Annotated in this window: 63 protein-coding genes; 20 read left to right on the plus strand and 43 right to left on the minus strand. The window is 59.9% G+C overall.

Annotated features, from left to right (window positions below):
• Positions 1 to 65 precede the first annotated feature (65 nt).
• Both ychF and K3767_RS08330 read right to left on the minus strand, forming a co-directional pair.
• Entirely contained in the window at positions 66 to 1,175 is a 1,110-nt protein-coding gene (ychF, locus tag K3767_RS08325) for a redox-regulated ATPase YchF (RefSeq protein WP_221173127.1), read from the minus strand.
• A 1-nt stretch (position 1,176) separates the two neighbouring features.
• Positions 1,177 to 2,031 (minus strand): hypothetical protein, encoded by an 855-nt coding sequence (locus tag K3767_RS08330; RefSeq protein ID WP_221173128.1) that lies wholly within the window; start codon positions 2,029 to 2,031, stop codon positions 1,177 to 1,179.
• A 48-nt stretch (positions 2,032 to 2,079) separates the two neighbouring features.
• Here K3767_RS08330 and K3767_RS08335 point away from each other — a divergent pair, with 48 nt between their 5' ends.
• Positions 2,080 to 2,679, plus strand: a complete 600-nt coding sequence (locus K3767_RS08335; protein ID WP_221173129.1) for an HNH endonuclease — start codon at positions 2,080 to 2,082, stop codon at positions 2,677 to 2,679.
• On the opposite strand, the gene K3767_RS08340 is transcribed toward K3767_RS08335, so the two are convergent.
• The 24 genes from K3767_RS08340 to K3767_RS08455 are packed head-to-tail and all read right to left on the minus strand — an operon-like array spanning position 2,664 to position 21,886.
• On the minus strand, positions 2,664 to 3,137 hold the full coding sequence (locus tag K3767_RS08340) for a chemotaxis protein CheW (RefSeq protein ID WP_221173130.1): 474 nt from the start codon (positions 3,135 to 3,137) through the stop codon (positions 2,664 to 2,666). The genes K3767_RS08335 and K3767_RS08340 overlap by 16 nt on opposite strands.
• Positions 3,112 to 4,044, minus strand: a complete 933-nt coding sequence (locus K3767_RS08345) for a DnaJ C-terminal domain-containing protein (RefSeq protein ID WP_221173131.1) — start codon at positions 4,042 to 4,044, stop codon at positions 3,112 to 3,114. The genes K3767_RS08340 and K3767_RS08345 overlap by 26 nt, the downstream gene beginning before the upstream one ends.
• Positions 4,041 to 6,686, minus strand: coding sequence for a chemotaxis protein CheW (locus K3767_RS08350; protein ID WP_221173132.1), 2,646 nt, complete (start codon positions 6,684 to 6,686; stop codon positions 4,041 to 4,043). Before K3767_RS08350 ends, K3767_RS08345 begins: the two co-directional genes overlap by 4 nt.
• Before the next feature lie 12 nt (positions 6,687 to 6,698).
• Positions 6,699 to 7,517 (minus strand): protein-glutamate O-methyltransferase CheR, encoded by an 819-nt coding sequence (locus K3767_RS08355; RefSeq protein WP_221173133.1) that lies wholly within the window; start codon positions 7,515 to 7,517, stop codon positions 6,699 to 6,701.
• On the minus strand, positions 7,514 to 8,566 hold the full coding sequence (locus K3767_RS08360) for a chemotaxis response regulator protein-glutamate methylesterase (RefSeq protein ID WP_221173134.1): 1,053 nt from the start codon (positions 8,564 to 8,566) through the stop codon (positions 7,514 to 7,516). The genes K3767_RS08355 and K3767_RS08360 overlap by 4 nt, the downstream gene beginning before the upstream one ends.
• Entirely contained in the window at positions 8,566 to 8,937 is a 372-nt protein-coding gene (locus K3767_RS08365) for a PleD family two-component system response regulator (RefSeq protein WP_221173135.1), read from the minus strand. The genes K3767_RS08360 and K3767_RS08365 overlap by 1 nt, the downstream gene beginning before the upstream one ends.
• Before the next feature lie 49 nt (positions 8,938 to 8,986).
• Positions 8,987 to 9,817, minus strand: coding sequence for a hypothetical protein (locus tag K3767_RS08370; protein ID WP_221173136.1), 831 nt, complete (start codon positions 9,815 to 9,817; stop codon positions 8,987 to 8,989).
• Positions 9,814 to 10,197: a hypothetical protein gene (locus tag K3767_RS08375; RefSeq protein WP_221173137.1), complete on the minus strand. Its 384-nt coding sequence runs from the start codon at positions 10,195 to 10,197 to the stop codon at positions 9,814 to 9,816. Before K3767_RS08375 ends, K3767_RS08370 begins: the two co-directional genes overlap by 4 nt.
• Positions 10,194 to 10,373 (minus strand): hypothetical protein, encoded by a 180-nt coding sequence (locus K3767_RS08380; protein WP_221173138.1) that lies wholly within the window; start codon positions 10,371 to 10,373, stop codon positions 10,194 to 10,196. Before K3767_RS08380 ends, K3767_RS08375 begins: the two co-directional genes overlap by 4 nt.
• Positions 10,374 to 10,386: 13 nt before the next feature.
• Positions 10,387 to 11,154, minus strand: coding sequence for a flagellar basal body-associated FliL family protein (locus tag K3767_RS08385; protein WP_221173139.1), 768 nt, complete (start codon positions 11,152 to 11,154; stop codon positions 10,387 to 10,389).
• A 2-nt stretch (positions 11,155 to 11,156) separates the two neighbouring features.
• Positions 11,157 to 11,540 (minus strand): chemotaxis response regulator CheY, encoded by a 384-nt coding sequence (locus K3767_RS08390; RefSeq protein ID WP_221173140.1) that lies wholly within the window; start codon positions 11,538 to 11,540, stop codon positions 11,157 to 11,159.
• A gap of 12 nt (positions 11,541 to 11,552) precedes the next feature.
• Entirely contained in the window at positions 11,553 to 12,326 is a 774-nt protein-coding gene (locus K3767_RS08395; RefSeq protein WP_255592364.1) for a FliA/WhiG family RNA polymerase sigma factor, read from the minus strand.
• Positions 12,296 to 13,093, minus strand: a complete 798-nt coding sequence (locus K3767_RS08400) for a MinD/ParA family protein (protein WP_221173141.1) — start codon at positions 13,091 to 13,093, stop codon at positions 12,296 to 12,298. The genes K3767_RS08395 and K3767_RS08400 overlap by 31 nt, the downstream gene beginning before the upstream one ends.
• Positions 13,094 to 13,117: 24 nt before the next feature.
• Positions 13,118 to 14,080, minus strand: a complete 963-nt coding sequence (locus K3767_RS08405; protein WP_221173142.1) for a hypothetical protein — start codon at positions 14,078 to 14,080, stop codon at positions 13,118 to 13,120.
• Entirely contained in the window at positions 14,070 to 16,154 is a 2,085-nt protein-coding gene (flhA, locus tag K3767_RS08410) for a flagellar biosynthesis protein FlhA (RefSeq protein WP_221173143.1), read from the minus strand. The genes K3767_RS08405 and flhA overlap by 11 nt, the downstream gene beginning before the upstream one ends.
• Entirely contained in the window at positions 16,154 to 17,221 is a 1,068-nt protein-coding gene (gene flhB, locus K3767_RS08415; RefSeq protein ID WP_221173144.1) for a flagellar biosynthesis protein FlhB, read from the minus strand. Before flhB ends, flhA begins: the two co-directional genes overlap by 1 nt.
• A gap of 2 nt (positions 17,222 to 17,223) precedes the next feature.
• On the minus strand, positions 17,224 to 18,006 hold the full coding sequence (locus tag K3767_RS08420; RefSeq protein ID WP_221173145.1) for a flagellar biosynthetic protein FliR: 783 nt from the start codon (positions 18,004 to 18,006) through the stop codon (positions 17,224 to 17,226).
• Positions 18,003 to 18,272, minus strand: a complete 270-nt coding sequence (fliQ, locus tag K3767_RS08425; RefSeq protein ID WP_221173146.1) for a flagellar biosynthesis protein FliQ — start codon at positions 18,270 to 18,272, stop codon at positions 18,003 to 18,005. Before fliQ ends, K3767_RS08420 begins: the two co-directional genes overlap by 4 nt.
• A 13-nt stretch (positions 18,273 to 18,285) precedes the next feature.
• On the minus strand, positions 18,286 to 19,020 hold the full coding sequence (gene fliP / locus K3767_RS08430; protein ID WP_221173147.1) for a flagellar type III secretion system pore protein FliP: 735 nt from the start codon (positions 19,018 to 19,020) through the stop codon (positions 18,286 to 18,288).
• Positions 19,007 to 19,264 carry a flagellar biosynthetic protein FliO gene (locus K3767_RS08435; RefSeq protein WP_221173148.1) on the minus strand — a complete coding sequence of 86 codons (258 nt, stop codon included), beginning with the start codon at positions 19,262 to 19,264 and terminating at the stop codon, positions 19,007 to 19,009. Before K3767_RS08435 ends, fliP begins: the two co-directional genes overlap by 14 nt.
• 2 nt (positions 19,265 to 19,266) lie before the next feature.
• Complete coding sequence (fliN, locus tag K3767_RS08440; protein ID WP_221173149.1) at positions 19,267 to 19,851, minus strand: flagellar motor switch protein FliN; 585 nt, start codon at positions 19,849 to 19,851, stop codon at positions 19,267 to 19,269.
• Positions 19,852 to 19,862: 11 nt separating this feature from the next.
• On the minus strand, positions 19,863 to 20,837 hold the full coding sequence (fliM, locus tag K3767_RS08445) for a flagellar motor switch protein FliM (protein ID WP_221173150.1): 975 nt from the start codon (positions 20,835 to 20,837) through the stop codon (positions 19,863 to 19,865).
• Positions 20,837 to 21,304, minus strand: coding sequence for a flagellar basal body-associated protein FliL (fliL, locus tag K3767_RS08450; RefSeq protein ID WP_221173151.1), 468 nt, complete (start codon positions 21,302 to 21,304; stop codon positions 20,837 to 20,839). The genes fliM and fliL overlap by 1 nt, the downstream gene beginning before the upstream one ends.
• A 57-nt stretch (positions 21,305 to 21,361) precedes the next feature.
• Positions 21,362 to 21,886, minus strand: a complete 525-nt coding sequence (locus K3767_RS08455; RefSeq protein WP_221173152.1) for a methylated-DNA--[protein]-cysteine S-methyltransferase — start codon at positions 21,884 to 21,886, stop codon at positions 21,362 to 21,364.
• Positions 21,887 to 21,927: 41 nt separating this feature from the next.
• Between K3767_RS08455 and K3767_RS08460 the strand changes: the two genes are divergently transcribed.
• Positions 21,928 to 22,494, plus strand: coding sequence for a macro domain-containing protein (locus K3767_RS08460; protein WP_221173153.1), 567 nt, complete (start codon positions 21,928 to 21,930; stop codon positions 22,492 to 22,494).
• Here K3767_RS08460 and K3767_RS08465 read toward each other — a convergent pair.
• The 13 genes from K3767_RS08465 to dnaJ all read right to left on the minus strand — a co-directional run bounded on the left by K3767_RS08465 (position 22,491) and on the right by dnaJ (position 34,483).
• Positions 22,491 to 23,477 carry a hypothetical protein gene (locus K3767_RS08465; protein ID WP_221173154.1) on the minus strand — a complete coding sequence of 329 codons (987 nt, stop codon included), beginning with the start codon at positions 23,475 to 23,477 and terminating at the stop codon, positions 22,491 to 22,493. The two genes, K3767_RS08460 and K3767_RS08465, sit on opposite strands and share 4 nt — an antisense overlap.
• Before the next feature lie 54 nt (positions 23,478 to 23,531).
• A complete protein-coding gene (locus K3767_RS08470; protein WP_168718899.1) occupies positions 23,532 to 23,720 on the minus strand; it encodes a ferredoxin family protein in 189 nt (62 codons plus the stop codon).
• 16 nt (positions 23,721 to 23,736) lie between these two features.
• Positions 23,737 to 25,176: a cobyrinate a,c-diamide synthase gene (locus K3767_RS08475; protein ID WP_221173155.1), complete on the minus strand. Its 1,440-nt coding sequence runs from the start codon at positions 25,174 to 25,176 to the stop codon at positions 23,737 to 23,739.
• Between the two features lie 106 nt (positions 25,177 to 25,282).
• A complete protein-coding gene (dsrP, locus tag K3767_RS08480; RefSeq protein ID WP_221173156.1) occupies positions 25,283 to 26,440 on the minus strand; it encodes a sulfate reduction electron transfer complex DsrMKJOP subunit DsrP in 1,158 nt (385 codons plus the stop codon).
• Positions 26,441 to 26,467: 27 nt separating this feature from the next.
• Positions 26,468 to 27,235: a sulfate reduction electron transfer complex DsrMKJOP subunit DsrO gene (gene dsrO, locus K3767_RS08485; protein ID WP_221173157.1), complete on the minus strand. Its 768-nt coding sequence runs from the start codon at positions 27,233 to 27,235 to the stop codon at positions 26,468 to 26,470.
• 30 nt (positions 27,236 to 27,265) lie between these two features.
• The gene (gene dsrJ, locus K3767_RS08490; protein WP_221173158.1) at positions 27,266 to 27,718 is read right to left on the minus strand and encodes a sulfate reduction electron transfer complex DsrMKJOP subunit DsrJ; all 453 of its coding nucleotides are present in this window, start codon (positions 27,716 to 27,718) and stop codon (positions 27,266 to 27,268) included.
• Between the two features lies 1 nt (position 27,719).
• Complete coding sequence (gene dsrK / locus K3767_RS08495) at positions 27,720 to 29,336, minus strand: sulfate reduction electron transfer complex DsrMKJOP subunit DsrK (RefSeq protein WP_221173159.1); 1,617 nt, start codon at positions 29,334 to 29,336, stop codon at positions 27,720 to 27,722.
• Between the two features lie 15 nt (positions 29,337 to 29,351).
• Complete coding sequence (gene dsrM, locus K3767_RS08500; RefSeq protein WP_221173160.1) at positions 29,352 to 30,365, minus strand: sulfate reduction electron transfer complex DsrMKJOP subunit DsrM; 1,014 nt, start codon at positions 30,363 to 30,365, stop codon at positions 29,352 to 29,354.
• Positions 30,366 to 30,377: 12 nt separating this feature from the next.
• The gene (locus K3767_RS08505; RefSeq protein WP_221173161.1) at positions 30,378 to 30,938 is read right to left on the minus strand and encodes an RsbRD N-terminal domain-containing protein; all 561 of its coding nucleotides are present in this window, start codon (positions 30,936 to 30,938) and stop codon (positions 30,378 to 30,380) included.
• A 126-nt stretch (positions 30,939 to 31,064) separates the two neighbouring features.
• A complete protein-coding gene (locus K3767_RS08510) occupies positions 31,065 to 32,150 on the minus strand; it encodes a DUF763 domain-containing protein (protein WP_221173162.1) in 1,086 nt (361 codons plus the stop codon).
• Positions 32,147 to 32,887, minus strand: coding sequence for an orotidine-5'-phosphate decarboxylase (pyrF, locus tag K3767_RS08515; protein WP_255592366.1), 741 nt, complete (start codon positions 32,885 to 32,887; stop codon positions 32,147 to 32,149). Before pyrF ends, K3767_RS08510 begins: the two co-directional genes overlap by 4 nt.
• Entirely contained in the window at positions 32,865 to 33,407 is a 543-nt protein-coding gene (gene nrdR, locus K3767_RS08520; RefSeq protein WP_221173163.1) for a transcriptional regulator NrdR, read from the minus strand. The genes pyrF and nrdR overlap by 23 nt, the downstream gene beginning before the upstream one ends.
• An 11-nt stretch (positions 33,408 to 33,418) precedes the next feature.
• Positions 33,419 to 34,483 carry a molecular chaperone DnaJ gene (gene dnaJ, locus K3767_RS08525; protein ID WP_221173164.1) on the minus strand — a complete coding sequence of 355 codons (1,065 nt, stop codon included), beginning with the start codon at positions 34,481 to 34,483 and terminating at the stop codon, positions 33,419 to 33,421.
• 71 nt (positions 34,484 to 34,554) lie between these two features.
• On the opposite strand from dnaJ, the gene xseA reads away from it, so the two are divergent.
• From xseA to selD, 10 genes are read left to right on the plus strand one after another with little or no spacing between them, the layout of a single operon-like run.
• Positions 34,555 to 35,790 (plus strand): exodeoxyribonuclease VII large subunit, encoded by a 1,236-nt coding sequence (gene xseA / locus K3767_RS08530; RefSeq protein ID WP_221173165.1) that lies wholly within the window; start codon positions 34,555 to 34,557, stop codon positions 35,788 to 35,790.
• Positions 35,787 to 36,623 (plus strand): M23 family metallopeptidase, encoded by an 837-nt coding sequence (locus K3767_RS08535; RefSeq protein WP_221173166.1) that lies wholly within the window; start codon positions 35,787 to 35,789, stop codon positions 36,621 to 36,623. Before xseA ends, K3767_RS08535 begins: the two co-directional genes overlap by 4 nt.
• Positions 36,620 to 36,934 (plus strand): hypothetical protein, encoded by a 315-nt coding sequence (locus K3767_RS08540; protein ID WP_221173167.1) that lies wholly within the window; start codon positions 36,620 to 36,622, stop codon positions 36,932 to 36,934. Before K3767_RS08535 ends, K3767_RS08540 begins: the two co-directional genes overlap by 4 nt.
• The gene (locus K3767_RS08545) at positions 36,919 to 37,284 is read left to right on the plus strand and encodes a DUF6516 family protein (protein WP_221173168.1); all 366 of its coding nucleotides are present in this window, start codon (positions 36,919 to 36,921) and stop codon (positions 37,282 to 37,284) included. Before K3767_RS08540 ends, K3767_RS08545 begins: the two co-directional genes overlap by 16 nt.
• A complete protein-coding gene (gene xseB / locus K3767_RS08550) occupies positions 37,268 to 37,504 on the plus strand; it encodes an exodeoxyribonuclease VII small subunit (protein ID WP_221173169.1) in 237 nt (78 codons plus the stop codon). Before K3767_RS08545 ends, xseB begins: the two co-directional genes overlap by 17 nt.
• The gene (locus K3767_RS08555; protein WP_221173170.1) at positions 37,501 to 38,400 is read left to right on the plus strand and encodes a polyprenyl synthetase family protein; all 900 of its coding nucleotides are present in this window, start codon (positions 37,501 to 37,503) and stop codon (positions 38,398 to 38,400) included. The genes xseB and K3767_RS08555 overlap by 4 nt, the downstream gene beginning before the upstream one ends.
• A 5-nt stretch (positions 38,401 to 38,405) precedes the next feature.
• Entirely contained in the window at positions 38,406 to 40,271 is a 1,866-nt protein-coding gene (dxs, locus tag K3767_RS08560) for a 1-deoxy-D-xylulose-5-phosphate synthase (protein ID WP_221173171.1), read from the plus strand.
• Positions 40,272 to 40,326: 55 nt separating this feature from the next.
• Complete coding sequence (locus K3767_RS08565) at positions 40,327 to 42,327, plus strand: translation factor GTPase family protein (protein WP_221173172.1); 2,001 nt, start codon at positions 40,327 to 40,329, stop codon at positions 42,325 to 42,327.
• Entirely contained in the window at positions 42,324 to 42,812 is a 489-nt protein-coding gene (locus tag K3767_RS08570) for a molybdenum cofactor biosynthesis protein B (protein WP_221173173.1), read from the plus strand. The genes K3767_RS08565 and K3767_RS08570 overlap by 4 nt, the downstream gene beginning before the upstream one ends.
• Positions 42,799 to 43,845: a selenide, water dikinase SelD gene (selD, locus tag K3767_RS08575; protein ID WP_221173174.1), complete on the plus strand. Its 1,047-nt coding sequence runs from the start codon at positions 42,799 to 42,801 to the stop codon at positions 43,843 to 43,845. The genes K3767_RS08570 and selD overlap by 14 nt, the downstream gene beginning before the upstream one ends.
• 1 nt (position 43,846) lies before the next feature.
• On the opposite strand, the gene K3767_RS08580 is transcribed toward selD, so the two are convergent.
• Positions 43,847 to 44,332 carry a peroxiredoxin gene (locus K3767_RS08580; RefSeq protein ID WP_221173175.1) on the minus strand — a complete coding sequence of 162 codons (486 nt, stop codon included), beginning with the start codon at positions 44,330 to 44,332 and terminating at the stop codon, positions 43,847 to 43,849.
• Positions 44,332 to 45,054 carry a creatininase family protein gene (locus K3767_RS08585; protein ID WP_221173176.1) on the minus strand — a complete coding sequence of 241 codons (723 nt, stop codon included), beginning with the start codon at positions 45,052 to 45,054 and terminating at the stop codon, positions 44,332 to 44,334. Before K3767_RS08585 ends, K3767_RS08580 begins: the two co-directional genes overlap by 1 nt.
• 67 nt (positions 45,055 to 45,121) lie before the next feature.
• On the opposite strand from K3767_RS08585, the gene miaB reads away from it, so the two are divergent.
• The 4 genes from miaB (at position 45,122) to K3767_RS08605 (ending at position 48,347) form a co-directional block, all read left to right on the plus strand.
• A complete protein-coding gene (miaB, locus tag K3767_RS08590; protein WP_221173177.1) occupies positions 45,122 to 46,459 on the plus strand; it encodes a tRNA (N6-isopentenyl adenosine(37)-C2)-methylthiotransferase MiaB in 1,338 nt (445 codons plus the stop codon).
• 10 nt (positions 46,460 to 46,469) lie between these two features.
• Positions 46,470 to 46,988: a bifunctional nuclease family protein gene (locus K3767_RS08595; RefSeq protein WP_221173178.1), complete on the plus strand. Its 519-nt coding sequence runs from the start codon at positions 46,470 to 46,472 to the stop codon at positions 46,986 to 46,988.
• Between the two features lie 296 nt (positions 46,989 to 47,284).
• Complete coding sequence (locus tag K3767_RS08600; RefSeq protein ID WP_221173179.1) at positions 47,285 to 47,932, plus strand: histidinol phosphate phosphatase domain-containing protein; 648 nt, start codon at positions 47,285 to 47,287, stop codon at positions 47,930 to 47,932.
• Positions 47,933 to 47,984: 52 nt separating this feature from the next.
• Positions 47,985 to 48,347: a hypothetical protein gene (locus K3767_RS08605; RefSeq protein ID WP_221173180.1), complete on the plus strand. Its 363-nt coding sequence runs from the start codon at positions 47,985 to 47,987 to the stop codon at positions 48,345 to 48,347.
• A gap of 4 nt (positions 48,348 to 48,351) precedes the next feature.
• On the opposite strand, the gene K3767_RS08610 is transcribed toward K3767_RS08605, so the two are convergent.
• Positions 48,352 to 49,140, minus strand: a complete 789-nt coding sequence (locus K3767_RS08610; RefSeq protein ID WP_221173181.1) for a sugar phosphate isomerase/epimerase — start codon at positions 49,138 to 49,140, stop codon at positions 48,352 to 48,354.
• Positions 49,137 to 50,243, minus strand: a complete 1,107-nt coding sequence (locus tag K3767_RS08615) for a DegT/DnrJ/EryC1/StrS aminotransferase family protein (protein WP_221173182.1) — start codon at positions 50,241 to 50,243, stop codon at positions 49,137 to 49,139. The genes K3767_RS08610 and K3767_RS08615 overlap by 4 nt, the downstream gene beginning before the upstream one ends.
• Positions 50,244 to 50,320: 77 nt before the next feature.
• On the opposite strand from K3767_RS08615, the gene K3767_RS08620 reads away from it, so the two are divergent.
• The 4 genes from K3767_RS08620 to K3767_RS08635 are packed head-to-tail and all read left to right on the plus strand — an operon-like array spanning position 50,321 to position 54,366.
• Positions 50,321 to 51,412 carry a class I SAM-dependent methyltransferase gene (locus K3767_RS08620; protein WP_221173183.1) on the plus strand — a complete coding sequence of 364 codons (1,092 nt, stop codon included), beginning with the start codon at positions 50,321 to 50,323 and terminating at the stop codon, positions 51,410 to 51,412.
• 5 nt (positions 51,413 to 51,417) lie between these two features.
• Entirely contained in the window at positions 51,418 to 52,725 is a 1,308-nt protein-coding gene (locus tag K3767_RS08625; protein ID WP_221173184.1) for a hypothetical protein, read from the plus strand.
• Positions 52,694 to 53,833 (plus strand): tRNA guanosine(34) transglycosylase Tgt, encoded by a 1,140-nt coding sequence (gene tgt / locus K3767_RS08630; RefSeq protein WP_221173185.1) that lies wholly within the window; start codon positions 52,694 to 52,696, stop codon positions 53,831 to 53,833. Before K3767_RS08625 ends, tgt begins: the two co-directional genes overlap by 32 nt.
• A gap of 59 nt (positions 53,834 to 53,892) precedes the next feature.
• On the plus strand, positions 53,893 to 54,366 hold the full coding sequence (locus tag K3767_RS08635; protein ID WP_221173186.1) for a hypothetical protein: 474 nt from the start codon (positions 53,893 to 53,895) through the stop codon (positions 54,364 to 54,366).
• Positions 54,367 to 54,381: the final 15 nt, after the last annotated feature.

The raw sequence follows: 54,381 nt of genomic DNA on the forward strand, positions 1-54,381 counted from the left end.
TTTTTTGAAAAAAAAAAAAAAAAAAAAAAAAAAAAAAAAAAAAAAAAAAAAAAAAAAAAAAAAAATTAGATATTAAACCGAATATAGACTATATCCCGGTTGGAAAGAACATAGTCGCGGCCTTCCAGACGCAGAAGCCCTCTGTGGCGGGCCTCGGCGAGACCGGAAACGCGGAGGTAGTCCCGCAGGTTTATAACCTCGGCGGCGATGAAACCCCGGGCCATATCGGTGTGGATCCCGGCCGCGGCCTCCACGGCGGTGGTGCCGCGGGGAACGGTCCGCGCCCGGGCCTCCTTCTCGTTCACGGTGTAAAAGGTGATGAGGTCGAGGAGACGGTAGCCCTCCTCCACCAGAATTTCCAGTCCGGGGCGTTCGAGACCGTAGGCGGAAAGCATCTCCCGGGCCTCTTCGGGGGGGAGCTCGGCCAGCTGGGCCTCGAGCTCCGCACAGAGGGTCACGAGCGGCACACCCTCCCCGGCGGCCCGGCGGGAAAGGGACCGCAGGAGAGGATTATTCTCCCCCCGGGGAAGGTCCCCCTCCCCTATGTTGGCCACCCAGAGCACCGGCTTCAGGGTGAGGAGGAAGAGAGTTCGTTCGGCATAGGCCACCAGATCCGCGGGAAGCCCGGTTCGGTGGCGCCGCAGGGGTTCCGGACGCTCGAGGATCTCCCGGAGGAGGGAGAGGTGTTCGAGCTCACGACGGGCATCGCGATCTCCGGAACGGGCCGGCTTCTCCACCCGGGACCACCTCCTCTCCACGGTCTCCAGGTCCTTGGCGATGAGCTCGAGCTCCAGGATATCCAAATCCCGCAGCGGATCCACCGTGCCCTCCACATGGGAAACGCTTTCGTCCTCGAAACAGCGCAGGACCATCACCAGGGCATCCATCTCCCGTATGTGAGCCAGAAACCGGTTCCCCAGTCCCTCACCGCGACTGGCGTTACGCACCAGACCGGCGATGTCCACGAACTCGATCACCGCCGGAACGGCCCTCGCGGCTCCCTCCCTTTCCGCCAGGATCCTCACCCCCTCGTCCGGCACCTCCACCACCCCCACATTAGGCTCGATGGTGCAGAAGGGGTAGGCGGCGACCTCGGCCCGGGCTCCGCGCACCAGGGCGTTAAAAAGGGTGGACTTCCCGGCGTTGGGCAAACCCACTATCCCCAGGCGGGTCATCCTAAAAGGGCTCCCAGCGAGGCCACTCGAATTCGTAAGACCAGACCGGAAGGATCCCCTTCTTTCGCGCGTACTCCTCTATCTCCCGGGGAAAGTCGTGAGCCACGAGCACCTTGATTACCGGAACCCCTTTCTCCTTCTCAAACCGGAGAGCCATACGGTTGAAGCGTTCAATCTCCCTCTTGGAGGGGCGCACCTTGGCCTCCCCCAGGATGTAAACCCGTTCCCCGTTGCGCCGACCGGTCCCGATGATGTTGAACTGTACCAGCCGACCTCCCAGAATCACATACTCCCGAATCAACCGCCCCTCCACCTCCACCCCCTCCTTCTCCTTAAGTATGGATGGGAGTCCCACATAGGCGCGGTTCTCCAGGATGTAACCCACGGTGTCCGAAAGGGCCTCGAGCCGCGACCGGGTCTCCCGATGCTCCCGATCCAGATCCTCCATCCGGGCCAGCGTGTTCTTCACCGCCTCGGTGAGATCCTGCACCGCCCGGGTAAGCTTATCCAGTCTCTCCTCCAGACGATCCTGCCTCTCCTCAAGCCGCCTCTGCCCCTTCGCCAGCTCCGCCATCGCCTCCTCCAGACGATCCTGCCTCTCCTCAAGCCGCCTCTGCCCCTTCGCCAGCTCCGCCATCGCCTCCTCCAGACGATCCTGCCTGCCGGCAACCCTCGTCAGTATCTCATCCAGCTTACGGACCTCGTGGGAACGGCCGGTCTCGTCCCTCAAACGCTGCACCTCTTCCAGAAGAAAAAGCAAAATCTCCCGCAACTCCGCCGATTCCACTCTTTCCACCTTCTGTCTCAGGAGGGGTTCAAGCATGACCTTACCTCCGGCCTTTTTATCCTTGGCCATCCGGGGTATATTCTCAAAAAATTATAACCCTTACCTTTCGGGAAAAAAATGGCTGCGGACATCCTTCAGGATAAAGTTCTGGTGCTCAACAGGTACTACCAGGCCATCCAGATCACCACCGTGCTGCGGGCCATCTGCCACCTGGTCAAGGGCACGGCCAAGGTCATCACCCCCGACTGGACCACCCATACTCTGGAGGAGTGGATCGAGGCCAGTCGTTTTTACGACAACGGGCGTCTGGTGCGCAGCCCCTCCCTCTCCATCGTGGCCCCGGAGGCCATATACCTCACCACATACGACCGGCTTCCCAAACTGGAGGTGGTCTTCAACCGGGCCAACCTCTTCATGAGAGACAACTACACCTGCCAGTACTGCGGAAAGTCCGTGCGCAATCCCAGGGATCGCACCATCGATCATGTGATCCCCCGCTCCCGCGGTGGGAAGACCGTGTGGACCAATGTAGTGCTCTGCTGCCGCAAGTGCAACCTGAAGAAGGGAGATCGCACCCCCCAGGAGGCCGGGATGCGCCTTCTCAAGAAGCCCGAACCCCCGAAGTGGCACAGTTTTCTTCTGGAGAAGTTCCCCGAGGAAAAGAGGGAGGTGTGGAAACCCTTTCTGGACTTTGCCGGTCTCTACCCCGAGGACTGAAGCACCTCTTTGATGTTTAGAATGACCAGGAGCCTTTCCGGAAGCTGACACACATGGCGCACGAACCGCCGTTCCACCCCTTCGATCCGCTCCGGGGGTTCCTCCACATCCTTGGCGGGCACCTCCAGAATGTCTCCGATCCTTTCCACCAGAAGGCTCACCCGCTCCTCGTCCTCGTTCTTAACGATAAGGTTGTAGGCCCGGGCCCCTTCCAGGTGCAGCCCTATACGCTCGGCCAGATCCACGGTGGTGAGCACCTGACCCCGAAGATTGATGATCCCCTTGATGTAGGGAGGAGCCAGTGGGACCGGAGTGATCTCCAGCTTCCGATTGATCTCCACTACCTCGGATATGGGAAGACCGAAAAGATACTCTCCCAGCCAGAAGGTTACGAAGGTTTGGGTGTCTTCACCCAGCACCGGCCTGCTCTCGCTACTGGCTACGGGTAGCTCCGCCATGGCACCCCTCCATTATTTTGTAGAATTCATGAAGCAGGCTCAGGGCCTGCGGGGGATACTCGTCGGGAAACCATATCTCGAACTGAAGGACGAGGTTGCCCCGGCGACCGTCCGGATGAAAGGGACCCCGCTGGTTCAGCACCAGCCTGGCTCCGGAGGGAAGACCCCGGGGGATCTCGATCTCCTCGGCACCCTCCAGGAGCTCCACCCGCACCCGCCCCCCCAGTGCCGCCTTCCAGAAGGGCACCGGCACCCGGCACACCAGGTCCTCCCCCTCAAGGAACCAGCGGTCGTCCTTCTGGACGAAGACCTCCAGAAACACATCCAGCGCGGGACCGTCGGGGGATCTGGGAAGGAAAAGGAAATCCCCCTCCCGCACCCCGGGAGGAATGGTGACCAGCACCTCCTTCTCGCCCCGGATCTGTCCCTTTCCCCGGCACCGGGGACAGGGAGTAAGCCATATCTCCCCCTCGCCCCGGCACCGGGGACAGATGTGACGGTAGACTCCCCCGGACTCGGCAAGAAGTCCCTCGCCCCGGCACCACTCGCACACCTTCTTCTTCCCCCGGGGATCGAGGCCTCCCCCGCCGCAGTACTCGCAAGGTACCAGCTCGTCCGGGACCTTAACCCACCGTTCCGCCCCCAGGGCCACCTCCCTTATGCTTAATTCAATAAAAGAAAGAAAGTAATCACCCCGTCCGGGTCTCTCCCGGACCACCTGAACCCGACGACGGGCCTGATAGGCTTCCCTCAGCCGCTCGTAGGCCTCCTGAAGAGCCAGATAGCGTTCCGGATCCCCGCCCCGGTCCGGATGACAGTCCTTGACCCGGCGCAGATAGGCCCGACGAATCTCCTCCCATCCGGCCCGGGGCGAGACTCCCAGCACCTCGAAGGGATCCGGCTTCATGCCGCAGCCGCCTCCCCGGAAGCCTCACTGAGCAAGCGCTCCACCGCGGAGACCACCGCCTGCCGATCCAGCTTGGTCTGAAACTCGTCGGCCCCCGCCTCCTTGGCCTTCCGATAAATGTCTTCCCCGGAAAGGCTGGTAAGGACCATCACGGGAAGCCCCCTGAATCGCTCCTCGCTCCGCACCTTCTTCACCAGCTCGATTCCGTTCATCCGGGGCATCTCTATATCCGCTATGAGAAGATCAAAGCGTTCGTGCTGTAACTTCTCCCAGGCGGAAAGCCCGTCCTCGGCGATCTCCACCTCGTAGCCCGCCGACTCCAGATAACTTTTCACCAGCTGGGCGTAAAAGCTGGAGTCCTCGGCGTAAAGGATCCGGCGGCCCTCCTCCACCTGAGGCCGCACGAACCACTCCGGATCGAACATCTCGATAATCTTGTAAATGTCCAGGAAAATGGTGGTCTTTCCGTTTATGATACGATTGCCGAGAATACCCTCGGTCTTGTAGATGTCCTCCTGGAGTTCCAGATCGGTCTCGATGCTGTCCAGGATCTGGGAGACCAGAATGGCCACCGTCTTCCCGCCTTCCTCAAAAAGAAGCAGGTTGTACTCCTCCTGCTCGGGAAGGGGCTGAATGGGAAGGTAGTTCTCCAGGCGGATGACCGGAACGGACCTCCCCTTGTACTGTACCACCTCCTTGCCCCCCACATACTCCAGGGCCTCGGCCCTGATCTTGTCGAGCCGCGAGACCAGGGAAAGGGGAATGGCGAACTGCTCCGCCGGATTAACATTGAAAAGGAGCACGAAGTGGGTCTCCTGAGTGGAGACGCGTTTTTTCTCCTCCTCCAGGGTCTTCTGGGCCTCCTCGGCCCGGAAGCCCACATGACGGGAAAGCCCCACCACATCCAGGATCAGCGCCACCTTCCCGTCTCCCATGATGGTGGCTCCGGCGTAAATGGGGATCCCCTTGAGCAACCGATCCAAGGGTTTCACCACGATCTCCTCGGAGTCCCGGACCTCGTCCACCAGAAGCCCGAACTCCATGGTGCCGCTGGTGAGGATGGCCAGGCTGCGGGCCTGACCGTCCTCCCGGCCCAGAACCCTGGAGAGTCGCACTATGGGAATGATGTTTCCGCGCAGACGATAAAATTCGGAATAACCGATCTTGTGGATCTCCTCCTCGCTTTCAATGTTAACCAGCTCCTTGAGGTTTACCTGGGGAATGGCGTAGCGTTCGCCCCCGGAGACCACGATCAGGGCCGGAACGATGGCCAGGGTCAGGGGGATCTTGATGCGCACCGTGGTGCCGGAACCCTTGACACTCCGAATCTCGATGCTTCCACCGAGGCGTTCGATGTTGGTCTTGACCACATCCATGCCCACGCCCCGGCCGGAGATGTTGGTAACCTTTTCCGCAGTGGAAAAACCCGGCCGAAAGATGAGGTTCAGGGCCTCGTGATCGCTCATGCGCTCGGCCTCTTCGGGAGTAATGATGCCCTTTTCCACCGCTTTCTTCTTCACCTTTTCGATGTCTATGCCCCGTCCGTCGTCCTCGATCTCGATGATGACCTGGCCGCCCTCGTGATAGGCCCGCATGACCAGCGTGCCCACCGGGGGCTTGCCCACCCGGGTACGCTCGTCCGGAGGCTCGATCCCGTGGTCGATGGAGTTACGCACCAGGTGGGTGAGGGGATCCTTGATGGCCTCGATAATAGAACGATCCAGCTCGGTGTCCGCTCCCTCGATGTGAAGATTCACCTTCTTTCCGGTGGAACGGGCCAGATCCCGCACGATTCTCGGGAACTTGTTGAACACATTCCCGATGGGCTGCATGCGGGTCTTCATGATGGCTTCCTGCATCTCGGTGGTGACCAGGGAGAGGGTCTGGGTGGCCTGCATGAGCTCGGAATCCACCTTTTGATTGGCCAGCTGCACCAGACGATTCCGGGCCAGAACCAGCTCCCCGGCCAGATTCATGAGGTGATCGAGAAGTTTTACATCCACGCGGATGTGGGTTTCCGTGAGGGTGACCTGGGGCGGGGCCTTGGGAGCCTCCTTCCGGGGAGGAGTCCCGGGAGCCGGTCGGGTCTCCTCGGCCTTTTTCTCCTCGGTCGGCTTTTCTTCTGGCTTCTCCTTGGGCTCTTCTTCCCCGGCCTTCGTCTCCTCTTTTTCCTCCTTCTTCGACTCCGCAGGGGGGGCTTCCTCGGCCACGGCGGGCTTTTCCTCCACGGCCTCTCCCTTGGCCCGGCGGGCCACCTTGTCGGCAAAGTTGCTCAGGGTCACCAGAAAATCGAGATAGGTGTCGTCCACCGGCTCCTGCTTGTGCTCTTCAATGTGGGCCACGATGGCCTTGATGTGATCCACCGCACGGAGCAACATGTCTATGATCTCCTCGTCGGCCACCACCAGCCCGTCGCGAAGTTTCGAAAGGATGTCCTCGGCGAAGTGCGCGATCCCCTCCAGCGTCTTGAACCCGAAAAAGCCCGCCGTACCCTTCAGGGTGTGCATGGTGCGGAAGATGCTCTTCAGGATCTCCGTGTTGGTGGGGTCCTGTTCCAGCTCCACGAACTCCTCGTCGAGCTTCTCAAGCCCTTCCTTGGCCTCCTCCAGGAAATCTTTGAGAACATCCTCCTCAAAGGACATGGCCCCCTCCTTCTAATCTTTTTTGCGAAAACAGACCGTCTTGCCCAGGACCTTTTTCTCCATGTCCGCCGGAAGTTCCGGCGGTATCTCCGTGGCCCCGAGAAGAATGTATCCTCCCGGAGCCAGGGCCCGGCAGAGGTTCTCCCACACCCTTTTTTTCATCGGTTGGGAAAAATAAATAAGGACATAGCGACAGAGAATCACATCGAACTGGTGCATCACAGGAAAAGGTTCCACCAAATTAATTCTTTTGAAGGTCACCATCCTCCTGATCTCGTCCGAAATCCTCCAGTGCGCGGCTACCTGTTTAAAATATTTTACCAGAAAAGTAACCGGTAATCCCCGGTTTACCTCAATCTGATTGTAAACCCCCTCCCGGGCCTTCTTGAGAGCCGACTCGGAGATGTCCGAGGCCAGGATCTCGATGTGCCAGCTCTTGACCAGATCCGGGAAATATTCCCTGAGTAAAATAGCAAGGCTGTAGGGCTCCTGGCCGGTGGAGCAGGCCGCGGACCAGAAGCGAAGCCTCTTTTCCCTCTCCCGTTTTTTCTTCAGTTCCGGGATGATAACCCTGCGCAGGGTCTCGAAAGGATGCTGATCCCGGAAAAAGTAAGTCTCGTTGGTGGTAAGGGCATCCACGATCTGATCCAGAAGCTGGCGGGTGAGTTTGGTCCGGGCCACCTCGTAAAGCTTCTCGTGGTCGCGATAGCCCAGCGTGCGGGCCAGTTCGTCCAGACGGCTCTGGAGAAGATACTCCTTACCGCTTTTTATGGAGATACCGCTGGCTCGTTCCACCAGCATGGTAAAAAAATTGAATATCTCCGGCTTCATCTCCTGCCCTTCCTCAGAAAAATCTCCTGCAACTTTTGCGGAATCTCCGAAAGGGGAAGCACCAGATCGGCCAGCCCCGCCTCCACCACGGCCCGGGGCATCCCGTAAACCGTGGAGGTCTTCTCGTCCTGAGCGATGACGAGCCCCCCTTTTTCCTTGATTTTACGGGCTCCCTCACGCCCGTCGTGGCCCATGCCGGTCATGACCACCCCCACCACCCCGCCGCCGTAAGCCTCGGCCAGCGACCGGAAGAGCGGATCCACCGCCGGACGACAGCCGTTTTCCGGGGGCCCCTGATGGAGGTGTATGTGCTTGGTCCGCCCTGAAGCACGCACCTCCATGTGGTAGTCGCCGGGGGCTATGTAAACCACCCCCTTGAGCAGGGGCTCGCCCTGGGTGGCCTCCTTCACCCTCAGGCTCGAGCGGTTGTTCAGGTTCTGAGCCAGCTGGGTGGTGAAAAGCGGAGGCATGTGCTGCACGATGAGTATGGGCACCGGGAAGGTGGCCGGAAGCCGCGGGATCACCTCCATGAGGGCCCGCGGCCCTCCGGTGGAAACCCCTATGCCCACCACCGAATAGACCCCGGGACGAAGGAGAGCCGGCCTGAAGACCGGCGGCTTCGGCGGACGGGGGAGCACCGGGGCCCTCGCCGCCGGCACCGCGGCCCGGATCTTCGGCACGAGCTCCTCCCGAATGCGGTGCAGGCTGTCGGTGAGGGACCCCCCTTTGGGCTTGGTCACGAAGTCGAAGGCCCCCAGGGAAAGGGCCTCGAGCGTCTCCTTCGCCCCCTTCTCGGTGAGAGTGGAAAACATGATCACCTTCGTTCGAGGCACCAGACGGCGGATCTCCCTCAGGGCGGAAAGACCGTCCATGACCGGCATCTCTATGTCCAGCGTGATCACATCCGGACGAAGGGCGCGGGCCAGCTCCACCGCCTCGCGCCCGTCCCGCGCCTGCCCCACCACCTGAAGGTCCGGCTCCCTGGAGAGTGCCTCCGAAAGGAGCCGCCTTATCACCGGGGAGTCGTCCACGATGAGAACCTTGATCATCAGAAGGACTCCTCCAGAAGAAATCTGATCTTGGTCTCCAGCATCTCCCTATCGAAGGGCTTCATGAGGTACTCGTTGGCCCCGGCCATTATAGCGTCAATTACGCTCTTCTGCTGGTTTTCCGTGGTCACCATCATGATCTTGATGTCGTTCCACTCCGGGTTGGCCCGAACGGTCTTCAGGAACTCGTAGCCGTTCATCACCGGCATGTGCCAGTCCAGAATGATGAGACGCACATCCGGATTCTCCTTGAGCCGCTCCAAGGCCTGCTCCCCGTTTTCCGCCTCCACCACGGTAAAACCCATCTCCTCAAGATACTTCCTCTCGATCTGTCTGATGGATTTGGAGTCGTCCACCACCAGGGCTTTCATCTCTCCCCCCTTACCGGTCCCGGGGTTTGGTCCTTCTCAAATACCATCCCTATCCTTCCCTGGCCAGGATGATTCCCGGCTCGTAATAACTCCGTTCCAGTGTTATCTCCGGCCAGAATCCCCGTTCCGCAAGCTCGCGGCGCAACTCCAGAACCTCCTTCCGGGCCAGATTCAGGGCTTCGTCCCGGGAGAAAAAAAAGTTTACCCGTAAAATTCTTTCCGCCGAACTCCGGATGAAGGCCTCCATAAGACCCAGTTCGGAAAGGAAGACACGCACATAGAAAAACCTTTCCCCTCCTTCGATGTCCTCTTCCCTTCCAACCTCAAGGAACCCCCAAGAAAAGCGATCCGCGAAAAAGAAGGGAAGCACCATCTGTCCCTCCCGCCAGAAGCGAAGAAGCACGGCCTCCTCGTGCGGGGAAGGAGCCTCTCTTCGTCCCCCCACAGGATGTTTTTCCTCACCCTCCTCGGTTTTCTCGGAAAGAAGGTGCACCAGAAATCCCGCAAGGGTTTCCGGGGCCGGTCGTTCGGAGACCGCGGGAAGCTTTCCGGAAACGGCCACAGCCCTTCCCTGAAGAAATTGAAGTAGCCCGGTCAACTTCTCCTCCGCCCGTCCTATCCCGGGCCCCTCCACCAGTTGCAGGAGCACCGGTGGACCGGCGGAAAGGACCCGCACCCTTACCGTGGCCCCGGCACGGAAATCCGCCGGAAGGAGACTTCCGGCCAACCGGGCCTGAAAGCGTTCTCCTCCGGTCTCAAGCGTGAGCGTCTTGCCCTCCACTTCCACCACCCGCACCGTAAGTTCCCGCCCCGGCTGTCCCAGAAGGGAAAAGAGACTCTCAGGAAGATAGGTGACCGGGGCCGGAAGGGCAACCCTCATGCATTCTCCTTAAATCTTTCCAGAGAAATAAGGAGTTCCACCTCGCCCTCGGAAAGGGAAAACTTCCGGGCGATCTCCGAAACGGAACCTCCCTCACGCCAGGCCCGAAGCACTTCCTCCCTGAGCCTGCCTCGATCCCGGCCACCGTGCTCCCAGGCCCGGGCCCCGGCCTCAAGGGCCCTCCGCAGGCGTTCGTAAAGGCGTTTTTCCTCTTCCACATATCGGGCCAGATCCGCGGAAAGTTTCTCCAGAACGGCCAGGCGAGCGTCCAGATCCTGAACGGTTCTGATCTTCCGGAAACGCCAGAGCAAAAAAAGCACCAGCAGAAAGAGTAAAGCGTCCAGCACGATCTGTAGAACGAGATATTCCTGGGGGGTCATATCGTTATGTCTATGTGCCCTTCTCGGTCCTTTTCCTTCTTCCTGGAGGGGGATTCGGAAGAGGGCCGGGAGGGCTTTTTCTTTTCCGGCGGCCTCCTATCGTGACGCCGCTTCTCCGATTCCACCGGAGGCAGGAGAGGAGTTATGCCGGCCGGACGATCCACCCTTTCGGGCATCTAAAAACCCCGCTCACTCAAGAATGTATCCGGTAACCTCCACATCGCTTACCCTTAAGTCCTCGGGGGCTCGTTCTCTCAGGGCCTTTAGCAGAGCCTGTTTTATGCGCTTGACGCCTTCCGGACTCCGCCAGTAGTAAAAGGGAATGTTCTTAAAGGTCTCGTAAATCACCCCCCGGAGGGGATTTTCCAGTTTTCTGGCCTTGAGCACCTCCTTCTGACTGCGAAAGTACAGCACCACCGAGGCCTTTATGAAAACCGGGGCCCCGCCCTCGCTCTGAAGGGGAATCAGGAAGTGCTTCAGCACCAGAACATGCTCCGGTCGCACTTCAAGGGGCATGGTCCCCAGGGGGCCCCGGGAAGCCGGGGAAACAGCCGTTTTGCCGTAAGAAGAGACTGGGGTCTCCGAAACCGTCACGGACTTTCCGGATACGAGATTCCAGAGCACATAAGCCCCCGCCCCGATACCGGCAAGAGAGGCCAGAATGCCCGCCACCAGCAGAAAAAGACCCCGGCGTGAGGGCTTCTCCGGAGAAGGAACTCCCTCCCCCTCCTCGGACTCGAGAGCCCGGATCAGTTCTTCCGGCCTCTCCTCGGGTTCGGGGATCTCCGCCCCTTCTGGAAGGGGTTCCCCGCGAGCTCCCTCGTCCCCCGGAGTTTTCACCTCCCCAGGAATCTCCGCCTCGGACGAAGTCTCTTGGCCGGAGACGGCCTCCTCCCGAGGCGTTATCTCCTCCTGGGGAGCCGTCTCCTCCCCTTCCTTTTTCGCTTCCTCGGCCACCCCTAACCTCCGAAGATCTTCTCCAGCTTCTCTTTAAGCGTCTCCGGTGTAAACGGCTTAACGATGTACTGGCTCACCTTGTACTTGGCCGCCTCAATAATGTTTTCCTTCTGGGCCTCCGCCGTAACCATGAGAAAGGGCGTATCCTTCAGTTTCTCGTCCGCACGGACCTTCTTGAGAAGCTCGAGACCACTCATCTTGGGCATGTTCCAGTCGGAAATGATGAGGTCCACGGGTTCCTTCTGGAGGATCTCCCAGGCCGTAGTGCCGTCGTCGGCCTCGATTATGTTCTTAAATCCAAGCTGAGAAAGGATGTTTTTGATGATCTTCCTCATGGTCGCAAAGTCGTCCACCACCAGGATTCTCATGTTCGGATCAAGCGGCATGACTCCACCTCCTTAAAGTAAATCTGTGTAGTTTTCGCCCAGGCGCTCCTTTAGTTTGGCCCTCAGTCTGAGCAGGGCCTTGCTGTGGAGCTGGGAAATACGACTTTCGGTGTAGCCCAAAACCCGGCCGATCTCCTTCATGGTCAACCCCTCGTAATAATACAGGGTTATAACCAATCTTTCCTTTTCGGGCAATTCGGATATGACCTGAGTCAGGGCCTCCCCCAGCTCCTTCCAGCCCAGTTTCTCAAAGGGGTCGTTTTCTTCAGAGTCGGCCAGAAAATCGGCGAGATCAAGATCCTCCGCATCCTCGAGCTTTCGCCGTAGGGCCTCCACATCGATGAAGGTAATCCCCCTTACTTCATCGAGCAAACGATAGTATTCCTCCAGGGAGACACCGAGTTCCCGGGCCACCTCCTCGTCGTCGGGCGGCCGTCCCAGCCTGTTTTCGAGCTCCGCAAGCACCTTTTCCAGCCGGGCGGCCTTCTCTTTGACCGACCGGGGAACCCAGTCCAGGGTGCGCAATTCGTCCAGCATGGCTCCCCGGATGCGAAACTCCGCAAAGGTCTTGAATTGAATGTTGCGTTTGGGATCAAAGCGCCGGGCCGCCTCGATCAGCCCCACTATCCCCGCCGAAATAAGATCCTCCACATCGAGGGTGGGGGGAAGCCGTCCGGCCAGGCGTAAGGCTAAATATTTTACCAGGGACAGGTGCTCAAAAACCAGTTCCTCGGGGGTCTTCTGCAGATAGCTTTTCATGAGGTAGCCCGGAAGCTTTGAGACCACAGGGCCTCTAATCCTCCTTCGGATTTGGGTTTTAACCTGAGAAGTTTTTCACAGATCCTGCTCAAATCCTGGCTGACCGAGGCCTCGGGATAGACCTCCAGAAAAGGTTCCTGCCGGCGCACCGCCTTAGCCACGCAGGGATCACTCCGAAGGGCCCCCAGATAGGTAAGCCCCACCGGTCCCAGGAAACGCTCCACCACCTGGGCGATTTGCTGATAAACGGCTTTGCCCTCCCTCTCATCCTTTACCATGTTCACCAGCAGATAGACCCGCTTAACCTGATGACGGAGAAAAAGAAGCTTGATCAGGGCGTAGGCGTCGGCCATGGCCGTGGGCTCAGGGGTGGTTATGACGATCCTTTCCTGAGCCACCAGGTTAAAAAAGAGCACATTGTCGGAAATCCCGGCCCCCAGGTCGAAAATGAAAAAGTCCACCCCCCGTGAAACCTCCTCGAATTGATCCTTGAGAGCCATCTTCTCGGAAGGATCGAGACGGGTCAATTCTACCACTCCGGAGCTGGCCGGAATGACCTCGAACCCGTAAGGGGTTTTGATAAGAATGTCCTTGAGGGTGCACTCTCCGGAAAGGACATGGCGTATGTCCCTTTCGGGGGCCAGTCCCAGGAGGACATCGATGTTGGCCAGTCCCAGGTCGGCATCGAAAATCAGGGTGTGATAACCCTTCTTTTCAAGAGCCAGAGCCAGATTGGCCACGAGATTGGTCTTCCCTACCCCGCCCTTTCCGCTCGATACCGAAAGGATCCGCATCCGGTCCCTCCTTATTTCGCAAATCTATTTTAATTCATAAAGCCCATTAAGCCCACGCATAAAAATCCTCTCCAGAACCTCCGGGGTGGCCCGGGCCAGATCCTCGGGTACCCGGGGGCCGGAGGAGACGAAACTTATCTCCACGGCCTCATCCTCAAGAAGAAAGGTAAGGGGCAGCCCGCTCACCAGACGATCCACCCGGGTGAGGACCACCCCCTCCACCGGATATCTCCGGAGCTCCCCCAGGAATCGTTCGAGTCCCAGGGGATGCTCGGCCGCGTTCAGGACCGCCTGAAGCCGCGCCCCGGGTATTCTGTCCAGAAGATCTTCGAGCTCCTCCGGTCCGAAACCGGAGCCCCACCCCGGGGTATCCACCAGTAGGATCTCCTCCGGGGGCGCTTCCTGGGGCAGCGCCGCGTGAACCGGTATTTCCAGCAATTCACCCAGTCGCAGGGCTTCCGAGTGTGCCCCTATACGGTGACGATTAAGGGCCACCACCCGGACCCTCTGTCCCTTTCGATACCTGAACCAGGCCGCCACCTTGAAGACCGTGCTGGTCTTTCCGGATCCGGCCGGCCCCACGAAGATCAGACGGCGGGAAAGCGGCGAGGCCTTCCTCCGGGCCACTCGCTCCCGAATCCACCGCACGGGATCCTCCATTTCGGAGGCTATCCGTGGAGGCACCCCGACCTCGAGTAATTTCAAATAACGACCCGCGGCAAGATTTCCGGAAAGGGCCTGCCGCAAGAGGGCCTTTATTTCCGAAAGCTCCTCCCGGAGGTCCTCCAGGTACCCATTGGAATTCTCCCGGGCCCCGGGGTTCTCCTCTAAGGGTTCCCGATCCACCGCGGCCACGATCTCGTAAAGGATCCGGCCTCCCTCCTCCACCCGTTTAGAGGAAAGAACCAGGGCCTCCTCACCGAGCTCCTCCTTGACCCGGGCCAGGACCTCCAGGGCATTTTCCCCGCGAAAACGCTTAATCCTCACGGCCCAACCTCACCGTCTCCACGATTTCCACGGTAACCTCCGCGGGAATCTCGGCATGCGAAAGCACCGCCGCCTGGGGAATACTCCGTTCCACGAGGCGCCGCAGGTGACGCCGCACCGTGGGGGTGGCCAGGAACACGGGTTGTTTCCCGGCGCGGGTCATCCTTTCCGCCGCCTGGCTCAGGGCCGCCACGATGCGGCTTCCCACCCGGGGCTCGATCATGAGAAAGGTGCCCTCGGCGGTGCGCTGGAGGGATTTGCGCAGGACCTCCTCGATGTCCTCCCCCACCGCAGCTACATAGAGCTTACCCGAAGAATCCAGATAGGGTTTGACGATGACCCGCGATAACCTCTGACGCACATATTCCGTGAGGGTGTCCGGATCCTTTATCCGCTCCCCGTAGTCGGCCAGGGTCTCCATAACGGTAAGGAGATCCCGTATGGAAATACCCTCCCGAACCAGATTCTGAAGGACCTTCTGCACCACCCCGAGGTTCACCACATTGAGGGCCTCCTCCACCACCTTGGGATACTGGCGGGAGAGACCGTCCAGGAGTTTCTGGACCTCCTGACGGGTGAGCAACTCCTCCGCGTGACGCTTGATCACCTCGGCAAAGTGGGTCACGATCACCGTGGACAGATTGACCACGATGTAGCCGGCGGCCTCGGCCTGGTCCTTTTTGTCCTCCGGGATCCAGCAGGCCGGAAGCCCGAAGGCCGGCTCCCGGGTGGGGATGGCCCCCTCTATCTCCGGAGGCTTCTCCTCCTGAGACATGGCCAGGAGATGCCCCGGGAGGACCTCACCCCGGGCCACCTCCACCCCCTTTATCAGAATCACATACTCCGCCGGTTTCAGCTGTAGGTTATCCCGCACATGAATGGGGGGGATCACCACCCCCATCTCCAGGGCAAACTGCTTACGGAGGTTCTTGATCCTTTCGAGGAGATCTCCTCCCTGCGTTTCGTCCACCAGAGGAATGAGGGCGTAGCCGATCTCGAGACTCAGGAGATCCAGAGGCAGGAGCTGCTCGATCTCCTCCGCCGGGGCGGGGGCCTCCGGGGCCTCCTCGGGTTTCTCCTCCGGGGGGAGTTCCCTTTTCAGACGGTAGGAAATGTAGGCCAGCCCTCCCACCCCGAAGGCCAGCACGGTAAAGGGAAGGGTGGGAAGACCGGGCAGCAGCCCCACGAAGAAGACCGCCACCGCGGCCATGGCCAGGGCCTCGGGACGGGCCGCAAACTGTCGGGCGAAGTCCCGGCCCATGCCGGACTCCGAGGCCGCCCGGCTCACGATGATACCCGCCGAGGTGGAGACGATGAGGGCCGGAATCTGCGAGACCAGCCCGTCACCGATGGTGAGCAGGGTGTAGGACTTGGCCGCCTCGGAGAGGGGTAGTCCCTTCTGAAGCACTCCGATCACCAGCCCGGCCACGATGTTGATGCTGGTGATGATGAGACCGGCCACGGCCTCCCCGCGCACGAACTTGCTGGCTCCGTCCATGGCCCCGTAGAACTCGGCCTCCTTGCGAATCTCCTCCCGACGGCGCCGGGCCTCGGCCTCGTCGATGAGTCCCGCGTTGAGGTCCGCGTCGATGGCCATCTGTTTGCCGGGCATGGCGTCCAGGGTAAAACGGGCGGCCACCTCGGCGATGCGCCCGGCTCCCTTGGTGATCACCACGAAGTTGATGATCACCAGAATGGCAAAGACTATGGCCCCCACCACATAGTTTCCGCCCACCACGAACTGCCCGAAACTCATGATCACCCGCCCGGCGGCGTAAGGCCCCTCGTGCCCGTGCAGGAGAATGAGACGGGTGGTGGCAATGTTGAGGGATAGCCGGTAAAGGGTGGTCACCAGAAGAAGAGCGGGAAAAGCGGTGAAGTCCAGGGGTTTTTGAATGTACATGGACATGAGGAGGATGGTGAGGGAGACGGTGAAACTCAGGGCCAGAAAGATGTCCATAAGGCCCCGGGGTACAGGAAAGACCATGATGGTAAGGAGTCCCACCACCCCCGCGGCCACCACCGCGTTTCCGGGATCGAAATATCGCTTCAGGGTCAGCGTTCCCTCCGCCATCAGGAAATCCTCTTACCTTTCAGGCGGTAAACATAGGCCAGGACCTCGGCCACGGCCTGGTAGAGGTCCTCGGGGATGTACTCTCCCACCTCCACCCGGGCGTAGATGAGCCGGGCCAGCGGAGGATCCTCCACCACGGGCACCCCGGCCTCCCGGGCGACTTCCTTTATTTTTTGAGCCAGAAGCCCCTGCCCCTTGGCCACCAGCTCCGGTGCGGGCATCTTCCCGATCTCGTACCGCAGGGCCACGGCCACATGTTCCGGGTTGGTGATCACCACATCGGCCTTGGGTACCTCGGCCATCATGCGTCTGCGAGCCATCTCCCGCTGGAGCTGCCGGATCCGGGAACGCACCAGGGGATCTCCCTCGGTCTGTTTCAATTCTTCCTTGAGTTCCTCCCGGGTCATGCGCAGCTTCCTCTCCACATCCCAGCGCTGAAAGAAGAAGTCCAGCACGGCCAGCACCGCAAGAGCCATAAGCAATTTCAGGACCAGATCCCGGGAGAGGAAATAAAGGGCCGCAGCCATGGTCCGCAGATCTTCCCCGGTGAGATTGAGGAGAAACTCCAGCTTTTTACGAATAACCAGATAGGCCACCGTCGAAATAATGACGATCTTGGCCAGGGACTTGACGAGCTCCACCAGGGCCGGAAGGGAGAAGAGCCGTTTAAATCCTTCCACGGGGTTGATGCGCTCGGCCTTTGGGGCCAGGGCCTCCCAGGCCGCCACCCCTCCGGTCTGAAGGAAGTGCGCCAGGAAGGCGACCAGCGTCACGATCAGCAGGAAGGGGGCCAGCCCCAGGGCGCCGTATTCCAGGGCGTACTTCAAGGAGAGGTAGGCCTCGGGAAGCTCAAGCGTGCGAAAGGGGATCCCCAGAAAGAACTCCAGGGCCATCCGTATCTGGAGAAACAGGAACCCCCCGGCCAGGATAAAGCCCAGGACGCTCCCCCCGAGGACCGCCACCGAGGCCACCTCACGGCTGCGGGCCACCTGACCCCGCTTGCGGGCCTCCTCCCGCCTTCGCGGGGTGGGCTCCTCGGTTCTCTCCTGAAGGGTTTCCTCGGGCAACCCTAACCTCCGAAGGCCTTAAGCAAAACCGGAAAGAGTCTCACCGCGTGTTCAAAGGCCGGATAAAGGACCCGGGGCACCAGCATCAGGGTTAGTCCGAAAAAGAAGAGTCCCAGCCCGACGGTAAGGGGAAAACTCACGATCATTATGTTTATCTGGGGCACGAAACGGGATACCACCCCCAGTCCGATCTGCACCAGGAGCATGAAGGCGAGAAGCGGGGCCAGGATCTTGAGGGAGACCTCAAATACGGTCCGCCCCTCCTGCACGAGAAAGAGAAAGAGGCGGGGATTCGCCTTAAGGCTTCCGGGAGGAAGGTGGCGCAGGCCCTCCCCCAGAGCCAGAAGAAAGGGATGGTGCAGATCAAGCACCAGAAAGAGGAGAAAGGCCAGGAGATAGGTAAGCTGGGCCAGGATGGGGGCCTGAACGCCGGTCACCGGATCGATGACCTGGGCCACCCCGAAACCGATCTGCATTCCCACCAGCTCTCCCCCGAGCTGAATTCCGGCGAAGATCACCCTCAGGAGAAAGGCCAAGGAAAGGCCCAGAAGGGCCTCGATAACGAGGGTGAGAACCACCTCCAGGGGAGAGGCCGGGGGGGTGAGCGGGGCCGGAAGCACGAAGATCAGGGCCAGAGACAGGATCAGGGAAAAGGCCGCCCGCACCGGAGGAGGGGTCACGCTCCCGAAAAGGGGCATGAAAAAAAGGAAAAAAGAGATTCGCACCAGAACCAGAACCAGACTGTAGGCCCAGGGAACCAGTTGAGCCAGAAGATCCCCCTTCATTTTATAAAACCCGGGATGTTCAGGATGATGTTCTGGGTGAATTCCAGGAGTTTCCTCATCATCCAGGGGAAGGTCACGAGAAGGGCCACGAGGACGGCCACGATCTTGGGAACGAAGGTAAGGGTCATCTCCTGGATCTGGGTTACCGCCTGAAAGATGCTTATGATGAGCCCCACCACCAGACCGGCGATGAGCATGGGGGCCGAAAGTAGAAGCGTAAGTTCCACGGTCTGGCGGGCCAGATAGACCACGGTCTGCTCGGTCATGGTTGCCTCCTTCTCAGAAGAAACTTCGGGCGAGAGACCCCACCAGGATGTTCCAGCCGTCCACCAGGACGAACAGAAGCAGTTTCAGCGGAAGGGAAATCATCATGGGCGGTAGCATGAGCATCCCCATGGAAAGAAGCACGCTCGAAACCACCATGTCGATGACTAGAAAGGGGATGTAGAGAAGAAAACCGATCTCAAAGGCCGTGCGCAGTTCGCTGATCATAAAGGCCGGGATGAGGGAGAGGGTGGAGACCTCCCCGGGGTTGCGGGGGCGTTTTTCCCCCCGGATCTTCACGAAAAGGGCCAGATCCTTCTCCCGGGTGTTTTTCAGCATGAACTGTCGAAAGGGCTTGAGGGCCTCCCGGAACATCTCCTCCTCGGTGAGCTGATGATCCAGGTAAGGCTGAATGCCCCGCTGATAGGCCTCCCGAAAGACCGGAGCCATTATAAAAAAGGTTAAAAAAAGGGCCAGAGAGATTAGCACCTGGTTGGGCGGGGTCTGCTGGGTCCCTAGGGCGTGACGGAGAAGGCTGAAGACCACCACCAGCCTGGTAAAGGAGGTGAGCATGAGGAGAAGGGCCGGCGCCACGGAGAGCACGGTGAGGAGAAGGAGGATCTGGAGCACCGGGGCCACCTGCTCGGGCCCCTTGGCGGGCTCCAGGGAAAGACGCACCGCGGGGAGGGTTACCGCCAGGGCCGGAGGGCTCCACAGGAGGAAAAGGGTGAGCCACCTAAGTTTCTTCATCCGGCCACTCCTTGAGAAAGGATATCGCCTTTTCCGAAAGGCCGAGAAGCAAAAGACTTCCCCGCACCCGGACGAGAACCAGACGATTCTTGAAGTCCAGAGGACGAATCTCCCGAATTTCTATCTCTCCGCTTCCCGCGGAAAGCCTGAGACGCCCCCGGCGCAGAAGGTAAAAGAATACCAGAAACATTCCGAGCACCAGAAAAGTGGCCCCCAGAACCTTCAGATACACCGAAACCGGCATCTCTATTCCCCGAGTTTTCGTATCCTCTCCTGAGGGCTCAGGATCTCGGTAAGTCGCACCCCGAAACGATCGTTCACCACCACCACCTCGCCCCGTCCCATGAGCTTCCCGTTCACATAGATCTCCACCGGCTCCCCGGCCATCTTGTTAAGCTCGATGATGGATCCCTGGGTGAGTTTGAGGAGATCATTTATGGGCATCTTGGTGCGTCCTATCTCCACCCACACCTCAAGGGGTATGTCCAGGATGAACTCAAGATCCGGATGAGGTCCTTCGGCAGGTGCCTCCTTGAACTCCTTGAGCTCCGGCTGAGCCACTTCGATGGCTTCTCCGGCCGGCGCAGCCTCCTCCGGAGAATCCTCCGAAGAGGACGCGTCACTTCCTCCTTCACCGCCGGCTTCCTTTAAGGCCTCCTCCCACATGGCCATGAGGTCCTCCTCCGAGGACCCCTCTCCGGACTTCTCTCCCGAAGCCCCCTCTCCGGCGGTCTCTTCCCCGGCCTCCGGAGTCCCGGAGGGAACCTCCGATTCCTGAGAGGCCTCCTGACCGAGATCCTCCCGGGTTTCCTCTCTAAGATCTTCACTCATGACGAATCCTCCTATTCCCTGAGCTGAATAAATTCCTTCACCCTGATGGCCTTGTATTTGCGGTAAATCCCCAGTTCCCCTTTTATCTTGGGAATGTTCTCAATGGTCACGGTGAGGGGTTCGCCCGCCTTCTCCTCAAGAATCAGAACATCTCCGGGCTCTAGCGAGAGAAGATCTCTAATCTTTATACCGGCATGCCCGAGATAGCCCCTGAGTTCCACCTCCGTGGAAAAAATTATCTCCTCGAGTTGCTTCTGCCAGTAGGGATCCGTGGTTTCCTCCACCTGATAGGGGGCGTAAAGCTTGCTCTTGATGGGCTGAAGGGTGCCGAAGGAATAACAGAAGGCGATCTTTCCGGTGATGCCCTCGATGTCCACCTCGAAGTTACACACCACCACGATCTCTTCCGGCTGGAGGACCCGGGCGAATTGGGGATTGACCTCCCCGCGCACATACTTGCACCTGATGGGCTGAATCCCCTTCCAGGCCCGCTCGAGCTCCTGAAATATGTGATCCACCACCCGCCGGATGAGGCGCTGTTCGATGGTGGTAAACTCCCGCCCCTCCACCTTGATGAGCTTTCGTTCCCCTCCACCCAGGAAGCGTTCCACGAAGGCGAAGACCAGAGGAGCGTCGATCACCAGCAGGGCCTGCCCGCGCAGGGGTTCCAGACGGAAGATGTGAATGGAGGTGGGCACCGGGATGCGATTCAGAAAGTCGCGAAATCTTTCCATCTGGATGGGTTCGCTGTTTACCTCCACGATCTCCCGAAGAAGGGTGGAAAAGCCCATCCGGAGCCCCCGGGCCAGGTGTTCGTTGATGACCTCGAAACCGGGGATCTTGATCCGGGTTGAGACCGCATAGTGTCGAAAGTCGAAGGGACGAACCCCCTCCTCCTTGGGAGGCTCGGGGGTGGTGTCCACCGCCCCGCCCTCGAGGCCGGCCAGAAGGGCGTCTATCTCTTCCTGGGTGAGAACCTTGTCCATCACTGCACCACGAATTGGGTGAAGTAAACCCCCCGGACCGTACCGGGCCCGAGGAGCTGATTGAGCTTGTTCATTATCTCGAAACGAAGCTCGGACTTGCCCTCCGGGGCCAGGACCTCCTCCACCGTCTTCGAGGAAAGGACCATAATAATGGTGTCGTTGATCTGGGGAATGCGGTTGTTGGCCTCGGAAAGGACCTTTTCGTCCTTAAGCTCCAGGGCGATCTTCACCCGAAGGTACCGGCGTCCGGTGGGATCGGCCAGATTCACCACGAAGGGATTGAGCTGTAAAAAGGGACCCACCTCCGGCTCCTGGGGTTGAGCCTCCTGCTGCGTCTCCTCCGGCGGAGGGGCCGGTTTGGAAAAAAGCAGAAAGTAAGCCGCCACCCCGGCCCCCACCAGAAGCACCACCCCTATAACGATAAAAATAAGTAACTTCTTGCCCCCGCCTTTCTTCTCCTCAGCCATCACCAACCTCCCTGGTTTTGAATTTATGCAAACCTCATACCAAACCCCATCGGGCCTCTAAGGGGCCCGTCTTTCCCTCTTCTGCGTCAAAAAAACGACAGAGGTGTCAGAAGACCCCCGGAAAGGCAAGGCCTTCTCGTGGTCGAGGAGGAATTCCTTCCAGTCCCTTCCCGCGGAAAATCCCCCGAGGTTCTTCTTTCCCACTATCCGGTGGCAGGGGAAGAGGAGAGGGAGGGGATTGGCGGCCAGGATCCTCCCCACGGCCCGGGCCGCCCCGGGCCGCCCCGCCTCCGCGGCCAGCCATCCGTAGGTGCGCACCTCTCCCCGGGGAATTTTGCGAAGGATCTCCAGACACCGGCGAAAAAAAGGAGATCCCTCCAGGAGGTAAGGACAGTCCGGATAGTCCCGGTGCCCCTCGAAATAGGCCTCAAACTCCCGGCGAAAGGGCGTGAGAAGGCCCCCCGGGGCCCGGGGAATCCCCTCAAAGTCCGCCCCTCCCAGAATAACGCGGCGGAGAACTCCGTTCTCAAAAAGAAGGGTAATCCTGCGGCCCCGGAATTCCAGATCGGCACAACAGCGCATTCGAATTATATTATAAACAAAATTTTTCGGGAGGTGGGGGTATGGGCGTAAGGATACGGTTAGGGGAAAAGGTACTGGAGCTCGTCCAGGGGGACATTACCGAGCAGGACACCGAGGCCATCGTAAACGCTGCCAACGAACGGCTGATTCCCGGCGGAGGGGTGGACGGAGCCATCCATCGCAAGGGAGGGCCGAGCATCGCCGAGGAAGCCCGGAAGATAGGGCATTGTCCCACCGGGGGTGCGGTGGTCACCGGAGCCGGGCGTCTGAAGGCCCGCTATGTGATCCACGCGGTGGGACCCGTTTATCGGGATGGACGAAGCGGAGAACCGGAGCTTCTCGAAAGCGCCTATCGGGAATCCCTCAGGAGGGCCCTGGAGCTGGGGCTCGATTCAGTGGCCTTTCCCTCCCTTTCCACCGGGGCCTACGGTTATCCACTTGAGGAGGCCGCCCCCATCGCCCTGCGGACCATAGCGGAGTTTCTCAAAGAGAACGAAAAGCCCCGTTTGGTGCGGATGGTGCTCTGGGGAGAGAAGGCCTTTTCCGCCTACAAGGAGGCCCTCGCCCGCCTTGCGGAAACCGAGGGGGGTTCCATCGAGGAATTTTAGAATCTGCGGCGGTAGCCCAGGGCCTCCATGAGTTCCTCGAAGATGCGCCGCAGGAGGATGAAGGCCTCCTTGCTTCCGCCGCGATCGGGATGAAGTTCCTTGGCCCGCTCCCGGAAGAGGCGCAGAAGCTCCCTTCGGCCCATTTTTTCTAAAGCCTCCGGGGAAAGCCCGAAGTAACGGGCCGCTCGAACCAGGACCTCCCGGCGGGCCCAGCGCCCGCTCCGGCTTTCCTCAAAAAAGCGTCTCTGGGCCTCGGTGGTGTCGAAGTAGAGAATCACATAACGGGAAAGATAGTCCCGCAGGACCTCCTCCTCGGAAAGCCCCATGCGGTAGGATTCGTCCCGGGCCGTCTCACACAGGGCCCGCAGAAAGGCCTCGTCGAGATCTTTCTGAAGACGGGCCTCGGGAAAATAACGGGTAAGAGCCCCGGGGAAGTAATCCCAGAGGGCGAAGGCGTGATAGATGTAGCTCACCACCTCCCGGGGACGCAATCTGTCCTCGTAGTCCCAGAGGAGCTGTTCGATCTCGTCCCGGCTTTTCTCCAGGAGTTGGTTCAGGAAGGGGAGGGGCTTTCGCAGCACAAGTTCCGAACGCCCGGACCCGAGCTTGAGAAAGACGAGCCTGCGGCAATCGAAGGGATGCAGGGTGGCCTGAAGACGCAACTGTTCCCTGCGACTGAAGCGCGGAGCACGAGGGCGGGAACGATCCACATAGGGGCGAAGATACTCCCGGATTTCCGGTTTCACGAACCGGAAAAAGATCCGCTCCAGTTCCCACTGGTCGGTCTCCACCCCCAGGTCTCGAAGGGTCTCCTCCAGCTCCTCGGATACATAAAAGGCCTTGCCACCGGGGTAGCGAAGGTAAGCCGAAGGATCTTCCCCCAGGCAGAGGAGATCCCGCGCCTCCCAGCAAGCTCCTTTCTTTACGGAAACGCGAAGATAATAACGATAACCCTTTGCGGTACGCTTACGGGCGAGATACAAATCAGGGTTTCAAATTCAAAAATTAACCGGGGGGCCTGCGCCCCCCGCAGTTTTCTAGACCTCCTGCACGGTGATGGAGCCCGTGGGACACACCTCCACACAGGTCTCACACCCCAGGCAGTCCTCCGGCCGGGCCACCACGGGCTTGCCGTCCTCACCCTCGTCGTAGACCTGGGCCGGACAGGCGTTGATGCACTCCTGATCCGCATCACAGGTGTCGTAGTTGATGGTGATCTCGAACATAACCAACCTCCTTCCTTTAGATTTTAAAATTGGATTTACCCACCCCTCCGCTGAGGGAGAGGGTCCTGCCCCAGGCTCCAGCAGAGCTTTTCCCCCGCAGGACCTTCACCATCCCCTCCAGCCACAGGGGAGTTGCCACCGCATGGACATGAGTATAAGTGCCGAAAATCCTTTTGTAAACCGCTCCGTCACATCGCCCGTCGAAACCGAAACCCCGCTCCACCTCCAGCACCAGCCGCACTCTCCCGGGATCCTTTATACGGGGAAGAGAATAGTGAAATTCATGCCCATGAATGAGAGCCCCCACCGGATAGAAGGGGTTTTCCTCCCGCACCCGCACCACCGTGTACCCGTGTCCCACGGGCCTCTCGCGGACCTCAAAATCAATGGGAAGCAACCCGCACATGGGAAAGCTCCGCCCCTTCCAGGAGACCGTCTCCCCTAGATACATCAGTCCTCCGCACTCCGCATAGATGGGCAGTCCCTCCTCTCCGGCCTCGCGCAGATCCCGGAGAAAGGAACGATTTTCGGAAAGGGCCTCGGCCTGCGTTTCCGGGAACCCTCCACCTATGTAAAGGGCATGAATCTCGGGCAAACGCGCATCCCGCAGGGCGTCGAGATAGACCAGCTTTGCCCCCAGAACTTCCAGGGCCTCAAGATTTTCCGGATAATAAAACTGAAAGGCCCGATCCCGCAAAACACCGATGCGCATTCCGGAAAGCTCGGAGGAGGCTTCCCACAGACCCTCCCCGGATATATTCAGGGGAGAGGCATCTCCGGCAATCTCCAGAACCCTATCCAGATCCAGGTTTTCCAGAAGGACCTCCTCCAGCATTCCGAAAAGCTCCTCCTCGGCCCGGAATTCCTGCCAGGGCACCAGACCTAGATGTCTTTCCGGAAAAGGGAACCGGAGTCTGGGTAGAGCTCCCAAAACGGGTACCCCGGTGTAGTGTTCGATGGATCGGGTGATGATGGTTTCGTGTCGGACCCGGGCCACGCGGTTGAGCACCACTCCGCGTAAAACCACCCCCTCTTCAAAACTCTGGAATCCGTGAACCAGAGCCGCGAGACTCCGCGTAACCTTGGTACAATCCAGAACCAGGATCACCGGAGCTCGAAGGAGACGGGCCAGACGGGCGGTACTGCACGAGCCCTCGAGATCCACTCCGTCGAATAGTCCCCGGTTGCCCTCCACCACCGCCAGATCCGCTCCCCGTGCCCCCACCGAAAAGAGCCTCAGAATCTGGCGGTCCGTCATGAGGAAGGGATCCAGGTTCCGACAGGGATGCCCGGATGCCCGAGAAAGCCAGCCGGCGTCGATGTAATCCGGCCCTTTCTTGAAGGGAGCCACACGATACCCCCTCCGGGATAAGACCCGGAGGAGACCGAGGGTGAGAAGGGTCTTTCCCGCTCCCCCCTTCTGGGCCGATATGACAAGGCGTGGAATCGAAATCATAATCGGTCCTACTTTAGCTTCAAATCTTCCCGAAGGCAAAAATAAAAAAGCCCGGAGATCCTTCCTCTCCGGGCATAAAAGATTCTGAACATTGATTATTCAAAATCTAGGCAGCACGAGCTTCCTTTACGGCCACGGCAATCTTGAAAAGCACGGTCATAATCAGAAAACCAACCGCCCAGATACCCAGCGAGATTAAAAGCTCTGGTACCGTGGGACGATAGGGAGTAACGGTCTCAAAAGGAGTGGGGGTAAAACCACCCGTAAGAAGCCCGATACCCTTGTCAATCCAGGCCCCGATAAAAAGCATGATACAGGCCAGAACCAGGGTATTTATGTTCTTACGGGTCGCCGGGATTACGAGCAGTAGAGCCGCCCCCGCCATTAGCAGCCAGGCCATCCACATGAAAATCACCCACTCCGCATGCCCCTCAAGTCCTCTAAAGAGATAAATGAGGGAGGCCTTATGTCCCGGAATGTTACTGTAAAAAGCGGTGAAGAGCTCACAACCGAAGAAGAAGATATTGGCCAGAAGGGCATAGGTGATGATCTTACTCAGGGTATCGATGGCCATGGGATCCACACGAAAACGGGAGACCTTCTGAGCAATGAGAAGGGCAATGAGAAGAAGAGCCGGACCCGAACAGAAAGCCGAAGCCAGAAACCGGGGAGCCATAATGGCCGTAAGCCAGAAGTGTCTTCCGGGAAGACCGGCGTACAGAAAAGCCGTAACCGTGTGGATGCTAAACGCCCAGGGAATAGAAAGGTATATGAAGGGCACCACCCAACGGGGATACTTCACCCCCTTGTACTCCCCGTGAAGAGCCGCCCACCCGCAAATCACATTGAGCGCCAGGTACCCGTTAAGAACGATCATGTCATAAAAGAGCATGGAATGAGGAGTGGGATGGAGCAGGACATTAAAGAGCCGGTGCGTCTGTCCGATGTCCACAATAATGAAGAGAAGACACATAATTACCGCGGCGATGGCCAGAAACTCGCCGAAGACCGTAACCGGCCCGAAAACTTTATGATTATGAAGATAGTAAGGGAGCACCACCATCACTCCCGAGGCCGCCACCCCCACCAGAAAGGTAAACTGAGCCACATAAAACCCCCAGGACACATCCCGGCTCATCCCGGTGATACCCAGACCGTACTGGAGCTGGGCCAGAAAGGCCAGAAACCCTATAAGAATAAGTACCCCCAGAAAGGCCAGCCACAACCAGTATTTTCTGCTCCCTACCAAAGCCTTTTCAAACATGGCTCACCCCTCGCTTTATTTTTCTTTTTAACCGATCAGGTAAAACACCGAAGGCCCGGTGCCAAGTTCAGCCTTACGGCGAATGGAAAACCTCGACCGGAGCAACCGGCTTATCTCGGAATTCTCGTCCTCAAGATCTCCGAAGATCAGCGCCTTGTGCTTGCAGGCCTCCACGCACGCCGGAATCTGCCCCTTCTCCAGCCTTTCGTAACAGAAGAGACACTTCTCCACCACACCCTTCATCCGGGTGGGAAACTCCGGATTGAAGTGCTCGATGTAGGGTCGGGGGTCCACCCAGTTGAAACTCCGGGCCCCGAAGGGACAGGCCGCCATACAGAACCGGCAACCAATGCAACGGTGATAATCCATCATCACGATACCGTCTTCCCGCTTGAAGGTCGCCTGGGTGGGACACACCCGCACGCAGGGAGGATGTTCACAGTGGTTACAGAGCAGAAGAAAGGGTTTATGCGCAAGCAGGATATTGTTAAATTCATTGGGTTTGTCCGGAAATACATGCTCGAATTCATCCTTCCAGATCCACTTCACCTCCCGCTTGCGATCCGGGATGTGCGGAACATTGTGAATGTAATGACAGGCCTTTATACAGTCATTACACTCGGGATGTTCCCAGCACTTCTTTATATCAATGGCCATTCCCCACCGCCTGGCCGTAAGCGCACCCGGGGGTGGCGTATATGCCTTGGCCTTCACCTCCCGGTTGAAAAATCCCGGCACCCCCCCGGCCAGAGTCGCCGAAATCGCCGCCAGCTTCAAAAATTTTCTTCTGTCCATTGTCTCCTTGCCTCCTACGTGAATTCTGCTCTATTCTTCGGTATTTTTCGTTCCTACCAGTTTAGGCGGCACATGAAACAATCGCAGTAACCTGGAGGCCCTGGGTTCCTCAAACTTCTTCGTCTCCGGAGGAATGTGGCAGTTCCAGCAATAGGGCTCCACCGCCGCAAACCTGTGACAGCGGTCACAGAACTTACTTTTATCGTGATGGCACTTCATACATCCGTTCTGCAGACTGATCCAAAAACGTTTCCCGTCCGAAGAGGTGTAAATCCGCATCCCCTCCCGAATAGCCTCGTTTCGCCACCGATTGAGAAGCTGCATGTGATGCGAGCGCATGTAAGCCTTGGACTCCACACAGCGCCCTTTGGGCAACTCCGGCTGAGGCGCCGCCACCGTCTTGGCGTGATTCCACCAGATGGGAAACGTCACGAACAGAACGAAGATAATAATCCCCGGAATCACCTTGTCGCTGTTGTACATTTTAGGCCTCCTCCTCGGCTCCTTTTAAGGGCTGAAAACGAAGGTCGGTGGTGCGTTTCTTTTCGCCCGGTATCACCAGGGCGTTACCCACCAGTTCGTGCACGCCGCCCACACTCACCGCCGGCACCCAGTATTTCATAAGGGGTGTGAGCGTAGCTCGATCAATGGCACAGATGCAGGCCAGATGATTGACCCCGTGTTTCTCGTGCACATATTCCACGGCGTTGGCCCGGGGGAAACCACCCCGCATCCGCATCTCCATGTATTCGTCGGTATTGAGACCGGATCCGCTTCCGCAGCAGAAGGTCTTCTCCCGAATGGTGTTTTCGGGCATCTCGTAAAAGTTGTTGCAGACATGCCTGAGGATGAAACGAGGCTCCTCAAAGATACCCATGCCCCGGGAGGTGTTGCAGGAGTCGTGGAAGGTGACCACCAGGTGATCGTTCCGACTGGGATCGAGCTCAAGCTTTCCGTGAGCGATGAGGTCCGCGGTAAATTCACAGATGTGGACGATCTTGGTGCTTTTCGCGTGCTCAAAAACCGTACCGGTTATGGGAGATTTGGGCACCTCCAGGTTCTTCGGCGCAGGCCCGAGCATGGTGTCCTCGTACTGGTGCACCACCCGCCACATGTGCCCGCACTCACCGCCCAGAATCCACTTGACCTTCAGACGCTCCGCCTCGTGATAGATCTTGGCGTGAAGCTTCCGCATCATCTCGTGTGAAGTAAAAAATCCAAAGTTTCCACCCTCGGCCGCATAAGTACTCAGCGTCCAGTCCAGACCGAGATAGTGAAAGAGAAGCACATAACCCATGAAGGTGTAGATTCCGGGGTCGGCAAAGAAGTCCGCCGAGGGGGTCACGAAGAGGATCTCCGCCCCCTTCTTATTGAGGGGCACCTCGGGACGAATGCCGGTTATCTCCTCGATGTCGTCCAGCAAAAATTCAATGTTTTCCTTGATGGTGTGCGGCTGAAGGCCGATGTGGTTTCCGATCTCCGCGGAAAAGCGCACCGGCTTGAGAATCCAGTCGATGTTCACCCCGATCTCGTGCAGGATCTCCCGGGCCAGAATGGTGATCTCCGCCGTGTCGATCCCGTAGGGACAGAAGACCGAGCAACGGCGGCACTCCGTACACTGATAGTAGTAATAAAACCACTCCTTGATTACATCCTCGGTGAGCTTCCGGGCCCCGGCCAGCCGCCCGAAAAGCTTCCCGCTCCGGGTAAACTCCCCCTTGACCACCGAACGCATGAGCTCCGCCCGGAGAACCGGCATGTTCTTGGGATCTCCGGTCCCCAGGAAGAAGTGACACTTGTCCGCACAGGCACCGCAGCGCACGCAGATATCCATAAAAAGCTTGAAGGACCGGAATCGATTCATCCGATCCCGGATGGCGTTTAGCACGATCTCCTTCCAGTTCTCGGGAAGCTTCCAGTCCTCGTCGTGGGGCTGCCACTTGCGGGGATTGGGAAGCCCCAGGTCCTTCACCACCTCCGGTTCGCCGGCATAACAGTAGGTGCCCGGACGAAACTCCGGCTTGGTGTCCATCCAGTGTTTTTCCGGCATCCGATCGTAATTTACTTCCTTCAAGAGCTCGTCTCTTTTAGGTAGCGCCATGGTTCAACCCCTTCTTTAGGATTTCTTTTCGTAACAGTCCTCGTCTATGGGCTGCCCGGACTCCTCAAGCTTGTCCTTAAACTTCTCCTGCCACTCGCAGTAAGTCAGGAACTTAGGCGGAACACCCTCCCACCACGGATTGATGTGCCGCACCCGACGGTTGTCGTTGGGAAGGTTGCGGGTGGGGCTGAAAAAGACCCCCACCATGTGCACCAGCTTGCTGAAGGGGAAGTAGGCCACCAGCACGCTGATGAAGAAAAGGTGCACGAAGAAAATCAGACCTATCCCCTGCGGCACCTTGGGATGCAGGGTCACCAGCCCCATGGTGAGCTCCTTAACCGAAACGAGATCCACCCGGAGGAAGTACCGCATGAGCATTCCGGAAATCACCAGACCGAAGATGAGAAAGAGCGGAAAGTAATCCGAAGCGTGCGAAATGTAGTTCACCTTGGCGTCCACCAGGCGCCGGAGAAGAAGGAAGGTAAGACCGGCCAGAATGGCCACATCGGTCATGTAAAGATGAGGTAGCCCTATGTGAAAGAAACTATCCACCGCATCAAGGGTCTTAATAAAACCGGGCACCGGATAAGAAAAGAGCCGGAAGTGCCGAATTAGAATAATGAAGAAAGACCAGTGGAAAAGGATGGCCCCCAGCCAAAGCCACTTACTGGAACCGTAGTAGAGTTTCCGGCCCCGAAGATCGGCCCGCAGATTCCGGAAAAGCGACCGGAAGGCCAGAACCTCCAGGGCCATGCGCAACACCACCTCGAAGTTGTTGGCCGGACTCTCCAGACGGCTGTGCTTGATCCAGGGAAGACTCTTCTGCTGCCCGCAGGTGGTGGTGATCTTGAAAGGCACAGGAGACTTGGCCCAGTTCACCATCCGGTAAACCAGACCGATGAGGAAGGTAAGAAAGGCTGCGTAGGGTACCACCACCCCGAAAAGGGTGTAGAGCTTTAATACACCGACCCCCAACCAGACCAAAATAACCATCCCGATGACGGCCACCAATGCGGCTACCACATTCATAGATCCCGACCCCTAGTGAGTTTTTTCGTTATAAGAAGCCTCCGGCGGGAGGCTCCCCTCCCTCTCGTCATAAAGATAACCCGCCCTCTTGAGAAGAAGATAAAGCCGGCTCTTCCACTCCTGAAACTTTATCTCGTTGAGCCTTTCCCGGGCCTCCATGTATTGATTAAAAGCCCGAAGCATAAAAGCATCAATACGATCCTCTACCTCCAACAATGCCTCCGGACCATACTGGCGCAAAATCTCCTCCCCTACCACCTCCCGAACCGCTGACTTCAGAAAAAAGAGAAAAGCCAGCGCCTCCGACGGCCTGCGACTCTGAACCGCCTCGATCTTAATAATACGGTCCAGATAATAATCCACCCTCTCCCAGGAAAGATCTCCCGCCAGCTGATTTACCAGACCCTTTAGCCCCTCCTCCAGCCGATACCCGAGAGGATTCTCGAAACGATCGGTTTCCCTCTTCAAAAAGCGAACCGTCTCCCTCGGGAAAGTCTCATACACCTTTTCCCGCAACACCTTAAAGAGAGAACTCTCATGCGCCTTGAGGATACGGGCCGCTTTTAAGGTCATGGCTTCCCCTTTAAAAGCAAAAAGCCGGGAGTCTGTCAAGGGAGCTAAAAGACAGTAATTTCCAAAAAATCGAATTTTTGTCCAACTATTTGAAAAAATTCTATTTTTTTTGGAAAATTACACTTGCTAAAGTTTAAAAAGGTTTGAGAGGCGGCGGAAGGCGGAAAGGCGGTCCCGGTCGCCCACCCGGGTCCGCCGGAGGGTTTCCTCCAGAAAGGCCACCGTTTCGTCGTAGACCCTTCGGTCCACGGGAAAGGGATGGCCGTCTTTGCCTCCGTGGGCGAAGGCGTAGCGGGCCGGATCCTCCCGGGAGGCCTCCACATCGTAGAGGAGCTCGGACACCAGGGTGAGGGCCCGGAGGCTCCGGGGACCGAGCCCCCGGATGGCCAGAAGCTCGCGGAAGTCCCGCGGAGGCCTTTCGTAAGCGGCAAGCAGGACCTTTTCCAGACCCCGGGGGTGAAGATCGGACTCCCGGAGATCGTGTCGGCCGGGGAGGGTCAGGGAGACCGCCCTCTTGATTTCGGCCAGGATCTTTTCCGGGGGCTCCCGGAGCATCTCGCACAGGGCCTCCCGCACCGGGCGGCTCCTCCGGGCAGTGAGGTCGAGGACCACCTGCTCCCGCCGCAACGAGGCGATCCCCGTGTGGGGTTCCTCCACCGGATCCCGGAGACTTCCCGAAAACCAGTGATAACGCCGGGCGTAGGAGGTGCTCTCGTTAAGTCCCTGTTGTATCACGGCCCACTCTCCGTCCACGGTGAAAACGAAGGTGTGGTGGTAGAGCTGGTATCCGTCCTGAAGAGCGGTGTTGTCCACCTTGGCGGTGAGGCGGGAGATCTCGGGGAATTCCCTGAAGCTTTCCGGAAGCCCAACCCTTTCGGCCCAGGAAAGGATCTCCTGAGGGGTGCGCAGGCTGGCCCGGGCCTTTCCCCCGCAGACGAAAACCCCCGTTTCCCGGGCCAGGGGCTTCAGGGCCTCCTTTAGGGCACCGCACACCGTGGTGGTGAGACCGGAGGAGTGCCAGTCGAACCCGAGCACGCATCCGAAGGCCTGGAACCAGAAGGGATCCGAGAGCCGCCGCAGGAGCTCGTTGCGCCCGAACTCCTCGAGAATGACCAGCACCAGGGCCCGGCTCAAACGCACCATCCGCTGAAAAAGCCAGCGGGGAGCCCTTCCCCCGTGAAGAGGGAGTTCGGCCACTCCGGTGCGTCTCATCCCCCGTACCTTTCGGCAAAGGCCTCGGCCATCTCGGAAAGGATACGCTCGGCCACGCCCCGGGGATCCGGGGATTCCCGGATGGGACGGCCCACCACCAGGTAATCGGCCCCGGCGGAAATGGCCTCCCGTGGAGAGGCGATGCGCTTCTGGTCGTCGGCGAGGTGTTCGTCGAGCCAGTCCGGACGCACCCCGGGCACCACGGTAAGAAGGTGGGGATAGGCCTCCTTGACGCGGGCCACCTCCTTGGCCGAACAGACCACCCCGTGGACCCCGCAGCGGTAGGCCAGGCCGGCCAGACGCAGAGCCGCCTCTCCTATGTCCCGGGAGAGCTCGGGGGAATAGCCCACCTCCATGAGATCGGCCCGGGAGAGGGAGGTGAGGATGGTGACGGCGAAAATCCTGAGCCCTCCCTCGGCGGCCCGGGCCGCTTCCCTTACCGCCCACCGCCCCGCCAGCATGTGCACGGTGAGCATGTCCGCCCCCAGCCGGGAGGCCGAGCGCACCGCCGCCGCCACCGTGGCCGGTATGTCGTTCAGCTTGAGATCCAGAAACACCTCCGCCCCGGCCTCTTCCCGGACCATCTCCACCGCCGCGGGCCCCTCGGCCACGAACAGCTCCAGCCCTACCTTGAAAACGCCCACCAGGCCCTTGAGCCTCCTCACCCAGCGCCGGGCCTCGGAAAGATCCGGCACATCCAGCGGAAAGACGAGCCTACTTACCACCCTTGCGTCCACGCCGACGCCTCCGCTTTATGATCTGATCCACCTCGTCCTCGACCCCGTCCTCCCCTCCACCCCGACGCTTTCTCTTTATCAGCTGGGCCACCTGTTCCACGAATTCGTTTACATCCTGGAATTCCCGGTAAACCGAGGCGAACCGCACATAGGCCACCTCGTCCCATTCCCGGAGCTTATCCATGACCCGCTCCCCGATGTAGCTTGAGGGGACCTCCCTCTCGCCGCTTTCAAAGAGTTCCCGTTCCAGAGCGCTCACGAAGTTCTCGATGGTCTCCTCGCTTACCGGGCGCTTGTGGCAGGCCTTACGGATCCCGGCGAGCACCTTCTCGCGGGAAAAGGGTTCCCGACGGCCGTCCTTCTTGATCACCCGGGGCAGGGAAAGCTCCAGGCGCTCGTAGGTGGTAAAACGAAAACCGCAATTCGGACACTTCCGCCGACGGCGCACCACGAAACCCTCGCCCGTGGTGCGGGAATCCACCACCTTGGTGTCCTCTTTCTGGCAGGAGGGACAGCGCAAGCTCCGACTCCCTAGCTCATCAGGGCCCGCAGTTCCTCGAACTTCTTCCGGGCCTCGGGGCTCAGCCGGGTGGGGACGGTGATCTGCACCTCCACATAGAGATCACCCCGGGAGCCGTCCGGCCGGTAGAGTCCCTGGCCGCGCAGGCGAAACTTCTGACCGCTCTGCGTCCCGGGGGGAATCCGAAGCTTCACCCTGCCCGTAAGGGTGGGCACGATCACCTCGCCACCCAGCACCGCCGTAAACAGGTCCACCGGATGTTTCAGGTAAAGATCATACCCTCTTCTTTCAAAACGCGCATCCGGCCGCACCCGGATCTCCAGATAGAGATCCCCTGGAGGACCTCCGCGCTTGCCGGGGCGGCCCTTTCCCGGAATACGGATGCGGGTGCCGTCGTCGGCCCCCGGGGGGAGGGTAACCGAGACCCTCTCCCGGCGCACCACCGTGCCCCGTCCCCGACACTCCCTGCAGGGGCGGGTATAACGACGACCGAAACCGCCGCAGGAGGGACACACCTCGATGATGCGCACCGGCCCCCGGCGCATCTCCCGACGGCCGCGACCGCCACAGACCGAACACCTCTCCGCCGCGGAAAGGTCGTGGCCCTGACCGTGACAGGAGGGACAGGGCTCCTCAAAAGGGATCTCAAAGGTGAGGGGTTTGCCGGAAACCAGATCGGCCAGATCCACCTCCACCCGATAAAGCACATCCGCCCCGGCTTCCGGGGCCTCCTCCCGCTCGTAGCCGAAAAGATCGGCAAAGAGGTCGGCAAAACTCCCGAAGGGATCGAAACGCTCCATGAAGAGCCCGAAATCGTACGCGGATTCTCCCCCGGGAGTGGTGAAACGATAGGCCCGGGCCGCCTCGCGGAGACGGTCGTACTCGGCCCGTTTCTGGGGATCGGAAAGGATCTCGTAGGCCTCGTTGATCTCCTTGAAACGCTCGGCGGCTTCCTTATCCCCGGGATTGAGGTCGGGATGATACTTGCGGGCCAGACGACGATAGGCCCTCTTAATCTCCTCCTCGCTGGCGTCCGGGCTCACCCCCAGGATCTCGTAAAGATCCTTTTTAACCATGATCGCTCACGCCCTTTTCCGGTAAAATGGGGTATAATTTTTCCGGTACTCCAACAGGGAAGATAAATCGCGTGATCGAATTTTCCAGCCCCGGGATTCGGGAGAGCGCGGAGACAGGCCGAAGGCTCGTCTTCACCGTAAGCGAGCTCACCGCCCGCATAAACGAACTTCTGGAGCGACACTTTCTCCTGGTTTGGGTGGAGGGCGAGATCTCCCAGCTCAAAAAGCACGATTCCGGGCATGTGTTCTTCTCCCTGAGGGACGGAAGGGCCCTTCTCAGGGTGGTGCTCTTTCGGGATCAGGCCCGGGAAATTCCCTTTCCCCTGCGGGAGGGCCTGCGAGTGCTTTGTTTCGGAAGGATCTCCGTCTATCCTCCCCGGGGGGAATATCGTCTCATCGCCAGGAGGGTGGAACCCCTCGGGGCGGGGGTTCTCCAGGCGGCCTTTGAGGCCCTCAAGGAAGAACTCCGTCGTTTGGGATATTTTGACCCGGAGCGCAAGCGTCCGCTCCCCTCCTTTCCGGAGAGGGTAGGGGTGGTAACCTCCCTTTCCGGGGCGGCGCTTCACGACTTCCTCCGGGTGGCCCTTTCCCGCTGGCCGGCCCAGATCCTCGTCCATCCGGTTCGGGTCCAGGGGGAGGGGGCGGCCGAGGAGATCGCCGCGGCCATCCACCGTTTAAACGAAATCCCCGACCTGGATCTCATCGTGGTGACCCGGGGAGGTGGTTCCCTGGAGGATCTCTGGGCCTTTAACGAACGCATCGTGGCCGAGGCCGTCTACCGTTCGAGACTTCCGGTGGTCTCCGCGGTGGGACACGAGGTGGATTACACCATCTGTGACTTCGTGGCCGACCACCGGGCCCCCACCCCCACCGCCGCTGCGGCCCTCGTCTTTCCGGAAAGGGAAAGGCTGATCGAGGAGATCCGGCGAAGATACCGGAAACTCACCGAGACCATCCTCCGGCGCCTCGCTCACACCGAAAGGGAGCTTCACCACCTGCGCGGACGCCTTCGGGACCCGGGACGGGTGCTGGCCGAACGGAGCCGACATCTCCGGGAGCTTTCCCGGCGGCTTACCCGGAGCCTTCTCCACCTAGTAGCCACCAGGGAGACCGAACTTTCCTCCCTGGCGCGGCACCTGGAGGCGGTCTCCCCGCTTGCGGTGCTGGGAAGAGGCTACGGCCTGGTGCGCAGGGTTGCGGACCGGAGGATCGTGCGCCGGGCGGAAGAGGTTAGCCCCGGGGAAAGACTCGAAATCATTCTTTCCAGGGGTCGGATCCTCGCCAGGACGGAGGAGGTGGAACCGTGAGAGGCCGGGCCGGAGGGCTCCTGATCTCGATCCTCCTTTTGCTGACGGTAAGGACGCCGGCAGACGCCCTGAAGGGCTATCCCGGAGAGGCCCTTCTCGTCCCGGCCCGGGCCGGAGAAACCCGGGCCCGTTTTCTGGGGCACGAGTTTTTCCGGGTGATTCTGGCCGGAAGACCCTACTTTCCGGTGGCGGTTCCGCTTTCGGCCCGACCCGGAACCTTTACCCTCGAAATCGAAGGGCGCCGGAGTCGCCGCCTGACCCTGCGTATCCTCCCCAAAACCTACCCGGTGGAACGCCTGACCCTCCCCCGACGCATGGTGACCTTTCCGCCGGAGATCCTGGCCCGGGTACGCCGGGAGCTGGCCCTCCTCCGCGGGACGCTTGCGGTCAACCGGGGCGGGATCTGCCGATGGAAGGAACCCTTCGAGCTTCCCGTGCGGGGCCGGGTGAGCAGCCCCTTCGGACTGCGCCGGATCCTGAACGGCGAACCCCGCAGCCCTCACGGAGGAGTGGACTTCGCCGTGCCCGCGGGCACCCCGGTACGGTCCGCTCAGGAGGGCCGGGTGGTCCTCACCGGGGAATTCTACCTCCCGGGACGGGTGGTCATTCTGGATCACGGCTGCGGGGTGTATACTTATTACGCGCACCTTTCCCGTATTCTGGTGAGAAGGGGAGAGGCGGTGAGAAGGGGAGAAGTCATAGGCCTTTCCGGGGCAAGCGGTCGGGCCACCGGCCCTCACCTTCACTTCGGTCTCTACCTTTCCGGGGTAAAGGTGGATCCGGTCTCGTTTGTTAAGCTCATTCAATACCTCACCGGGGAGGAGAAGAGGTGAGCGCGAGAGTAATGGAATTAGAAGAGAAACTAAAGCCAATACTTGCAGCTTTAAATATCGGAAATTTACAGGAAATTATAGAAGACTATCTCTTCACAGAAATTTTGAGCAGAATTTCAAAATTTAAAGAAGAAATCAGTTTTTTTGAAAAAAAATATCAAAAAAATTTCGAAGAATTAAAGCAAGAATATGAATCACAGCCGGAAGATTTTGAAGTTTATGAAGATCTTATGGCCTGGGAATTTGCTCTGGAGGGGTACAATTACTGGAGCAAAAAACTACAAGAATTGAAAGAATGTTTTACAAATTAGTAAAGCAATTTGAAAGCATAATCAAAGAATATAAAATTAAAGATTATGTCAAATTTGGCACTGCTCAAAAATTAATTGCAGAAATAAAATTTATCGATGACTCAGTTTTATATATAAAAGAGTATATTTTTACAGATGGACGAAGAAAATATGCTTTTCATTGGCAAAATAAAAAAGGACAAATGATTATAAGATGGGACAATTCTCCACATCATTCTTACTTAAAAACTTTTCCACATCACAAACACTTGGGAGGCGAAATTCAAGAATCCAAAGAAATATACCTCCCAGAAATTTTCAATTTTATATACAAAAGAATTTCAAATTTAAAAAATGGCGCAGAGACTTGAGGAACGCCTCCGGCAACTGGAGGAGATCGTAAGAAAACTGGAGTCCCCGGACCTTCCCCTGGAGGAGGCGCTGGCGCTTTACGAGGAGGGGGTGCGGCTGGTAAGGGCTTGCGAGAGGAGCCTCCGGGAGATGAGGGAGCGGGTGGAGGTCCTGGTGGAGAGCGAGGAAGGATTTGAGACGATCAGTCTGGAGGAGGCTCTAAGGAGAAATCGTTCATGAGTCCTGAGGCCCTGAAGGAACTTCTCTCCCGGAAACGCAGTCTGATAGACCGGAAACTCTCCGAAATCCTTCCGGAGAGAGAGGAACCGGGGGGGAGGGTGATTTCCGCCATGCGGTACAGTCTTTTTGCCGGAGGCAAACGCCTCCGGCCCATCCTGTGTCTCCTCGGGGCCGAGGCCTGCGGAGGCCGGGGAGAGGATTTCCTCCTTTTCGCCTGCGGGCTGGAGTGCCTCCACACCTATTCCCTCATCCACGATGACCTTCCGGCCATGGACGACGACGATTTGCGCCGGGGAATTCCCACCTGCCACCGGGCCTTTGACGAGGCCACGGCCATTCTGGCCGGAGACGGTCTTCAGGCCCTGGCCTTCGAACTCTTCACCCATCCGGATCTTCTGGCCCGCACCTCTCCGGAACGGTTGCTGCGGGCCATCCACCTAGTGGCCCGGGCCGCGGGTATTCACGGAATGGTGGTGGGCCAGATGGCCGACCTCCTGGCCGAGAATCGCAGGGTTTCCGAGGAGGAACTGGCCTACATTCACCGGCATAAGACCGCGGCCCTGATCGCGGCCTCGGTGGTCTCCGGGGGGATACTGGCCGGGGGAAACGAGGAAGCCCTCCGGGCCCTTCAAAGGTACGGGGAGGCCCTGGGGCTGGCCTTTCAGATCGTGGACGACATCCTGGATGTCACCGGTGACGAAAGGGAACTGGGCAAACCCGTGGGATCGGACGAGCGCCGGGGCAAGGCCACCTATCCGGCCCTGGTGGGTCTTTCAGCAGCCCGGAGGCGAGCTGAGGAGCTGGTGGAGCGGGCCGTAGCGGCCCTTTCCGTCCTCGACGAAGGGGCCGACCCCCTGAGGGCCCTTGCCCGGTATGTCCTTTCCCGTAAAAATTAAATCTCATGAGCCGCATTCTTCCCCGAATCAACAGTCCGAAGGACCTGAAGGAACTCTCCCTCACGGAGCTGAAGAAGCTCGCCTCGGAGTTGCGGGAAGTCATCGTGGAGACGGTGGCCCGAAACGGGGGACATCTCGCCCCCAACCTAGGGGTGGTGGAGCTCACCCTGGCCCTGCACTATGTGTTTGAGTCCCCGCGGGATCGCATCGTCTGGGATGTGGGCCACCAGTGCTACGCCCACAAACTGATCACCGGCCGCAGGGATCGGTTCCACACCCTCCGCCAGTATGGAGGGATCGCCGGTTACCCCAGGCGCTCCGAAAGCCCTCACGACATCGTGGAGACCGGCCACAGCAGCACCTCCATCTCCGCCGGGCTGGGGCTGGCCACCGGGATCCGTCTTGCGGGTAAGGAGGGCCGGGTGCTCGTGGTCATAGGGGACGGCTCCATGACCGCGGGGCTCGCCTTTGAGGGGTTGAACAACGCCGGGCACCTCCGGGAAGATCTCGTCGTGATTCTGAACGACAACGAGATGTCCATCTCCCCCAATGTGGGGGCGCTCTCCTCCTATCTGTCCCGGAAGATGACCGGGCGGCTGGCCCGCCGGATCAAAAAGGACATCGAGGGGATCATGGAGAGGCTTCCCGGGGGGGAACACTTCCTGCACATGCTCCGCAAGAGCGAGGGGCTCCTCAAGAGCGCGCTCACCCCGGGAATGCTCTTTGAGGCCCTGGGTTTCGAGTATGTGGGGCCGGTGGACGGACACGATCTGGCCGGACTCATCAAGCTCTTTGAGAACATCCGGGAGATGCGCGGCCCCCTTCTCGTGCATGTGCTAACCAAAAAGGGAAAGGGGTATCTCCCCGCGGAAACCGACCCGGAGACCTTCCACGGAGTGGGCCCCTTCGATCCGAAGACCGGCCGGCTCAGGAAAAGTTCCGGGCCTCCCTCCTACACCGAGGTCTTCAGCCGCACCATGCTGCGCCTCGGGGAAGCAGAACCGCGCCTGGTGGCCATCACCGCGGCCATGCCCACCGGAACCGGGCTCAAGGCTTTCGGGGAACGCTTTCCGGAAAGGTTTTTCGATGTAGGGATCTGCGAACAGCACGCGGTGACCTTCGCCGCGGGGCTGGCCCTGGAGGGACTCATTCCGGTCTGCGCCATCTACTCCACCTTCCTCCAGAGGGCCTTTGATCAGATCATCCACGATGTGGCCCTCCCCAATCTCCATGTGATCTTCGCCATAGATCGGGGAGGAATCGTGGGGGAGGACGGACCCACTCATCAGGGCCAGTTCGACCTCTCCTACCTGCGCCTAATCCCCAACATGACCGTAATGGCCCCCAAGGACGAAAACGAACTCCAGCACATGCTCTACACCGCCCTTTCCCTTCCGGGGCCGGTGGCCGTAAGATACCCCCGGGGCTCCGGGGCGGGGGTTCCTCTGGACGACGAATTCCGGGAAATTCCCCGGGGAAAGGCCGAGCTTTTAAGGGAGGGAACGGACCTCCTCATCCTGGCCGTAGGCAATATGGTCCATCCGGCCCTGAAGGCCGCGGAAAAATTGGACCGGGAGGGGATCTCCGCGGCGGTGGTGAACGCCCGGTTCGTAAAACCCCTGGACGAAGAACTCATCAGCGACCTTGCCGCACGGATCAGGCGAGTGGTCACCGTGGAGGAGAATGTTCTGGCCGGAGGCTTCGGCTCGGCGGTGGCCGAGTGCCTGGCCGACCGGGGGATAAAGACTAACCTAAAACGCATCGGCCTTCCCGACCGGTTCATCGAGCACGGTTCCCCGCAAATTCTGCGGGAAAAGTACGGCCTTACCGGGGAAAAAATCGCCCGGCAAATTCTCGGCTGGCTTTCTTGACAGGACTTCCCCTTCTGGGCTAGCCTTTCTTAAAACGGGGTGCAAGGAGGGGGGCATGTGCACTTTCGTCCTTCTGGGGCAAAGCGGGGCCGGGAAGACCGCACTGGCCAAGGCGATGCTTACCCTGGCCGGAGAGTCCTTTAAACCTCCCCGGGAGGGTCCCACCCTTTCGGTCCGTCCCTATCACCTGCGGTGGCGGAAAATTCCCTATTACTTTCTGGACACCCCGGGGGACGACAACTTCCTTGCGGATACCCGGTTCGCCACCTGGGCCGCGGATCTGGCGGTGCTGGTGGTGGATGCCACCTCCCCGGTCAAGGTCCAGCTGGAAAAGGCCTACCGGGCCGCTCGGGAGGAGGGGCTTCCGGTCCTGGTCTTCGTGAACAAACTGGACCAGGAAAAGGCCCGTCTGGAGGACACCCTGTGTGAACTCCAGGAAAAACTGGAAATATGCCCGGTTCCGGTGGCCTATCCCCTGGGGGAGGAACACCGTCTGAGGGGCATAATCGACCTCCTCAAGCTCAAGGTCTACATTCCGGAAGGCCACGAGGTCCGGGTGGAGAAACTTCCTGAGGATCTGGTGGCTCTTGCCGAGGGGCTGCGCAAAAACATGGTGGAGTTCGCCGCCGAGGGGGAGGACGAACTTCTCGAAAAGTACCTTGAGGAGGAACACCTGGAGCCGGAAGAGATCATGCGCGGCCTCAAAAAGGGCGTGCTCTCGGGCAAGATCGCTCCGGTGTGCGTGGGTTCGGTGGCCCGTCTGGTAGGGGTGGCCCGTCTGCTCGACGCCGTACACGAGCTGGGGCCCTCTCCCGAGGAACGCGGGCCCCGCATTCTCGAGGGGCCTGAGGGGGTTCGCGAAGCGGAGCCCTCCGCCGGGGCCCCGGCCACGGTCATAGTTTACAAGACCCGGGTGGACCCCTACGCCGGGAAACTCTCCCTGGCCCGGGTGCTCTCCGGAACGCTTTCCGCGGAGGGGGAGCTTTTCAACGCTTCCCGCCGGAAGCCGGAAAAGTACGCCCATCTCGCCGTGGCTCAGGGGGAGGAACTCCGGGAGATCGCGCGGGCCGAACCCGGAGCCCTGGTGGTGTTTCCCAAGCTTGCCGAAGCCCGCACCGGAGACACGCTGCGGGCGGATAAGGACACGGCCCTACTCCCTCCGCCGGAAATACCCGCTCCGGTGCTCACCTATGCCCTCCACCCCGAAACCCGGACCGACGAGGACAAGATCGGGCCGGCGCTGGCCAAACTGAAAGAAGAGGATCCCTCCCTGGTCATCTCCAGGGACGAGGAGACGCGGGAGCTCCTCATCTCCGGACTGGGACAGATCCACCTGGAAAAGTCCGTGGAAAAACTTCGCGAGCGCTACGGGGTGAAGGCCCGCCTGGATCTACCCAGGATTCCCTATCGGGAAACCATCAAGAAACCGGCTCAGGGCGTTATCTACCGGCACAAGAAACAGACCGGCGGACGGGGCCAGTTCGCCGAGGTCCACTTTCATGTCTTTCCCCTTCCCCGGGGAGAGGGTTTCGAATTCGTGGAGACCCTAACCGGGATGAATGTGCCCCGCAATTTCGTTCCGGCGGTGGAGAAGGGAGTGCGGGAGGCCATGGAGCGGGGACCGCTTGCCGGCTACCCCGTGGTGGATGTAAAGGTCCAGTTTTACGACGGCAAGTCCCACGAGGTGGACTCCTCGGACATGGCCTTCAAGATCGCCGCCTTTCACTGCTTCAGGAAGGCCCTGGAGCAGTGTCAGCCCGTGCTGCTCGAGCCCGTAATGGAACTGGAGATCGAGGTGCCGGAGGAAAGCCTGGGGGATGTAATCGGGGACCTCAACGCCCGTCGGGGACGGGTACTGGGTATAGAGAGCCTGGGCTCGCACCAGAGGATCCGGGCCCAGGCTCCCCTGGCCGAACTCTTGCGTTATGCCCTGGATTTGAATAGTCTTACCGGAGGCCGGGGCACCTTTCGCATGCGCAGATCCCACTACGAGGAGGTTCCCCCGGCCATAGCCCAGAGGATCATCGAGGAGGCGCAGGCGAGCCGTAGCTCATGAAGGCCGGAGTGCTGACCGTAAGCGACCGTAGCGCCCGGGGAGAGCGGGAGGACCTTTCGGGAAGACGCCTCACGGAGCTCCTCGCCGCGGCGGGGTTTACCGTTTCCCGGTATCGGGTGGTCCCGGACGAATACGAGGAGATCCTGACCGTTCTTATCGACTGGTCCGAGCGGGAGGGGCTGGATCTGATCCTCACCACCGGGGGCACGGGGCTTTCCCCCCGGGATGTCACCCCCGAGGCCACGCGGGCCGCGGTGGAAAGAGAGGTGCCGGGGATCGCCGAGGCCCTGCGTCTTAAGGGACTGGCGCACACCCCCTACGCCATGCTTTCCCGGGGGATGGCGGGGATACGCAAACGCACGCTCATCGTAAACCTCCCCGGAAGCCCCCGGGCCGTGGAGGAGGCCTGGGAGGTGCTGGAACCGGTGCTAAGACACGCCCTGGAAAAGATCAAGGGGTCGGAGGCGGAGTGTGGACGAGGTTAAGCTCACCCGGATGGTCAAGGCGGCGGGCTGAGCGGCGAAGCTTCCGCCGGCGGAGCTGGCGGAGATCCTGGCTTCCCTTAGGCTCCCCCGTGTCCCGGAACTTCTCCTGGGAATAGAACACGGGGCCGACGCCGCGGTTTACCGGATGAACGAAAACCTGGCCCTGGCGGTCAGCGTGGACTTCTTCACCCCGGTGGTGGACGATCCCTATCTCTTCGGGCAGATCGCCGCGGCCAACGCCCTTTCCGACCTCTACGCCATGGGGGCCCGTCCCGTCCTGGCGCTCAACATCGTGGGGTTTCCAAAAAAGGGGCTGGATCGTGCGATCCTGCGCCGCATCCTCCAGGGCGGAGCCGACAAGGTGGCCGAGGCCGGAGCGGCCCTGGGGGGAGGCCACAGCGTGGACGATCCGGAGATAAAGTACGGACTGTGCGTGATCGGGACGGTTTCCCCGAAAAGATTCGTCTCCAACTCCGGGGCCCGTCCCGGGGACAGACTCATCCTCACCAAGCCCCTGGGCACCGGCATCCTCACCACCGCACTCAAGGGCGGGCTTCTCTCCCCGGAGGATCCGGCCTACGAACACCTGATAGAGACCATGGTCACCCTCAATCGGGCCGCCGCCGAGGCCATGATGGAGGTGGGGGTTAACGCCGCCACGGACATAACCGGTTTCGGCCTCCTGGGCCACGCCCTGGAGATGGCCGAGGCCAGCGGGGCAACGCTGAGTTTCCGCCTCTCCAGGATCCCCATACTTCCGCGGACCATGGAATATCTGAAGATGGGCATGTCCCCCGAGGGAGACCTGGCCAACCAGAGCTTCTGTGAAAAGAAGGTCCGGGTGTTTCCCGGCGTGGATCCCCTGCGACTGGCGGTGCTCTACGACGCCCAGACCTCAGGGGGACTCCTTCTATCCGTGCCCCCGGAAAAGGCCGAACTTCTGCACCGCAGACTTCTCGAGAAAGGAGTCGTAGAGGCCGCTCTCGTCGGAGAGGTTAAGGAGGGCCCCCCGGCCCTCGAAGTGCTCCCTTAAATTATTCGGCCAGGTACTCCCGGATCTTCTTTTCCAGATACTTCGGGCCCGCGTAACCCACCAGGCGCTTTACCACCTGGCCCTCCTTGTTGATGATGAAGGTGGTGGGGGTTATGTAAACATTTCCGAAGGCCTCCATGATTTTCTCGCTGGCAATACCCACCGGATAGGTGATCCCCTTGGCCCTTACGATCTGGGGAAGAAGGGGGGAGGCCTCCTCGTCCACCATGAGACTGATGATCACCAGCCCCCTGCCCTCGTACTTCCTGTAGAGTTTGGCCAGCTCCTTGAGCTCCACCATACAGGGCGGACAATGGCTGGCAAAGAAGTTCACGATGACCACCTTGCCCCGAAAGTCCGAAAGCTGGTAATCCTTTCCGTCAAGCCCGGTAAAGCGGATGTCCGGAGCCTTTTTGGGATAAGAAAACCCCATTCCCACCAGAAAGACGAGGCCAACCATCAGCCACAGGGTCGCAAGCCTTTTCATCATCTCCCCTCTCCTGCTTCGACGAGATCTTTTATTACAGATTTTAATCCCTCGGCCAGGCGTCGGGCAAGTCTTTCCCCTTTTTCCGGGGAGGCCCGGCGGGGATCTCCCCACACTCCCCCGGGCCAGAAACGGCGTTTTTCCGGAACCAGAAGGTGGCGGGGGAAGGCGGGATATTCGGCCTCCGGGGGTTCTCCCACCAGATCGGGGTAAAAAAATTGAATGAGGGCAGTTTCCCATTCCCCGGCGTGGGAGTCGCCGGGAGTCTCCACGAGGTCCGCGGCACATTCCCGGAGGAGATCCAGGATGGAGACCACGGCCACCCGAACCTCGGGATCCTCAGCGAGAAAGGTCTCCCCGGCATCCAGGAGAAAGGCCATGTGGGTGCCTCCGGCGTGCCCGGAGGCCAGAACGAAAAACCGGAATCCCTGCCGGCGGAAACCGCGCAGGAGATCCAGGGCGAGGGCCCGGAGGGTCTCCCCCCGCAGGGATACGGTGCCCGGGTGATCGGAGGTGCTGCGGCACAGGCCGTAGTAAACCGGAGGAGCCACGAGAAAGGGGAGGCTCCGGGAGGCCAGTTCCGCCACCCGGTAGATGGTATAGACATCGGTGGCCAGGGGAAGATGGGGGCCGTGTTCCTCCACCGAACCGAAGGGGATAAGGATCGGGAGGTCTCTGGGAAGGCGTTCCACCTGCGGAAAGGAGAGGTGCTCGAGAAGCATGTCTCCAGTGTAAGCCCGGCCCGGGGGCCCTGCAAGTCCCGAAATTAGGGAGTAAAATAAAAGGGCCATGAAAAGGGTTTTTCTCAAGACCTTCGGATGCCAGATGAACGAATACGATTCCGAGCGCATGCTCGCGCTCCTGGCCGGGGAATATGTACCCTGCGAGGCCCCGGAGGAGGCCGACCTCATCCTGATCAACACCTGCTCGGTGCGTCGCAAGGCCGAGGAAAAGGTTTACAGTCTGGTGGGGCGTTTCAGGCATCTCAAGGCCCGGCGTCCGGAGGTGGTGGTGGGGGTGTGCGGGTGCGTGGCCCAGCAGGAGGGGGAGAGACTGGTGAAACGGATGCCTCATGTGGACCTGGTGCTGGGCACGCAGAATGTGCACCGGCTGCCCGAGGCCCTGCGGGAGATCGAGAAAGGACGGCGGCCCCTGGTGCTCACCGAGATGCGGAGGGACTTCGTGCCCCCCCTGATTCTGCCCTCCCCGGACGGACGGCGTCCGGTGAAGGCCCAGGTGACCATCATGCAGGGGTGCGACAACTTCTGTTCCTATTGCGTGGTCCCCTATGTGCGGGGCCGGGAGGTCAGTCGTCCCCCCGAGGACATCCTGAAGGAGATCGAATGCCTGGTGGAAAGGGGGGTAAGGGAGGTCACCCTTCTGGGACAGAATGTGAATTCCTACGGGAAAAAGGAACCGGGGTTCCCCACTTTTGCCGAGCTCATCCGACTGGTAGCGGAAATCCCCGGACTGTGGCGCATCCGTTTCACCACCAGCCATCCCAAGGACCTCTCCGAGGATCTCATGCGGGCCTTCGCCGAGGTGGACAAGCTCTGCGAGCACCTGCACCTTCCGGTCCAGTCCGGCTCCACGCGGATTCTCAGGCGCATGAACCGGGGCTACACCCGGGATGAGTATCTGGAGAAGGTGCGCCGTCTCAGAGAAATCTGCCCGGAGATCGCCCTTACCACGGACATCATCGTGGGGTTCCCGGGAGAGACGGAGGAGGACTTCCGGGAAACGCTCTCCCTCCTGGAGGAAGTGCGCTTCGACGAGATCTTTTCCTTCAAGTACTCGGACCGACCTTACGCCCGGGCCAGGGAATTTTCGGACAAGGTTCCCGAGGAGGTCAAGGCGGAAAGACTCGAGAGAGTGCACGAGCTTCAGGCCCGAATCACCCAGGAGATCAACCGGAGTTACATCGGAAAGACCGTGGAGGTTCTGGTGGAGGGGCCCAGCGAGACCCGGCCGGAGCTCCTTACCGGGCGCACCCGCACCAACCATGTGGTCAACTTCTCGGCCCCGGAAGGGCTGGATTTGAAGGGTGCGCTGGTTTATGTTTTGATTAAGGATACGGGGAAACACTCCCTGCGGGGGGAATACCTCAAAACCGTAAAAGGCCCCTAAGGAGGCCGCCATGAAAGTCAAAATGAAGATCCAGGCGGTGGCCATGGATCCGGTCACCAACAGTCCGGTGATGATCCTCCGGGAGGAGGGAGGCGAAAGAGGGCTTCCCATCTGGATCGGCATCCTGGAAGCCACGGCCATCGCCAGCAAGCTGGAGAACATTCAGTTTCCCCGGCCCATGACCCACGATCTCCTCAAGAACATCCTGGATCAGCTTCAGGTACGGGTACCCAGGATCGAGATCTGCGACCTGCGGGACAACACCTACTACGCCCTTATCACCCTGGACCTCGGCGGCCGCGAAATCCAGATCGACGCCCGCCCCAGCGACGCGGTGGCCCTTGCGTTGAGGACCGGAGCCGAGATCTATGTGCACGAGGAGGTGCTGGCCAAGAGCGAGGCCCTGGCCGAGGAGGCCCGCAAAAAGGCCGAGGAGACCACCGTAACCGCCACCTCCGAGAAGGACAAGGAAAAGCTCAAGGATCTCCTGGAGCGCCTGGATCCCCAGGCCTTCAAGTACAAGATGTGACATGCTTTTTCACCGAAAGAAACGGGAAAAGCTTGCGGACTGGTTGCTTAAAATTGCTGAGTACATCTTTGTCGCTCTGGTGGTAAACTCGTTTCTTCCAAGCTCTAAAGGCAGTCTTCTCCGTACACTTTTAGGTATAGGGGTGGTAGGGGTTTTATTGGGGCTGGCTCTGAGCCTTGTCCCCGAAGAATAAGGAGGCCCTATGGATAATTTTGTGGTCTTGCTAATAGGAATAACTTTGATAGCGGTTATAAGTTCTCTGTGGATTTACCTGGAGGAGCGCAGATCCGGGAGCCATGTTTGACCTTCACTGTCATTCCATCTTCAGCGACGGGGAACTGATCCCGGCGGAGCTCCTGCGGCGGGTGGCGGTGCTGGGCTACGAGGCGGTGGCCATTACCGATCACGCCGACGGCTCGAATCTGGATCTCATCGTGCCCAGGATCAGGCGGGTGGCGGAGGAACTCAATCCGCATTCTCCGTGTCGTCTCATTCCCGGCATAGAGATAACGCATGTCCCCCCTCCTCTTATTCCCGAGCTGGTCAAGCGGGCCCGGAAGCTCGGGGCGGAGATCGTGGTGGTGCACGGAGAGAGTCCGGTGGAACCGGTGGCTCCGGGGACCAACCGGGCGGCGCTTGAGGCCGGGGCCGACATTCTGGCCCATCCCGGGCTCATTTCGGAGGAAGAGGTGCGCCTTGCCGCGGACAAAGGAGTGTTTCTGGAGCTATCGGGGCGCAGGGGACACTGTCTCGCGAACGGCCATGTGGCCCGACTGGCCCGGGAGCTGGGGGCACCGCTCATCATAAATTCCGACGCCCACGCCCCCGACGACCTCATGACCCGGGAGAGGGCCTTCCTGGTGGGTCGCGGGGCCGGGCTCTCCGAGGAGGAAGTAAAGGACCTCTATGCCCGGGCCAGAGCAAGATTCCTACGCGTTTCTTGAAACGCTCCTTCGCAAACGGGGCTATCCGGCAGAGGTTCTAAAGGAAGCCCCCGTGGTGAAGTTAAACCTGGGCTTTGCCCCGGAGGAGATACGGGCCGGGCTGGTGGTGTACGGGGAGGGGCGCGCCCTTCTGGTGGCGGATTACGCCCCGGGGGCGGTGCGTTCCCGGGAAAGGGCCCTTACGGCCTACGCCCGGCTGGCCTTTCCCCGGAGGCCGCCTCCCTTCGTACTTCAGACCAACGGCCGGGAGTTCGCCCTGGTGGAAACCGTCAGGGGCCGGGAGGTGGCCTTCGGAGGGCCGGAAATACTCCCCCCTTACGGGGAACTGCTGAAGACCCCCTCCCCTCCCCCGGTGGAAAAGCGGCGGCTGGCCGTGGAGGAAAAAATCCTCTTCATCCACTCCACCGGAGGCTGACCCCCTAGGCGGCAGGCGGGAGCCTGCCCAGAAGCTCCCTGAGGCGGGAAAGACTCGGGGCCACCGCCTCCTCCGCGTGGGCCTCCACGGTGAGGACGGGTCTCAGGCCCTTTTCCGCCACGAAGGAAAGAATCTCGAAAAAGGGAATGGTCCCTTCCCCCAGGGCCAGGTGTTCGTCCCACTCTCCCCGGTTGTCGTGAAGGTGTATCTCCGAAAGATAGGGGTAAAGCACGGGGAGCCAGTCCTCCCATCGGCTCCGGGAAAAGGCCTGGGCGTGACCGGGATCGAAACACCAGGTAAGCCCCGGATGGACCTCAAAAAAAGGTTTCAGGACTTCCACCGAGGGTTCGAAGACATTCTCCAGGGCCAGGGTCAGGCCCAGCTCCCGGGCCTCGGCAAGGAGTCTCTCGATAGCCCCGTGCAGGCTCTCCTGCCAGCGGGCCACCTGCTCGCGGTGATACCCCGGATGATAACCGCTGTGGAGCACCACCGTTTCCGGATCAAAAAGGGCGGCCACCCGCAGGGCCTCCCGGAGCCTCCGGATACTGGCCTCTCTTACCAGGCTATCCAGGGCCCCGGGAGACAGATCACAGAAGGGGGCGTGCACATTGCAGCGCACCCCGGCCTCGCGAAGCTCCCCGGCCACCCGCCGAAAATCCTCGAAACAGAAACGATCGAAAACCCCTCTGTCCAGGGACACCTCCACGGCAAGGCCCCTCTCCTTAACCAGGGGCAGGTACCTCTCCACCAGCAGGTCAAAGGGCACCGAGACGAAGACGCGCCATTCCCTCATCGATAGAACTCCCGAATGGTTTCGGCCACCAGGGCTATTTCCTCGTCGGTGAGGTAGGGGTGCATGGGAAGGCTGAGCACCTCCCGGGCGGCCTTTTCGGTCTCGGGAAGGCTGCCCTCCCCAAACCCCAGATCCCTGAAGATGGGCTGGAGGTGCAGGGGATGCGGATAATAAACCATAGTGGGAATCCCCCTTTCCGAAAGCCGGGCCCGGAGCTCGTCGCGCCCGGGAACCCTCACGGTAAACTGCGCCCAGGAGGACCTGTATCCGGGCGGGACATGGGGAAGAACGAGGCCGGGGATGTCGGCCAGGGCCCTACGGTACTTCCCGGCCACCCTTTCCCTGAGCCGCAGTTCCTCCTCGAAGTGGCGGAACCTCACCCGGAGGATGGCCGCCTGGATCTCGTCCAGCCTCCCGTTTATGCCGGCGTATTCGTAATAGTAGTTTCGGGTCTGGCCGTGCATCCGCAGGGCCCTCACCCTTTCGGCCAGGACCTCGTCCCCGGTAAAGACCATCCCCCCGTCCCCGGCACCCCCCAGGGGTTTGGCGGGAAAGAAGGAAGTGGCGGCAGCCCGTCCGAAACTTCCCGAGCGACGGCCCGCGAACTCCGCCCCGAAGGACTGGCAGGCGTCCTCCACCAGCACCACCCCGTATTCCCGCGAGAGCCTCTCCAGGGCCTCGAAATCCGCCGGGAGACCGAATAGGCTCACCGCAATCACCGCCGAGATCTCACCGGGATGACGACGCAGGGCCTCCTCCACCGCCTCGGGAGAGAGGTTGTAGGTGCGGGGGTCTATGTCCACGAAGTGAGGAACCAGACCGGCCCGGCGGATGGCCTCCGCGGTGGCCACGAAGGTAAAGGAGGGGGTGATGACCTTCGAGCCCGGAGGAAGCTCCAGGGCCTTCAGGATGAGGAGCAGGGCGTCGGTGCCGGAGGAGACCCCCACGGCCCGGGACACTCCCACGAAACGGGCCAGTTCCTCCTCCAGGGCCGCCACCTCCGGCCCCAGGATGTAGCGGGTGCTGCGCAGCACCCGCACCACGGCCTCCTCGATCTCCCCTCCGTACCGTTCGTAGCCCCGGGCCAGGTCTATGAATTTCACGCCCCAAAGGTTACCACCCTTTTGAAGCCCCGAAAATCCTTGCTATATTTTCGGCAGGGGGTAAAACGGGTCGGGTAATGCTTCTCGAGATACTGGCCGCAGAGTCTCCCGTGCCGTTCGTGCGCTACATGGAGCTCTGTCTCTACCACGAGCGCTACGGCTACTACGCCCGGGGGCCCAGACTGGGACGCCGGGGCGACTACTTCACCTCTCCCACGGTACATCGCGTCTTCGGGGCGGCGCTGGCCGTGCAGATCCTGGAGATCCACCGTTTACTCGGAGCACCCGAAGAGTTCGCGGTGGTGGAAGCCGGAGCCGGGGAAGGGTATCTAGCCCTGGACATCCTGGAATACCTGGAGAGGAAAGGAATCCGGTGGCCCTACTGGATCGTGGAGCCCCTCCCCAACCTTCGCGCCCTTCAGGAGGAAACCCTGCGTCGATTCTCCGGAAGGGTGCGGTGGTTTGAGGACTGGGCGGAACTCCCCTCCTTCTGCGGGGTCTTCCTTTCCAACGAGCTCTTCGACAGTCTCCCGGTCCACCTTGTAGAAAAGACCCGGGAGGACCTGCGGGAGGTCTATGTACGGGTGGAAGGGAATCGGATCCGGGAGGAGCTCGGGGCCCTTACCCGCACCGAGATCCTGGAACGGGTGCTGCCCCACGCCCTCTCCTGGCCGGAGGGCTATCGCACCGAGGTCTGTCTGGAGTACGAGGGGATCTATCGGGAACTCTCCAAAAAACTCACCCGCGGGGCGGTAATCACCGTGGATTACGGTTATCCCCGGGCGGATTATTACCATCCGGGGAGAACCCGCGGGACCCTTCTGGCCTATTACCGCCACCGGGTGGTGGAAAATCCCTATCTCCGGCCCGGCCATCAGGACCTCACCGCCCATGTGGACTTCACCGCTCTCCGCGAGCTGGGAGAGAGGTTCGGGTTCCTGAACCTGGGATTCACCCAGCAGGGGGCCTTCCTGGCGGCCCTCGGGGTGGAAAGACTCCTTTCCGAGGTCTCCGACAACACCTTCCGGGATCGAGAGGCCCTCAAACTCCTCGTCCTTCCTGAGGGTCTGGGAGCCAGTCACTGGGTCCTGGTACAGGGCCGGGGCCTTCCCCCGGGAAAGCCTCTCAGAGGTTTCACTTTAAGCAATCGAATTCACCTGTTAGGATAGAGAACATGGCCGGGAAACTCTTCGGTTCGGGTATGGAGCACGACTGGTGGGCCCTGGAGTGTCACCTCACGGACTGGATCGTTCCCCGGCAGGGCCCTCCCAGGATGGCCGCCACCTGTCTGATTATGGACTCCCAGGGGTTCATCCGAGAAGTCGGGACCCTGGAGGGGATCACGCCGGAGGGCTTAAGGCGCCTCCTTCGCCGGGCCCATCAGGGGAAACGCTTCAGACTTCCCCCGGCCCGTCCCCGGCGCATCTTCTGCGGGGCCCCGCCCCTGATCCCCGTGCTGGAGGATCTCCTCAGGGGCACCGGCGTTGAGGTGGTGCCAGAAGTCCTTCCCCGGGCCCGGGAGGTCTTCGTCAGAATGATCGAGGACCTTCACCGCAACCATCCCACCCCCTATCCCCCCTTTCCCCTGATTGTCGGACACCTGAGCCCTGCGGAAATAAAGTCCCTGGTGAGGGTGGCCCTGGAACTGTGGGAACGCGAGTTCTGGCTCTTCTTCGCTCCAGATCGTCCCCTCTACTTCGATTTCGGGGGGAAGGGCGGATACCTCTTCCCCATGGGACACGACGGAACATTTTTCGGCCTGGCCTATTACCCCTCGGCCATTGAGATTCTGAAGATCTTTGCCGTGGAGAGGGAGAACCTCTTCGGAAAGGCTCCCCTGGAGATAGTCGCCGAGTCCTTCTTTTACGAGGACGATCCCACCCATCTTCATCCCGTGGACTTCCTGGCCCTGGCGGAGGCGGGACTGAAGGGTCCCCCTCTTCCTTACTTCCGCAGGGTGGATCAAAAGCTGAGGCACTATCTCCCGGAGTTGCCCCCTCGCACCTACCTATACCTCCTGCGGGGACTACTGCGAATCGTCAAGGAGGTAAGCCGGAGGGGAGGCTCGGAGGTCCATCGCCTGAATCGCACCCTTCGGTACGGGGAGGGGACGCTCTTTCTGGCCTATCCGGCCACGGGCTCCGAACACCTCTGGAAGAAGGATCCCCTCTCCCCGGTCCGCGTCCACCTCCTTCCCCCGGGAAAAGAGGAGGAGGTTTACGAGTGTCCGTCTGCGGAATCCCTGAGCGTTTTTCTGATAAAGACCGGGCTTTTACAGGAAGGAGCCTTCGTTCGGCTCATCGAGGCCGGGACGGATCTCGTTCTCTGGGACGAGGAAACGGACCTGAACCCTCCGCTGGGGGACCTGGTGGATGGGGAATACCGGCTGGTGGTCTCGCCGCCGGAAAGGACCTTCCGGCTGAGGGTGGAAGCGGTGCATCGTCCGTCTCATGGAGAACCGGAGGATCTTTCGGGTTCTTAGGAGGGATCCCCGCAGCGGGGCCCGTCTGGGGCGTCTCGTCACCCGACGGGGGGTGGTGGAGACCCCGGTCTTCATGCCGGTGGCCACCGCCGGGTCGGTGAAGGCCGTTCCTCCGGAGGTGGTGGCCGGCCTTTCGGCCCGCATCATCCTGGCCAACACCTACCACCTCTACCTCCGACCGGGGCCGGAAATCGTTAAGAAGGCCGGTGGACTTCATCGTTTCATGAACTGGCCCCGGGCCATTCTCACCGACAGCGGGGGTTTCCAGGTCTACAGCCTATCTCGCTTTCGGGAGATACTGGAAGAAGGGGTGAGATTTCGTTCCCATCTTGACGGCTCGGAACACCTTCTCACCCCGGAGAGATCCCTGGAGGTCCAGGCCGCCCTGGACTCGGACATACGCGTGGTCCTTGATGTCTGCATCCCCTACCCTTGTCCCCGGGAGGAGACCGAAAGACTCACCGGGCTCACCCATCGCTGGGCGGAAAGATCGCTCCGGTGGTGGGAAGAGCACCGCTCCGAGGGGGTGCTTCTTTTCGGTATCGTTCAGGGGGGGATGGAGGAGGACCTGCGTCGCGCCAGCGCCGAAACCCTGGTCTCCATGGAATTTGACGGCTACGCCATAGGAGGGCTTTCCGTGGGGGAACCCAAGGAACTTATGTTTTCCATGATCGAGGCCACGGTGCCTCACCTTCCGGAGGATCGCCCGCGGTACCTCATGGGGGTGGGCACCCCCCAAGATATTCTTGAGGCGGTGGCCCGGGGGGTGGACATGTTCGACTGCGTGCTTCCCACCCGTAACGCCCGCCGGGGCACCGTCTTCACCTCCCGGGGCACCTTCCACATCCGTAACGCCTGTTTCAAGGAGGACTTCCGTCCCCTGGATCCCGAGTGCCGCTGCTACACCTGTCGCAACTTCACCCGGGCCTATCTCCGACATCTCTTCCATTCCGGTGAACTTCTGATATACTTCCTGCTCACCGTGCACAACCTGCACTTTTACCTGAAATTCATGGCTGATCTGCGCCGTTCCCTGCGGGAGGGACGCTTTCAGGAGTTTCGGGAAAAGTTTTATCGAAATGCTTCAGAAAGAGAAAAAAGCATCTGATCGGAATTCCGGAGCCAGGACTTTACGAAAGAAAACTTTTTGGGTAAAAAGATTCCATGATGAAAAGGGCTTTTTTTCTGCTTATCTGCTGGATGATCCTTTATACTCCTCCAGTCAGGGCGTTCACCCCTCAGGAAGAAAAGCTCGTTATGCGCGACCTTTCCGAGATAAAGGCCACTCTGCGCGTCTTCATGGAGCAGACCAATAAACGCTTCGAGGAGATGTACACCTACATGAACAAACGCTTCGAAGAAATGTACACCTATATGAACAAACGCTTTGAGGACATCAATAAACGATTCGAGGATATCAATAAACGATTCGATCAGCTCTACACCTTTCTCTGGATTGTAACGGGGATTTTTACTTCTTTTACTCTGGGAGTAATAGGTTTCGCCTTATGGGACAGACGGACCATCATTCGAAAGGCCAGGGAAGAGGCTCTGGATCAGATTATTGCCGTGCTCAGGGATCTGGCCCGGGAGGACGAAAGGGTGGCCAACATCCTCCGCAAGCACGGCCTGGTCTTTTGAAAGATTGGATGGATC

Source organism: Thermosulfurimonas sp. F29, assembly GCF_019688735.1.
Taxonomy (GTDB): Bacteria; Desulfobacterota; Thermodesulfobacteria; order Thermodesulfobacteriales; family Thermodesulfobacteriaceae; genus Thermosulfurimonas_A.

Bases quoted from the DNA above. Each gene is read 5' to 3' on its own strand.
- ychF (WP_221173127.1), bottom strand. From the start codon at position 1,175: ATGACCCGCCTGGGGATAGTGGGTTTGCCCAACGCCGGGAAGTCCACC.
- K3767_RS08330 (WP_221173128.1), bottom strand. From the start codon at position 2,031: ATGGCCAAGGATAAAAAGGCCGGAGGTAAGGTCATGCTTGAACCCCTC.
- K3767_RS08335 (WP_221173129.1), top strand. From the start codon at position 2,080: ATGGCTGCGGACATCCTTCAGGATAAAGTTCTGGTGCTCAACAGGTAC.
- K3767_RS08340 (WP_221173130.1), bottom strand. From the start codon at position 3,137: ATGGCGGAGCTACCCGTAGCCAGTAGCGAGAGCAGGCCGGTGCTGGGT.
- K3767_RS08345 (WP_221173131.1), bottom strand. From the start codon at position 4,044: ATGAAGCCGGATCCCTTCGAGGTGCTGGGAGTCTCGCCCCGGGCCGGA.
- K3767_RS08350 (WP_221173132.1), bottom strand. From the start codon at position 6,686: ATGTCCTTTGAGGAGGATGTTCTCAAAGATTTCCTGGAGGAGGCCAAG.
- K3767_RS08355 (WP_221173133.1), bottom strand. From the start codon at position 7,517: ATGAAGCCGGAGATATTCAATTTTTTTACCATGCTGGTGGAACGAGCC.
- K3767_RS08360 (WP_221173134.1), bottom strand. From the start codon at position 8,566: ATGATCAAGGTTCTCATCGTGGACGACTCCCCGGTGATAAGGCGGCTC.
- K3767_RS08365 (WP_221173135.1), bottom strand. From the start codon at position 8,937: ATGAAAGCCCTGGTGGTGGACGACTCCAAATCCATCAGACAGATCGAG.
- K3767_RS08370 (WP_221173136.1), bottom strand. From the start codon at position 9,817: ATGAGGGTTGCCCTTCCGGCCCCGGTCACCTATCTTCCTGAGAGTCTC.
- K3767_RS08375 (WP_221173137.1), bottom strand. From the start codon at position 10,197: ATGACCCCCCAGGAATATCTCGTTCTACAGATCGTGCTGGACGCTTTA.
- K3767_RS08380 (WP_221173138.1), bottom strand. From the start codon at position 10,373: ATGCCCGAAAGGGTGGATCGTCCGGCCGGCATAACTCCTCTCCTGCCT.
- K3767_RS08390 (WP_221173140.1), bottom strand. From the start codon at position 11,540: ATGCCGCTTGATCCGAACATGAGAATCCTGGTGGTGGACGACTTTGCG.
- K3767_RS08400 (WP_221173141.1), bottom strand. From the start codon at position 13,093: ATGCGGATCCTTTCGGTATCGAGCGGAAAGGGCGGGGTAGGGAAGACC.
- flhA (WP_221173143.1), bottom strand. From the start codon at position 16,154: ATGGCGGAGGGAACGCTGACCCTGAAGCGATATTTCGATCCCGGAAAC.
- K3767_RS08420 (WP_221173145.1), bottom strand. From the start codon at position 18,006: ATGAAGGGGGATCTTCTGGCTCAACTGGTTCCCTGGGCCTACAGTCTG.
- fliQ (WP_221173146.1), bottom strand. From the start codon at position 18,272: ATGACCGAGCAGACCGTGGTCTATCTGGCCCGCCAGACCGTGGAACTT.
- fliP (WP_221173147.1), bottom strand. From the start codon at position 19,020: ATGAAGAAACTTAGGTGGCTCACCCTTTTCCTCCTGTGGAGCCCTCCG.
- K3767_RS08435 (WP_221173148.1), bottom strand. From the start codon at position 19,264: ATGCCGGTTTCGGTGTATCTGAAGGTTCTGGGGGCCACTTTTCTGGTG.
- fliN (WP_221173149.1), bottom strand. From the start codon at position 19,851: ATGAGTGAAGATCTTAGAGAGGAAACCCGGGAGGATCTCGGTCAGGAG.
- fliM (WP_221173150.1), bottom strand. From the start codon at position 20,837: ATGGACAAGGTTCTCACCCAGGAAGAGATAGACGCCCTTCTGGCCGGC.
- fliL (WP_221173151.1), bottom strand. From the start codon at position 21,304: ATGGCTGAGGAGAAGAAAGGCGGGGGCAAGAAGTTACTTATTTTTATC.
- K3767_RS08455 (WP_221173152.1), bottom strand. From the start codon at position 21,886: ATGCGCTGTTGTGCCGATCTGGAATTCCGGGGCCGCAGGATTACCCTT.
- K3767_RS08460 (WP_221173153.1), top strand. From the start codon at position 21,928: ATGGGCGTAAGGATACGGTTAGGGGAAAAGGTACTGGAGCTCGTCCAG.
- K3767_RS08470 (WP_168718899.1), bottom strand. From the start codon at position 23,720: ATGTTCGAGATCACCATCAACTACGACACCTGTGATGCGGATCAGGAG.
- K3767_RS08475 (WP_221173155.1), bottom strand. From the start codon at position 25,176: ATGATTTCGATTCCACGCCTTGTCATATCGGCCCAGAAGGGGGGAGCG.
- dsrP (WP_221173156.1), bottom strand. From the start codon at position 26,440: ATGTTTGAAAAGGCTTTGGTAGGGAGCAGAAAATACTGGTTGTGGCTG.
- dsrO (WP_221173157.1), bottom strand. From the start codon at position 27,235: ATGGACAGAAGAAAATTTTTGAAGCTGGCGGCGATTTCGGCGACTCTG.
- dsrJ (WP_221173158.1), bottom strand. From the start codon at position 27,718: ATGTACAACAGCGACAAGGTGATTCCGGGGATTATTATCTTCGTTCTG.
- dsrK (WP_221173159.1), bottom strand. From the start codon at position 29,336: ATGGCGCTACCTAAAAGAGACGAGCTCTTGAAGGAAGTAAATTACGAT.
- dsrM (WP_221173160.1), bottom strand. From the start codon at position 30,365: ATGAATGTGGTAGCCGCATTGGTGGCCGTCATCGGGATGGTTATTTTG.
- K3767_RS08505 (WP_221173161.1), bottom strand. From the start codon at position 30,938: ATGACCTTAAAAGCGGCCCGTATCCTCAAGGCGCATGAGAGTTCTCTC.
- K3767_RS08510 (WP_221173162.1), bottom strand. From the start codon at position 32,150: ATGAGACGCACCGGAGTGGCCGAACTCCCTCTTCACGGGGGAAGGGCT.
- dnaJ (WP_221173164.1), bottom strand. From the start codon at position 34,483: ATGGTTAAAAAGGATCTTTACGAGATCCTGGGGGTGAGCCCGGACGCC.
- K3767_RS08545 (WP_221173168.1), top strand. From the start codon at position 36,919: ATGTTTTACAAATTAGTAAAGCAATTTGAAAGCATAATCAAAGAATAT.
- xseB (WP_221173169.1), top strand. From the start codon at position 37,268: ATGGCGCAGAGACTTGAGGAACGCCTCCGGCAACTGGAGGAGATCGTA.
- K3767_RS08555 (WP_221173170.1), top strand. From the start codon at position 37,501: ATGAGTCCTGAGGCCCTGAAGGAACTTCTCTCCCGGAAACGCAGTCTG.
- dxs (WP_221173171.1), top strand. From the start codon at position 38,406: ATGAGCCGCATTCTTCCCCGAATCAACAGTCCGAAGGACCTGAAGGAA.
- K3767_RS08565 (WP_221173172.1), top strand. From the start codon at position 40,327: ATGTGCACTTTCGTCCTTCTGGGGCAAAGCGGGGCCGGGAAGACCGCA.
- K3767_RS08570 (WP_221173173.1), top strand. From the start codon at position 42,324: ATGAAGGCCGGAGTGCTGACCGTAAGCGACCGTAGCGCCCGGGGAGAG.
- K3767_RS08580 (WP_221173175.1), bottom strand. From the start codon at position 44,332: ATGAAAAGGCTTGCGACCCTGTGGCTGATGGTTGGCCTCGTCTTTCTG.
- K3767_RS08585 (WP_221173176.1), bottom strand. From the start codon at position 45,054: ATGCTTCTCGAGCACCTCTCCTTTCCGCAGGTGGAACGCCTTCCCAGA.
- miaB (WP_221173177.1), top strand. From the start codon at position 45,122: ATGAAAAGGGTTTTTCTCAAGACCTTCGGATGCCAGATGAACGAATAC.
- K3767_RS08595 (WP_221173178.1), top strand. From the start codon at position 46,470: ATGAAAGTCAAAATGAAGATCCAGGCGGTGGCCATGGATCCGGTCACC.
- K3767_RS08600 (WP_221173179.1), top strand. From the start codon at position 47,285: ATGTTTGACCTTCACTGTCATTCCATCTTCAGCGACGGGGAACTGATC.
- K3767_RS08610 (WP_221173181.1), bottom strand. From the start codon at position 49,140: ATGAGGGAATGGCGCGTCTTCGTCTCGGTGCCCTTTGACCTGCTGGTG.
- K3767_RS08620 (WP_221173183.1), top strand. From the start codon at position 50,321: ATGCTTCTCGAGATACTGGCCGCAGAGTCTCCCGTGCCGTTCGTGCGC.
- K3767_RS08625 (WP_221173184.1), top strand. From the start codon at position 51,418: ATGGCCGGGAAACTCTTCGGTTCGGGTATGGAGCACGACTGGTGGGCC.
- tgt (WP_221173185.1), top strand. From the start codon at position 52,694: ATGGAGAACCGGAGGATCTTTCGGGTTCTTAGGAGGGATCCCCGCAGC.
- K3767_RS08635 (WP_221173186.1), top strand. From the start codon at position 53,893: ATGAAAAGGGCTTTTTTTCTGCTTATCTGCTGGATGATCCTTTATACT.